General features: G+C 38.8%; 57 protein-coding genes (2 of these 57 cut by a window edge). 1 reads left to right on the forward strand and 56 read right to left on the reverse strand.

What is annotated here, in order from left to right; genetic code table 11:
* The 45 genes from BLV53_RS01615 to BLV53_RS01835 all read right to left on the reverse strand — a co-directional run.
* Positions 1-445 carry the 5' portion of an endolytic transglycosylase MltG gene (locus BLV53_RS01615; protein WP_090296170.1) on the reverse strand. The gene continues 212 nt to the left of window position 1, outside the view, so 445 of the gene's 657 nt are visible here — the first part of the coding sequence; the start codon lies at positions 443-445; the stop codon falls past the left edge of the window.
* A 25-nt stretch (positions 446-470) separates the two neighbouring features.
* The gene (locus BLV53_RS01620; protein ID WP_139298913.1) at positions 471-1,175 is read right to left on the reverse strand and encodes a DUF6115 domain-containing protein; all 705 of its coding nucleotides are present in this window, start codon (positions 1,173-1,175) and stop codon (positions 471-473) included.
* A gap of 75 nt (positions 1,176-1,250) precedes the next feature.
* Positions 1,251-1,577 carry a hypothetical protein gene (locus tag BLV53_RS01625; protein ID WP_090296175.1) on the reverse strand — a complete coding sequence of 109 codons (327 nt, stop codon included), beginning with the start codon at positions 1,575-1,577 and terminating at the stop codon, positions 1,251-1,253.
* 19 nt (positions 1,578-1,596) lie between these two features.
* A complete protein-coding gene (locus tag BLV53_RS01630) occupies positions 1,597-2,364 on the reverse strand; it encodes a FliA/WhiG family RNA polymerase sigma factor (protein WP_090296178.1) in 768 nt (255 codons plus the stop codon).
* 36 nt (positions 2,365-2,400) lie between these two features.
* The gene (locus BLV53_RS01635; RefSeq protein ID WP_090296180.1) at positions 2,401-2,706 is read right to left on the reverse strand and encodes a hypothetical protein; all 306 of its coding nucleotides are present in this window, start codon (positions 2,704-2,706) and stop codon (positions 2,401-2,403) included.
* Positions 2,707-2,723: 17 nt separating this feature from the next.
* On the reverse strand, positions 2,724-3,212 hold the full coding sequence (locus BLV53_RS01640) for a chemotaxis protein CheD (RefSeq protein ID WP_090296184.1): 489 nt from the start codon (positions 3,210-3,212) through the stop codon (positions 2,724-2,726).
* A gap of 12 nt (positions 3,213-3,224) precedes the next feature.
* Complete coding sequence (locus BLV53_RS01645; protein ID WP_090296187.1) at positions 3,225-3,839, reverse strand: chemotaxis protein CheC; 615 nt, start codon at positions 3,837-3,839, stop codon at positions 3,225-3,227.
* A gap of 12 nt (positions 3,840-3,851) precedes the next feature.
* On the reverse strand, positions 3,852-4,319 hold the full coding sequence (locus tag BLV53_RS01650; RefSeq protein ID WP_090296189.1) for a chemotaxis protein CheW: 468 nt from the start codon (positions 4,317-4,319) through the stop codon (positions 3,852-3,854).
* A gap of 14 nt (positions 4,320-4,333) precedes the next feature.
* Positions 4,334-6,436: a chemotaxis protein CheA gene (locus BLV53_RS01655; RefSeq protein WP_090296192.1), complete on the reverse strand. Its 2,103-nt coding sequence runs from the start codon at positions 6,434-6,436 to the stop codon at positions 4,334-4,336.
* A 6-nt stretch (positions 6,437-6,442) separates the two neighbouring features.
* On the reverse strand, positions 6,443-7,741 hold the full coding sequence (cheB, locus tag BLV53_RS01660; protein WP_090296194.1) for a chemotaxis-specific protein-glutamate methyltransferase CheB: 1,299 nt from the start codon (positions 7,739-7,741) through the stop codon (positions 6,443-6,445).
* A 3-nt stretch (positions 7,742-7,744) separates the two neighbouring features.
* Positions 7,745-8,488, reverse strand: coding sequence for a flagellar brake protein (locus tag BLV53_RS01665; protein WP_090296197.1), 744 nt, complete (start codon positions 8,486-8,488; stop codon positions 7,745-7,747).
* Between the two features lie 4 nt (positions 8,489-8,492).
* Complete coding sequence (locus BLV53_RS01670) at positions 8,493-9,368, reverse strand: MinD/ParA family protein (protein WP_090296200.1); 876 nt, start codon at positions 9,366-9,368, stop codon at positions 8,493-8,495.
* Entirely contained in the window at positions 9,369-10,757 is a 1,389-nt protein-coding gene (gene flhF, locus BLV53_RS01675; RefSeq protein WP_090296202.1) for a flagellar biosynthesis protein FlhF, read from the reverse strand.
* Between the two features lie 5 nt (positions 10,758-10,762).
* A complete protein-coding gene (gene flhA, locus BLV53_RS01680) occupies positions 10,763-12,814 on the reverse strand; it encodes a flagellar biosynthesis protein FlhA (RefSeq protein WP_090296205.1) in 2,052 nt (683 codons plus the stop codon).
* 27 nt (positions 12,815-12,841) lie between these two features.
* Positions 12,842-13,975, reverse strand: a complete 1,134-nt coding sequence (gene flhB / locus BLV53_RS01685; protein ID WP_090296208.1) for a flagellar biosynthesis protein FlhB — start codon at positions 13,973-13,975, stop codon at positions 12,842-12,844.
* Positions 13,975-14,754: a flagellar biosynthetic protein FliR gene (locus BLV53_RS01690; protein ID WP_090296210.1), complete on the reverse strand. Its 780-nt coding sequence runs from the start codon at positions 14,752-14,754 to the stop codon at positions 13,975-13,977. Before BLV53_RS01690 ends, flhB begins: the two co-directional genes overlap by 1 nt.
* A 7-nt stretch (positions 14,755-14,761) precedes the next feature.
* Complete coding sequence (gene fliQ, locus BLV53_RS01695; protein WP_090296213.1) at positions 14,762-15,031, reverse strand: flagellar biosynthesis protein FliQ; 270 nt, start codon at positions 15,029-15,031, stop codon at positions 14,762-14,764.
* A gap of 45 nt (positions 15,032-15,076) precedes the next feature.
* Positions 15,077-15,925 (reverse strand): flagellar type III secretion system pore protein FliP, encoded by an 849-nt coding sequence (gene fliP, locus BLV53_RS01700; RefSeq protein WP_090296215.1) that lies wholly within the window; start codon positions 15,923-15,925, stop codon positions 15,077-15,079.
* A 23-nt stretch (positions 15,926-15,948) separates the two neighbouring features.
* Positions 15,949-16,314, reverse strand: a complete 366-nt coding sequence (locus BLV53_RS01705) for a flagellar biosynthetic protein FliO (RefSeq protein WP_090296218.1) — start codon at positions 16,312-16,314, stop codon at positions 15,949-15,951.
* A 2-nt stretch (positions 16,315-16,316) separates the two neighbouring features.
* On the reverse strand, positions 16,317-16,679 hold the full coding sequence (locus BLV53_RS01710; protein ID WP_028236293.1) for a response regulator: 363 nt from the start codon (positions 16,677-16,679) through the stop codon (positions 16,317-16,319).
* 23 nt (positions 16,680-16,702) lie between these two features.
* On the reverse strand, positions 16,703-17,878 hold the full coding sequence (gene fliY / locus BLV53_RS01715) for a flagellar motor switch phosphatase FliY (RefSeq protein WP_090296219.1): 1,176 nt from the start codon (positions 17,876-17,878) through the stop codon (positions 16,703-16,705).
* Position 17,879: 1 nt separating this feature from the next.
* On the reverse strand, positions 17,880-18,860 hold the full coding sequence (fliM, locus tag BLV53_RS01720; RefSeq protein WP_090296224.1) for a flagellar motor switch protein FliM: 981 nt from the start codon (positions 18,858-18,860) through the stop codon (positions 17,880-17,882).
* A 34-nt stretch (positions 18,861-18,894) separates the two neighbouring features.
* Entirely contained in the window at positions 18,895-19,422 is a 528-nt protein-coding gene (locus BLV53_RS01725; RefSeq protein ID WP_090296226.1) for a flagellar basal body-associated FliL family protein, read from the reverse strand.
* A 24-nt stretch (positions 19,423-19,446) separates the two neighbouring features.
* Positions 19,447-20,373, reverse strand: a complete 927-nt coding sequence (locus BLV53_RS01730) for an OmpA/MotB family protein (protein WP_090296229.1) — start codon at positions 20,371-20,373, stop codon at positions 19,447-19,449.
* A complete protein-coding gene (locus BLV53_RS01735; protein ID WP_090296232.1) occupies positions 20,373-21,170 on the reverse strand; it encodes a motility protein A in 798 nt (265 codons plus the stop codon). Before BLV53_RS01735 ends, BLV53_RS01730 begins: the two co-directional genes overlap by 1 nt.
* A 270-nt stretch (positions 21,171-21,440) precedes the next feature.
* Complete coding sequence (locus tag BLV53_RS01740; protein ID WP_090296234.1) at positions 21,441-23,117, reverse strand: flagellar hook protein FlgE; 1,677 nt, start codon at positions 23,115-23,117, stop codon at positions 21,441-21,443.
* 92 nt (positions 23,118-23,209) lie between these two features.
* The gene (locus BLV53_RS01745) at positions 23,210-23,611 is read right to left on the reverse strand and encodes a TIGR02530 family flagellar biosynthesis protein (protein WP_090296237.1); all 402 of its coding nucleotides are present in this window, start codon (positions 23,609-23,611) and stop codon (positions 23,210-23,212) included.
* Between the two features lie 9 nt (positions 23,612-23,620).
* A complete protein-coding gene (locus BLV53_RS01750) occupies positions 23,621-24,358 on the reverse strand; it encodes a flagellar hook assembly protein FlgD (RefSeq protein ID WP_090296239.1) in 738 nt (245 codons plus the stop codon).
* Positions 24,359-24,382: 24 nt separating this feature from the next.
* Positions 24,383-25,882, reverse strand: coding sequence for a flagellar hook-length control protein FliK (locus BLV53_RS01755; protein ID WP_090296242.1), 1,500 nt, complete (start codon positions 25,880-25,882; stop codon positions 24,383-24,385).
* An 88-nt stretch (positions 25,883-25,970) separates the two neighbouring features.
* Positions 25,971-26,843 carry a MotE family protein gene (locus BLV53_RS01760; RefSeq protein WP_090296245.1) on the reverse strand — a complete coding sequence of 291 codons (873 nt, stop codon included), beginning with the start codon at positions 26,841-26,843 and terminating at the stop codon, positions 25,971-25,973.
* A gap of 3 nt (positions 26,844-26,846) precedes the next feature.
* On the reverse strand, positions 26,847-27,299 hold the full coding sequence (gene fliJ / locus BLV53_RS01765; protein ID WP_090296247.1) for a flagellar export protein FliJ: 453 nt from the start codon (positions 27,297-27,299) through the stop codon (positions 26,847-26,849).
* Between the two features lie 24 nt (positions 27,300-27,323).
* Entirely contained in the window at positions 27,324-28,616 is a 1,293-nt protein-coding gene (fliI, locus tag BLV53_RS01770) for a flagellar protein export ATPase FliI (protein WP_090296737.1), read from the reverse strand.
* A 26-nt stretch (positions 28,617-28,642) separates the two neighbouring features.
* A complete protein-coding gene (locus tag BLV53_RS01775; RefSeq protein ID WP_090296250.1) occupies positions 28,643-29,542 on the reverse strand; it encodes a FliH/SctL family protein in 900 nt (299 codons plus the stop codon).
* Positions 29,526-30,533, reverse strand: coding sequence for a flagellar motor switch protein FliG (gene fliG, locus BLV53_RS01780; RefSeq protein ID WP_090296252.1), 1,008 nt, complete (start codon positions 30,531-30,533; stop codon positions 29,526-29,528). The genes BLV53_RS01775 and fliG overlap by 17 nt, the downstream gene beginning before the upstream one ends.
* Positions 30,534-30,537: 4 nt before the next feature.
* Positions 30,538-32,154 carry a flagellar M-ring protein FliF C-terminal domain-containing protein gene (locus BLV53_RS01785; RefSeq protein WP_090296255.1) on the reverse strand — a complete coding sequence of 539 codons (1,617 nt, stop codon included), beginning with the start codon at positions 32,152-32,154 and terminating at the stop codon, positions 30,538-30,540.
* Between the two features lie 135 nt (positions 32,155-32,289).
* Positions 32,290-32,601 (reverse strand): flagellar hook-basal body complex protein FliE, encoded by a 312-nt coding sequence (gene fliE / locus BLV53_RS01790; protein ID WP_090296257.1) that lies wholly within the window; start codon positions 32,599-32,601, stop codon positions 32,290-32,292.
* Positions 32,602-32,625: 24 nt separating this feature from the next.
* Positions 32,626-33,081 carry a flagellar basal body rod protein FlgC gene (flgC, locus tag BLV53_RS01795; RefSeq protein ID WP_090296259.1) on the reverse strand — a complete coding sequence of 152 codons (456 nt, stop codon included), beginning with the start codon at positions 33,079-33,081 and terminating at the stop codon, positions 32,626-32,628.
* 26 nt (positions 33,082-33,107) lie between these two features.
* Positions 33,108-33,503, reverse strand: a complete 396-nt coding sequence (flgB, locus tag BLV53_RS01800; protein ID WP_090296261.1) for a flagellar basal body rod protein FlgB — start codon at positions 33,501-33,503, stop codon at positions 33,108-33,110.
* A gap of 266 nt (positions 33,504-33,769) precedes the next feature.
* Complete coding sequence (gene codY / locus BLV53_RS01805) at positions 33,770-34,546, reverse strand: GTP-sensing pleiotropic transcriptional regulator CodY (protein WP_015549915.1); 777 nt, start codon at positions 34,544-34,546, stop codon at positions 33,770-33,772.
* Between the two features lie 158 nt (positions 34,547-34,704).
* Positions 34,705-36,774: a type I DNA topoisomerase gene (gene topA, locus BLV53_RS01810; protein WP_090296264.1), complete on the reverse strand. Its 2,070-nt coding sequence runs from the start codon at positions 36,772-36,774 to the stop codon at positions 34,705-34,707.
* 180 nt (positions 36,775-36,954) lie between these two features.
* Positions 36,955-38,049, reverse strand: coding sequence for a DNA-processing protein DprA (gene dprA, locus BLV53_RS01815; RefSeq protein WP_170830726.1), 1,095 nt, complete (start codon positions 38,047-38,049; stop codon positions 36,955-36,957).
* Positions 38,049-39,578, reverse strand: coding sequence for a YifB family Mg chelatase-like AAA ATPase (locus BLV53_RS01820; RefSeq protein WP_090296271.1), 1,530 nt, complete (start codon positions 39,576-39,578; stop codon positions 38,049-38,051). Before BLV53_RS01820 ends, dprA begins: the two co-directional genes overlap by 1 nt.
* A 111-nt stretch (positions 39,579-39,689) precedes the next feature.
* The gene (gene trpS / locus BLV53_RS01825) at positions 39,690-40,697 is read right to left on the reverse strand and encodes a tryptophan--tRNA ligase (RefSeq protein WP_090296273.1); all 1,008 of its coding nucleotides are present in this window, start codon (positions 40,695-40,697) and stop codon (positions 39,690-39,692) included.
* Between the two features lie 14 nt (positions 40,698-40,711).
* Positions 40,712-41,245, reverse strand: a complete 534-nt coding sequence (locus tag BLV53_RS01830; RefSeq protein ID WP_090296276.1) for a DUF5662 family protein — start codon at positions 41,243-41,245, stop codon at positions 40,712-40,714.
* Positions 41,246-41,281: 36 nt separating this feature from the next.
* The gene (locus tag BLV53_RS01835; RefSeq protein WP_090296280.1) at positions 41,282-43,135 is read right to left on the reverse strand and encodes an alpha-amylase family glycosyl hydrolase; all 1,854 of its coding nucleotides are present in this window, start codon (positions 43,133-43,135) and stop codon (positions 41,282-41,284) included.
* A gap of 128 nt (positions 43,136-43,263) precedes the next feature.
* Here BLV53_RS01835 and BLV53_RS01840 point away from each other — a divergent pair, with 128 nt between their 5' ends.
* On the forward strand, positions 43,264-43,572 hold the full coding sequence (locus BLV53_RS01840) for a DUF1292 domain-containing protein (RefSeq protein ID WP_090296283.1): 309 nt from the start codon (positions 43,264-43,266) through the stop codon (positions 43,570-43,572).
* Between the two features lie 5 nt (positions 43,573-43,577).
* Here BLV53_RS01840 and BLV53_RS01845 read toward each other — a convergent pair whose 3' ends face one another.
* From BLV53_RS01845 to BLV53_RS01895, 11 genes are all read right to left on the reverse strand, one after another.
* A complete protein-coding gene (locus BLV53_RS01845; protein WP_090296285.1) occupies positions 43,578-45,383 on the reverse strand; it encodes an ATP-dependent helicase in 1,806 nt (601 codons plus the stop codon).
* A 63-nt stretch (positions 45,384-45,446) separates the two neighbouring features.
* On the reverse strand, positions 45,447-46,898 hold the full coding sequence (gltX, locus tag BLV53_RS01850; protein WP_090296289.1) for a glutamate--tRNA ligase: 1,452 nt from the start codon (positions 46,896-46,898) through the stop codon (positions 45,447-45,449).
* A gap of 76 nt (positions 46,899-46,974) precedes the next feature.
* Positions 46,975-48,276 (reverse strand): carbohydrate-binding domain-containing protein, encoded by a 1,302-nt coding sequence (locus tag BLV53_RS01855; protein WP_090296292.1) that lies wholly within the window; start codon positions 48,274-48,276, stop codon positions 46,975-46,977.
* A gap of 15 nt (positions 48,277-48,291) precedes the next feature.
* A complete protein-coding gene (locus BLV53_RS01860) occupies positions 48,292-48,978 on the reverse strand; it encodes a DUF4956 domain-containing protein (RefSeq protein ID WP_090296295.1) in 687 nt (228 codons plus the stop codon).
* Positions 48,979-48,984: 6 nt separating this feature from the next.
* On the reverse strand, positions 48,985-49,680 hold the full coding sequence (locus BLV53_RS01865; RefSeq protein WP_090296299.1) for a polyphosphate polymerase domain-containing protein: 696 nt from the start codon (positions 49,678-49,680) through the stop codon (positions 48,985-48,987).
* 180 nt (positions 49,681-49,860) lie between these two features.
* The gene (gene galT, locus BLV53_RS01870; protein ID WP_090296302.1) at positions 49,861-51,354 is read right to left on the reverse strand and encodes a UDP-glucose--hexose-1-phosphate uridylyltransferase; all 1,494 of its coding nucleotides are present in this window, start codon (positions 51,352-51,354) and stop codon (positions 49,861-49,863) included.
* A 146-nt stretch (positions 51,355-51,500) separates the two neighbouring features.
* Positions 51,501-52,670, reverse strand: coding sequence for a molecular chaperone DnaJ (gene dnaJ / locus BLV53_RS01875; protein WP_090296306.1), 1,170 nt, complete (start codon positions 52,668-52,670; stop codon positions 51,501-51,503).
* Positions 52,671-52,731: 61 nt separating this feature from the next.
* Positions 52,732-54,624 (reverse strand): molecular chaperone DnaK, encoded by a 1,893-nt coding sequence (gene dnaK / locus BLV53_RS01880; RefSeq protein ID WP_090296308.1) that lies wholly within the window; start codon positions 54,622-54,624, stop codon positions 52,732-52,734.
* 41 nt (positions 54,625-54,665) lie between these two features.
* A complete protein-coding gene (grpE, locus tag BLV53_RS01885; RefSeq protein ID WP_090296311.1) occupies positions 54,666-55,283 on the reverse strand; it encodes a nucleotide exchange factor GrpE in 618 nt (205 codons plus the stop codon).
* Between the two features lie 12 nt (positions 55,284-55,295).
* Complete coding sequence (gene hrcA / locus BLV53_RS01890) at positions 55,296-56,345, reverse strand: heat-inducible transcriptional repressor HrcA (RefSeq protein WP_090296314.1); 1,050 nt, start codon at positions 56,343-56,345, stop codon at positions 55,296-55,298.
* Positions 56,346-56,519: 174 nt separating this feature from the next.
* Positions 56,520-57,671: the 3' portion of a GGDEF domain-containing protein gene (locus BLV53_RS01895; protein WP_090296316.1), read on the reverse strand. It continues 453 nt past the right edge of the window; only the last 1,152 of its 1,605 coding nucleotides appear in the window; its start codon lies beyond the right edge, outside the window — the gene reads right to left on this strand; its stop codon occupies positions 56,520-56,522.

Here is a 57,671-nt window from a genome sequence, read left to right on the forward strand (position 1 = left end):
CAAGTCCTGCTTTTTTGAGATTTTTGCATATTGTTTCAGAAGATTCTCCGCCCTTAATTCTAAAAGGAACATATGTTACAGTTGTATCTGCAGATTTCGTATCATCCGAGGCATCACTTAGAGCTTGTTCCAATGTATATTCATCAGACGATTCGGACTCCTTGGTGTTTTCCTCCACATTTTCATTAACGCCCGTTTCTTCAGATTCCAAAGTAGTATCTGCGACCTCATCTTCCAAGGCTGATTTTGCAACTACTTCATCCGAGATACTTACCTCTTCCTCAGGCATAATCATTCCAAGGGAAGTGGCTCTTTCTATTATTTCTTCATCTGAAAGATGCTCTTTTGTAAGTGTCCCCTTGCCAAAATAAAAACTAATGGTAAGTATCAATGTGGCTAAAGTTATACCTATTCCAATGCCCCGTAAATAATATTTAAATCTCATACCATTCCTCTCCAAAATTTAAAGTCTATTTTGCCACTTCTCGTTCCTGATATAATCCAAGTACAAACTTTACCTCGCCCAGGCCTCGTCCAAGTTTTTTAGCGATTTCCAAATCTGTCAGGCCTTGGTCCGCAAGTGTAAGAATTTCCGAATTATCATAAGATTTAAGAGGCTGATCTTCCTGAGCATATTTCTGGGCCATTGCCTCCGTGAATGAAACCGTTTTCTCTATAGCTTCTGCAGGCTTGATGGCTTCTTTAGATTCCGAAATTACAGCATCCTGTTCTTCCAGCTCAAGCTTTTTCCTCTCAAAGGCCTTAATATCATCCTCAAGTTGAAGTTCTTTATCTTTTAAAAGACCAATTTTTCTGGAAACCGAAGCATCTAAGGCAAGCAGCTTTTCTTCAACCTCAGCTAACTTTTTAGTCATCTCGACAGCCTCTTTTTGCTTTTCATTTAGCATAGAGTACATAAATGTAATTTCTTTATGTGATTTATCAACTGCCTCCAAAACTGAATCGGAATACTCACTAATTTGCATTATTTTTGAATTAGTCTCCTTGTCAGTTCTTCGGTCGAGCTCCTCCATTGCATCATTAATAGTGGCTGAAAGCTTGTCTTCCGTTTCCACCTTTGCATCAGCCATTTTTCCCTTAATAATTTCTTCAATTTGTTCTTTTGTAAGTTTGTTTAAATTTTCTTTGTCCTTTGAAGATAATCTTTCGGACACGAAAAAGCTCCCAATACACAGGCCAATGCCAATGATTAGGAGCACAATTTCAAGTATTGTCATTATAGTCCCCCATTAAATCCTCATATCAAATGACGTTGTGTGCTTTTCTGTCACACTGCCATCGGGCCGCTTTTCGTCGTCTTTCTTCTTATTAAGAAGTTTACGCTTTTTGTTACCCTCGTAGCCTTTACCATTGCCCTCTCTATCGTACCGTTCATCCTCACGATCAGCCTTGTACGTATCATTCACCTGTTTGGACTGCTGTTCCTGTTGTTTGGCAACAGTGTGAGTTAGATTTTCCTGCTGAAGCATTGGTTTTTGGTCTTCGTTAGCTTTGGCATGACTAACTTCATTTGTATTTTGAATCATTCCATTAAAATTCATTGGACTGATAGACATAACCCATCCTCCCTATATGTCAGCTGTTTGTCAGTATACCCATATATTCTCCAAGAACAGACCTCATTTTCTGAAGAGCTTTGGTGTGAAGCTGAGATACTCTCGACTCAGAGACCTCTAAAGCTGCACTGATTTCCTTTAATGTCATATCCTCATAATAATACAAAAGAATGACCTGCTTTTCTTTTTCTGTAAGCTTTTCTAAAGCTTCTTTTAGTTTTTCAGAAAGCTCTTGCTTTGAAATATTGTCCTCAGGTTGAATAAAATGTGAGTTATGTTCTGCCTCCATAACCGGTTCTGTGCCCGATTCAACGAATTCATTAAGAGAAACCACGTTTGTTACATTTAACTGTGATTGCCATTTTAAATATTCATCAGGAGAAATTTTTAGTTCAGCTGCTATGTCTTCCTCAGAAGCACTATGGCCCGTTCGAGCTTCGATAGCTTTGATTGCATCATCTATCTGACGCTGTCGCTGTCTGATAGTGCGAGGAATCCAGTCCATTTTGCGAATCTGGTCCAAAATTGACCCACGAATTCTAAGACTTGCGTAAGTTTCAAATTTGACATCCTTTGCCAAATCGAATTTGTCGATGGCATCGATAAGTCCAAAAATTCCATAACTACACAAATCCTCATACTCCACTGTATTTCCTAAATACATACAGAGTCTGCCGGCAACTATCTTCACTAGCGGCGCGTATTCAAGAATAAGTTGTTCCCGAAGCTCAGGAGTGGGACTTACCTTGTATTTGTCCCAAAGCTTCTCCTTGTCAACTGCCTTCATTTATGCCCCCTTAAAAATATGGCCAAAATCAACTAATTACCCCTCCTGTGATTTTACGGCCTCTTCTTCCTCTTCAGTCAATTCGCCATCCTCCCCAAGGTTGTTTTCACCCAGGTTCTCAGCGTCCATAGAAACTGGCGGTTCCAGTGTTCTAAAAGAATAATCCAAAATAATTTTGATAACTGTTCCCATAAACATAAATACGAGAACCACTATAAATAATCTCCTAACGAAGATGGAGAAATCTACCCTTTGAAAGATAGACACAACACAAGAAATAAACGCCGCAGCCAAAGTAATAACTATAGGTACAGGCTTTGTGTTTATCTTCCTTGATTCCATTTTAACCTCCATCCAATTTAGATAATCTTAACAGGTTTGCCAACTGCCTTAATATAATACTCACCTGATTCACTATATAGCTCAACTGTTCTACCGTAATTCAAGCCACAATCTTCAGCAACAAGTCTAATTCCAAGTTGCTTTAATTTTGCTCTGCTGGCTTCGGCATTTCTCTCACCTACATTGATGCCTGTTGCAGCTGCTCCAGGCATCTCAAACATTTTAGCTCCACCTGCAATCTTTGCTACAAGCCTGGCCTTGTTTGCTCCCGCTCTAATCATATCATCATAAAGCTTTTGAATACCTGTATCAGCAAACTTGGCAATATTTGAATTGTTTCTGATAGCCTTGCTATCAGGTAGCATTATGTGAGCCAATCCGCTTATTCTAGTAGATGGATCATATAGCGCAATTCCAATGCATGAGCCCAAACCAATAGTAGTCAGTGCATCAGGAGCTTTACATATTTTAAGATCAGCCATTCCGACTTTAATCATCTGCCCCATATTCCACACTCCTTATACTGGTATACCAAGTGCCGATAAAATCTTTGCATACGAATCCTCCTCAGGCATCAAAATAAAATGTCCTTTTATGCCCAATTCATCAGAGAATTCTGTATTAATCATTAATGCATTATCACCAAAAATACCAAACTGAACAGCCGGAACAGAAAGAATAGCTGCTGCCATATCAACAGCCACAAATGGTACAGACGGTGCTATTGTAAGGTTAGTAAGTCCCGATAACGCAGACAAATATGAACCTGCAATAATATTTCCAACCTCTTTAATTGCTGACAAATCCATTTCATCAAAAGGCTCACTATAATCTTCAGGTCTCATCATAAGCTTATTTACAATATGATGAGCTGATGTCATATCCATAAGGAACATCATCGAGCCATCTATATCTTCTTCAACGCCTAACATGATACCTACTATTATTTCGTCCTCGGCGCCTATAGCTCCTCCTAACTCTTCAACTGGAAGAAAAGCTACCTCTGGGACGCTCATATCAATCCTAAGGCCAAGCATATTGGCGATGGCTGTTGTAGCATTACCAGCGCCAATATTACCTATTTCCTTGAGGACGTCAAAATATTTTTCGTTGACTTCATTCAGTGTGAGCATATAAACCCTCCATTATGAAGCTTCGCTCTCTCCAATAATTGAACTGATTTCAAAGATGGAAATAAGCTCATCCCCATTCTTTCCTACGCCATTAATAAATGAATTTTTACTCTTTAAGGTAGATGTAGGTGTCTCAATATCGTCCTCAGAGAGAGAAAGCACTTCTTTAACCTCATCAACAATAACCCCCATAAGTCCACCCTGCTCAAGCTTTAAAATAATAATTCTTGAGGCATCAGTAAACTCATCATCATCTAAATCCATTCTTCTGCGAAGGCTCATAACAGGAACAACCTCACCACGAAGATTGATAACACCGCGATAATATGCAGGTGCCTTTGGAACACGTGTTATCTTGCTCATACGAACAATATTATCAATATAGGAAATATCTATACCATAATGCTCGCCACCAATTTTAACAACGATATATTGTTTTTTCTCTTTTTCAACTACATCATAAACAGCTAAATCTGACATGGACTCACCTCCTGCTAAATGACAGCATTGACATCAAGAATCATAGCAATCTCACCATCACCAAGGATTGTCGCACCGCTAATGAGCTTGTTATTGTCAAGCTTACCAAGTGACTTAATAACGATTTCAAGCTGACCAATAAGGTTGTCTACGATAATACCGCCAAGAGTATCACCCTTCTTGCAGATAACAACTGTCATGGTATCTTCGGTTGATTCCTTTGGTTCAAAATCAAGAATTCGATCAAGATGTATAAGTGGAATAACCTGTCCTCTAAGGTGAATAACCTCTTTAGACTCAACATACTTAATTTCTGAAATTGGTATATTTTCAATGTTCATAATTGAAGCAAGGGCTATTGCATATTTCTCATCACGAATTTCAACCATGAGGGCCTGGATGATAGCAAGTGTAAGTGGAAGTCTTACTGTAAAGGTAGAACCTTCACCCATTGTAGACTTAACTGTTACATCGCCGCCTAATGCTTCAATATTACTTTTAACAACGTCAAGACCTACGCCTCGACCAGAGATATCTGTAATCTGTTTTGCCATTGAGAATGATGGCATGAACAGGAAGTCGATAATTTCTTTCTGTGAAAGATTTTCAGCCTCTTCAGGGGTAACAAGTCCACGCTCAACAGCCTTGTCACGAACCTTATCTGTATTGATACCGCCACCATCATCACCAACTTCGATAATGACATTGTTGCCTTCCTGGAAAGCGTTAAGGAAAATTGTTCCCTTTTCTGGCTTGCCGGCAGCACGTCTATCCTCAGGAGATTCGATACCATGGTCAGCTGAGTTACGAAGCAAATGCTGAAGTGGATCACCAAGCTGATCTACTACTGTTCTATCAAGCTCGGTATCCTCACCAGTCATGACAAGTTCCATAGGCTTATTAAGCTTTCTGTCAAGATCTCTAATCATACGAGGGAACTTGGCAACAACTGATTCAATAGGAACCATTCGAACCTTCATAACAGATTCATGAAGGTTTGTGGTAATTCTTTCAAGATACTCTATATTCTCATGTAAGGTCTGGCCATCAATCTCGCCAGAGCTATTACTCTGAGATGCAAGTGAGTTCTTTGCAATAATAAGCTCTGATACCTGATTCATCAAAGCATCAAGCTTTTCTATATCAACACGAATTGTACGTGAGGTTACAGGCTTGTTAGCAGGCTGGTTACCCTTGCCGCCAGATGCCTTTGCAGCAGGCGCTGCTGGAGCTGCCGGTGCCGCTGGAGCCGCTGGGGCCGGTGTTGGAGCCGCAGCTGCCGGAGCTGGTGCTGGCGCTGGTGCTGCTTCCTCTTTCTTTTCATACATTTCCGGTGTAACCTTATCTGCCTCAACAGATTCAATCTCCGAAACAGCTTTAACTGCCTCTAAAATAGGAGCTAATTCTGATTCAGATGAAAGGATAAATGAAAAGTCAAATTCGAAATTCTCATCTTCAATATCGCCAGAGGATGGATTGAAAGCCATAATCTGGCCAAAATCCTCCACTGCCTTGAATACAAGAAATGCTCTTGCTGCTTTAAGTAAACATTCCTTGTTAATATGGATAGTAAATCCATAGAGCTGCTTTTCACCTTTAAGCTTTTCGCAAAGCTCTGGGTCAACAGGAATCTTCTTATATAAAGGTCCATCGCTATCATCTGCAGCTGCCTGTGCGTCTTTTCCTTCAGCTGGTGCCTCAGCGGCGCCCTCTGCTGGAGCCTCGCCACTTTCTGCCTGATTCAGATAGTCGTTAAGAAGCTTAATGAGGGCTTCGTTGTCCTCTTCGCCTTCATTAGATGTTGCCTTTACTGTGTCAAGATAACCCTCAATGGCATCTAAGCACTTAAAGAGAATATCAATAAGTGCAGAATTCACATGAACGTTATCGTTACGAACTTCCTGGAACACATTCTCCATATCGTGGGTAAGATGCTGCATGCGCTTAAATCCCATAGTTCCAGCCATACCCTTTAAAGAGTGGGCTGCACGGAAGATTTCATTTACAACATCCTTATTTTCAGGATCCTTCTCCAACTCCATAATATTGTCGGAAAGGCTCTGAATATGTCCACTTGTCTCATCGATAAAGATATCCAAATATTGACTTACATCCATACCCTACTAACCTCCAAGTCTTTTAACAATTGAATTAGCAACCGATTTAAGTGGTACCACCTCATTGGATAGTCCACCTTGTTCTACAGCTTTAGGCATACCATAAACTACACAGGTAGATGCCTCTTGCGAAATAACGTAAGTCCTTTTGTATTGATTCAAGTATCTAATTCCTTCGGAGCCGTCAGCTCCCATTCCTGTAAGCACAACACATATAATTTCGTCGAAACTGGAATTTTTTAGTGACCTGTACATAACATCTGCACAAGGCTTTAGACTGTTTACAGGAGGACTGTCATCCAAATGACAGTATGCCGCGTGACTTCCGTCTTCGCAGATTTCCATGTGCTTACCACCTGGTGTAACATAAACTGTTCCAGGTTTGAAATATTCTCCATCTTCAGCTTCCTTGACAGCTACTGCTGAAATCTGATTCAATCGGGATGCTAAAGATGCCGTGAACCCCTCCGGCATGTGTTGTACCAAAACAAGCGGTACAGAAAGTGTGGCCGGAAGCATTGGAATAAAGGCATGTAAAGCTTGCGGCCCACCTGTTGAGCAGGCAAGGGCAATAAGCTTTTTGGTTCTGACACCGGTGCCTCTAGGTGTTGTAGTAGAACTTATAGTTCTACCTTCTGGCCTGGCCGGTGTAGCTGCCTGAGTGGTTTGTGACAACGTGCTTGAGGTGCTACCAGTAAATGGTCTCCTCTCTGGCTGTGTCATAGTTCTTTGTCCAAAGGTTGTTTGAGTAGTCGAACTGGTTTGCGCACTACCACGTCCGGTACGAACCTCCTGAAGCTTTTCCCTAACACTCTCCATCCTTGCCTGGGTGGATTTTCTTGCTTCTTCAATGGCTCGCATATTGCTACTAGAACTTCCCCTGACTGGACCGATACGTTTAAAGGCTGTCTGTTTTGTAACATTGTGCAAAACAGTCTTTAGAGATTTTGAAAAAGCATCTCTGGTATCAGCACCTGATCTAAGGGGCTTGACCACGAAATCCAACGCGCCATATTCCATGGCTCTCATGGTTACGTCTGCGTCCTCTTTCAATGAAGAGCTCATCAGAACAATGTTAAATGGTATCTTTTCCTCACAGAGTCTAGCCATAAGGTCTACGCCAGCAAGCTTTGGAAGGACCATATCTAACACCACGATGTCATATGGATTGTTTTTTATTTTGTTGTAAGCATCTTCGCCGTCTGCACTAACGTCTACTACACGAAAATCGTTATCTGCGTTAATAATATCACAGACAACTCTTCTCATAAGTGCAGAGTCATCAACAACTAAAATCTTATACATTCTCTATCCTTGATCCTTCTTCCTGATACGCCGCTCCTCGTCAAAAATGTACTTAATTATTGTCTCTCTATCCTCTGGCTCTTTAAATAGAAATTCTATTCTATGCTCATATATCCGCTTTTCTGTTTTATACTCACTTCTAACACGTTTTGCTATCGCATTTATTGTATGATTGATGGTGTTAGAAACCAGCTTAAAACTCACATACATATATCTTTCAGTTATAACATCTAAATCCGAATTAAATTTAGCGCCTCCCCCACTAATATCTAAAATTGTACCTGAGACAGGAATACCATAAGTATTTCCATATCTTTCCAAATCAGCTTCTACAAGTTCCATATTTGGAAGAATTGCCACTTCTTCCGGAATTGGTAAAACCATTATTGGAATCAAGCATTGAAGACGATAATAATCTCTTCTTTGAACCTTTTTTAGCCCATTCATAGGTTCAAGTACATAAACAGGATAATTCTCCAATCTGCCGCGCTTTGTGATTACGCCGGTAAGCTGAAACAATCCTTTTTTCGTGTTAAAGATAGCATTAAAAGGAACATCCATAGGTATAGTAACTATATGTCCCTTTCTTGTTGGAATATGGAATATCACTTCTCCTTTTTTGGTAATCCCAAAAACACTGGAAATATAAACACTCCTGTCATCCTCTATGTTATTTTCAATATCAGAATTTGTACTGGCAAACTCGAATTCTATCGGTGTACCAGGTCTGAGATCAAAAACCTCCATAAACTTACACCCTATCTTTTATTAATGTATTAAAAATGTGTGAAATCCCCCATCTATAGTGGACGTTCTCATCCTCCTTTAAAAGCTTTGCCGCCACATTTTCAAAGCTTTTTGTCGCCCTGCTTATAGGATATTCCATGGACACAACCTTTTGATTACGAACAGCTTTTTCTAGATTGGTGTCATAAGGAATGTATCCTAAATAATCCAGGTCTGAGTCCAAAAATTTATTAACCACTGACTGCAGTTTAAGGAACACTGCATTCCCTTCGGACTCACTCATCACCTTATTTGCAACAAGATGTACATTTGTTCCATCTTTTACGTACTTAGGGCTTTTACACATGGCTTTCATCAGAGAGTAAGAATCAGTAAAAGAGCTTGGTTCTGGAGTAGAAACAAGTAGCACCTCAGGAGATGCTAAAACAAACTCCATCACTTGGTCTGAAACGCCCGCACCCGTATCTATTATAAGGATATCACATAAATCGTTTAAAAGTGATAGATTACGCACTAAAAACGTAATTTGTTCACGATTTAGATTATTTAAGCCTACTATTCCTGAGCCACCAGATATAAATCCAATATCCATTGGGCCGGTGGTTATAATGTCTCTAATGCTCATACCTTTAAAGACAACATCTGACAGGTTATATTGTGGCAAAGTTCCAAACATAACCTCCACATTGGCAAGTCCTAAATCAGCATCAAGAATTATGACTTTTTTCCCCATTTTTGAAAAATGCACAGCGAGATTAACAGCCACATTACTTTTACCAACACCACCTTTACCAGAAGTAATGGTAATAACCTTTGCATTTTCTACATTTTTAACATTTTGAGATTTAATTACGTTTCGTAAATTTTGGGCCTGATCCATTTAGTTTCCCCCCAACAACTGTTTAACCAGCTTCTGGGCATTAACGATTTCAATATCATCTGGGACATTCTGCCCTGTGGTTATATAAGAAAGAGATGCGCCGGTATACAGCTTTAGGTTAAAAATATTACCAATACAATTAGTCTCATCTAGCTTTGTAAATATAAGATTAAAATCTGTAAATTCCATGTAGGAATCTGCTATATCAATTAAATCCTTGTGCTTTGTTGTTGCTGAAAGTACCAGGTAAACCTCGCTTTCGTAAAAATCTGAAAGAGTAGTTATTAATTTTTTAGTATCCGCACGCTGCTCTTCATTCCTATGGGAAAAGCCTATTGTATCAACGAGAATTACATCCAAATCCTGATATTCTCTTACCTGACTTTTTACTGTATCAAGCAGTTCTTCCGCTGAATAAATAACATTCAACGGAACCCCCAATATATTTGCATAAGTCTGAAGTTGATTGGCAGCAGCCATTCTATAAGTGTCTGCGGTGATAAGTCCTACCTTTTTGCCTTCCTCGACCTTATATTTTGAGGCGATTTTTGCAATCGTCGTAGTCTTTCCAACACCTGTAGGTCCTATAAAGAAAACAACCTTTGGTTTCTTTTCACCAGGAACTATTTTTGTTGGAGTTCCAAGTTTAAGAACCATTTTTTGATAAACTGAAGAAAGCAGATTATCGATTGAGTGACTGGTCCTAAGGACTTTATCCATATCCTCTAAAACATTGTTGATGTACTTCTCTTGAACCTCGTTATCAAGTAAAACATTGTAAAGCATCTTTACGAATGTATGATTATCATTATTGATGGAAGACCTGTCATCCTTTTTAGCTTCAATTGGTGCAATTACAGGCTCTCTGGTCGATTCTATATTTTCCTCTTTTTCATTCCACTGAGCTTTTTCCTGACTATTATTTACCATTTGTTTTGAATATGTAGGCTTTGAATATGTAGGCTCAAGAATATTTGCGCGTGGCACTGATCCGGATAGAGGTTCAAATTCAGGGATTTCTGTAGTAATTTTAGGGGTTTTAGGGGTAGTTGTCATGACATCTTCCTCCTGTTTCTCTAACACTTCATTAACTGCTGAAAACGCATTCTTTAAAATAATGGCATCATCGGCAACAGCGTCAAAAGTAACTTTTTTTTCTATTGTTTGCGCATTTTGTTGTGAAGGGACGCTAAAATCTAAAGTCTCCTTAGAGACCTCTTCATCTTCTACTGCTGCTGTTACCTCATAAGTACTCTTTTTAAAAAGGCTTCCTAACCCCTTAGGTTTTACCACCTTAACATTCATTATCACAGCTGCATTTCCAAGTTCTGCCCTAACCTTTGACATTGCCTCTTCTTCATTTTTTCCAGTATATTTGTTAATTGTCATTTAAATCACCCTGTAACCATACCTACCGATGAAAGTTCAACGTTAGAATCAATTTCATTATAAGAAACAACTATTAAATCTTTGACATAATCCTGAGTCAAAGTCTTAAAATACATTCTGACTATTGGGGAAGTAACAACAATCGGTGTTCTTCCCATATCTTCAAGCTTTTTAATCTCTTCCTCAAGTGATGCTATGATTGCCTGAATCCTTTCAGGATCGAGAGTTAAGTAAGCCCCCTGCTCAGTTTGCTTTATAGAAGCCATAATATCCTGCTCAACCTTAGGGTCTACCGTGATAACCTGTGTAACCTCATTTGGAGTAAAATATCTGCTTGAAATTGCTCGTTTCAAGCCCTGTCTTACATATTCTGTAAGGACATCTGTGTCATGAGTGGTTGTTGCGTGATCTGCCAAAATTTCAAAAATAGAAAGCAAATCTCTGATAGATACCCCTTCAGAAAGAAGATTTTGAAGTACCTTTTGAACATCACCAAGTCCAAGAAGCTTTGGAATAAGCTCTTCAACAATAACAGGATTTGTCTCTTTAAGATTGTCAATAAGATTCTGTACATCCTGTCTGGTAAGAAGCTCTGCAATATGACTTCTGATAACCTCTGTCAGGTGTGTGGCAATAATCGAAGGTGGGTCAACAACCGTATATCCTAAGGATTCTGCCCGTTCACGCTGACTTTCTGTAATCCAAATGGCCGGTAAATGGAATGACGGCTCAAATGTCGGGATACCTGTGATTTCCTCCTCAACATAGCCTGGATTCATGGCCATATAGTGGTCAAAAAGTATCTCTCCCTCTGTAACCTGAATGCCCTTGATTTTGATAATATATTGATTTGGATTTAGCTGAATATTATCTCGTAGTCGTATGATTGGAACTACAGTACCAAGCTCCAAAGCAATCTGTCTTCTGATCATTACAACTCTATCAAGCAAATCACCACCTTGGTTAACATCTGCCAGCGGAATAATACCATATCCAAATTCAAGCTCAATTGGATCAACCTGTAACAGCGAAACAACATTTTCTGGTTTTCTGATTTCCTCCGCCTCTGTTTCTTCTGCTGCCACTTCCTGCTCTATTTCTTCCTCACCAATTGATTTGGACATCGAATATCCCGTAACTAAAAATGCAGCACCAAAACCAAGGAAAAGGACCCAATTAAGAGGAGTTGTAATACCAAGGAATATCATCGCAGCTCCAACGATATATAAAACCTTTGGTATGCCAAAAAGCTGCTTGATAAGAATTCCAGAGAAATCTGCAGCCTTTGATCCTTTAGTTACTAAAATACCTGTTGAAAGGGATATGAGCAGGGATGGAATCTGGGATACAAGGCCATCACCTATGGTTAGAATACCAAACTGCTGAATGGCCTCTGCAAAAGGAAGACTATCGTTAATCATTCCCATGGCTGTGCCACCAGCTAAGTTGATAACGGTGATGATAAGACCTGCAGTTGCATCTCCTTTTACGTACTTTGTAGCACCATCCATAGCACCGAAGAAGGCTGATTCTTCCTGAATCTTATCTCTTCGTCTTTTAGCTTCTGCATCATCGATAGCACCTGTGTTCAAGTCAGCATCAATAGCCATCTGCTTACCTGGCATAGCATCAAGAGTAAATCTTGCAGATACTTCAGCTACACGCTCAGAACCTTTATTGATTACCATAAACTGAATTATGATAAGAACAATAAAGATTATGGCACCAATAATTAAATTATTGCCACCTACGAAAGTACCAAAAGTAGAAACAACGTTTCCAGGGTCACCTGTAGATAGAATAAGTCTTGTAGAAGATACGTTAAGCGAAATTCTAAAAATAGTCGTAAAAAGCAACAGTGTCGGGAAGAATGACATGTCTAAAACTTCCTGCACAAAAAGAACATTCATGAGAATAATGAGTGCCACTGAAATATTAAAGGCAATCATTATATCAAGTACAAAATTAGGGATTGGAATAACAAAGAAGGTAACGGCTGCAAGTAAATACAATGCAATTCCAACATCGGCTTTTTTAACAGATGCTGTTAATTCCATTACTCATCCCCCCTCTCTTGAAATTATTTAGCCCGCCTTATTTCTTTCTGTATAGATAACGGCTAAAATCTCTGCTACTGCCTGATATAATTCAGGTGGTATAGTTTCATCTACCTCAACTGTAGCATATAAAGCTCGCGCCAAAGGTTTATTTTCAACAATAGGCACCCCATTTTCCTTTGCTGTTTCCCTAATGCGCTTAGCCAGATAATCTTCACCTTTTGCTACTACTCTTGGCGCTTCATCTTTTGTATTGTCATAGACAATAGCAACCGCCAAATGTGTAGGGTTTGTAATAACCACGTCAGCCTGTGGAACGTTCTGCATCATTCTTCTTTGAGAACTTTCCAACATCTTCTGTTTTTGCTTTCCTTTAATCTGAGGATCTCCCTCAGTATTTTTCCATTCATCTTTGACCTCTTGCTTGGTCATTTTCATATCATCTCTGAATTTCCATCGCTGATATGCATAATCAATGAATCCAAGGATAATATATACAATGCTAATCTTCATTCCTGTGTCTACGATAATCTGAAAAATAAAGCTTAAAGCAGTCTTCAGACCAATATCATAGAGAATAAAAAGATTATTTGCCTGATCCTTTATATCGATATAGGCTATATAAAATATCAAAAACAGCTTTGCTAAAGCCATTATAAGATTAACAAGCGACTCTTTTGAAAACATTCTCTTAAAGCCATTAATAGGATTAAATTTACTAAGTTTTGGCTCTAAAGGCTTCATGGTAGGTTTCCAGCCTACCTGAATAAGATTGGTAACAAATCCTGTTATGAATCCCATAATTAAAAACGGAAGTAGGATAATAAGTATTTTCCCTAGCAGGTTTCTAAACAAGGTTGTGGTAGTGACTATTGTAAGACCACTGCCATTCATTCTAACTATGTCTGGAATAATTGAATAAATCCAGTTAAATATCTCTTTAAATCTGATTCCTGCAAAACCAATAAATAGACGAAGGGCTAAAAAGAAACCTAAAAGTGCTATCCCATTCACAATTTCCTTACTTTTAGCGACCTTGCCTTCTTTTCTGGCATCGCTAAGTTTTTTACTGGTAGGTTCCTCGGTTTTTTCACCGCCTTCACCATCCTTGGCAAAAAACTGTAAATCGTATGGAATTAGAACTTTTCTAATTTCATCCATCAATACAACCCCTGTAAGTAAAGTACCATCAGCTTTTTCATTTCTTTAAAGATAAACGCTGCGATATCCGGCAATAAAAATACTGTCAAAAATAAAACTGTGAAACCAACAATAATCTTTAACTGGGCGCCGACAGAAAACATATGAATCTGAGGCGCAACCTTAACCATAATTCCAAGTATTGCGTTAAGCACCATAATAACTGCAAATACAGGAAGTACTATTCTAAAGGCGATTATAAATACATCCGCCATGAATTCCAAAGTAGATGCAAACAGTGAATCCCACCTAAAAATTGTTCCTCCCAGCGGGATTAACTCAAATGCATCGCAAAAGCTTCTAAAAATATATCTATGCATTCCTGATGCAACAAGAAACATCATAATAAAATTGTTGTATAAGGAGCCTGTTACTGTAGTTTCAGTTCGAAGAGCTGGATTATATTCCTGGGCCATGGAAAGACCAACATTCATATCTATCTGGTTGCCGGCAAGTAAAATGATAAAATTGCAACAATAGGTCGAAAACCCGATAATCAGCCCTGTAACAGCTTCTCTGACAACTAAAAAAGCATATCCTATGACTGTAGAATAATTTAAGGCACTAAAATCAATCACAAAATAAAGCAGTAAAGATACCAAGGCAGAGAATCCCACCTTCACTCTTACTGGTGTATTGTTCATATTGAAAAATGGTGCCACTACTACGAACATGGATATGCGAGTAAGTATCAACAAGAAATATTCAAAATTTTCTAAGGTAAAATGCAAACTAAACATCTAATCTCTAGCCCAAATACATACTGAAATTTGCCCATAAATCAGTAATGTACTCTGTTAACACTGTAAGCATCCATGGACCAAAAAACATAAGAGCAGCAAAAACACCTACTATTTTTGGAATAAATGTAAGAGTCTGTTCTTGAATAGATGTGACTGTTTGAAATATGCTGACTACCAGACCGATAATCAATGATACAAGCAAAAGCGGTAACGCTGTAATAAGAAGCGTATAAATTGCATCTCTAACAATGTCTAATATCTGCCCCTCAGTCATAACCTACCCTCTCCTATAATTATGCCAATTCAGTTGATATATTTGCTAGTAGAATGTCTTTACCAAACCGCCTATACACAGGTCCCAACCATCTACCAAAACGAACAACAAAATCTTGAATGGAAGTGAAATTGTTGTAGGTGGAAGCATCATCATACCCATTGACATAAGCACTGATGCAACGACCATATCAATTACGATAAATGGCACATAAATCAAAAAACCTATAATAAAGGCTGTTCGAAGTTCCGATAATATAAATGCAGGAACAACCACTGTAAAAGGTACTTCATCATAGTCCTCATAGGTAATATCTGCTATTTCACAGAAAAGATTTAAGTCCTTTGTTTGAGTCTGACCATACATAAACTCTCTAACTGGAGTTATAGCTGCATCTATGGCCTCCTGTTGAGTTATTTCACCTGCATCAAAAGGATCAATAGCCTCGGTTTTGATGGTTGTGATTACAGGAGACATAATGAATAATGTTAAAAACAACGCCAAACCAATCAGTACCTGATTAGGAGGCGCTGTATTTGTTCCTATAGCAGCGCGTATGAAGTGCAAAACGATTACGCATCTGGTAAAGGATGTAAGCATTATTAGAATGGATGGCGACAAGGTGAGAATAGTTAAAACCAAAAGCATCCTAAGAGTGGATGAAAAATTCCCATCTTCTCCATTAAAGGTAAGGGTAAAGCCCCCATCGCCAACAACCTCATCTGAAGCATTTGGTGCATTTTCTGTAGCACCATAAGTCTCATTTGCAGCCCCGTAACCAGTGTCATATTCAGTTGCCTGTACTGTAATTTCCGAATGATACAGAATATAACCACTTACTATAGTCGTAAAAACTAAACTAAAGACTATATATGCTTTTTTAAGTTTATTCATCACATAATCTGTCCCCGACGATATTAATTCTTCTTTGCAAGCTTGTCCAAAATACTTTTGAAATCTACTGGTGGCTGAGATGTGACAGATTCCACATTTTCAATTTCTTTAAGCTGGTCGGAGGATAATTCGCCAAGAAATACAACCTCATCCTTGCCTAAAGCAATGACGAAATATCTATCCTCCCCAGCTCTTATAATTTGAACATATTTATTGCTGGAGATTTTTATCGCTTCAATAATCTCAAGGTTTTTATTGAAGCCCTGCGTCTTCTGGTAGCCGGCAATCCATTTAGTAACATAGTAGGTCAATGCAAGAATACCGACAAAAACAATTAATATAAATATTAACTGGAAGAAACTTTCACCAGCAGAAGAAAGCAAAAGCATACCTATCCAATTACCTTCTTGACAGCTTCAAGAACTCTTTCAGCCTGGAAAGGCTTAACGATGAAGTCCTTAGCGCCTGATTGAATGGCTTCAATAACCATGGCCTGCTGACCCATTGCAGAACACATGATTACACATGCGTTAGGATCTTTCTCCTTGATTGCCTTTAATGCACCAATTCCGTCCATTTCAGGCATTGTGATATCAAGAAGTACAAGGTCTGGACTAAGCTCTGAGTACTTGTCTACAGCGATCTTACCGTTCTCAGCTTCTCCAACAACGTTGTAGCCATTCTTGGTGAGAATATCCTTGATCATCATTCTCATAAATGCAGCATCGTCACAGATTAAAATGTTTTTTGCCATGTCTTCATCTCCTTAAATATGTATTATTCTTTGATGATTTCGGTAATACGTACTCCAAAGGATTCCTCAATAACTACTACCTCTCCTTTGGCCACATACTTGCCATTTACAAGTACATCTATTGGTTCACCAGCTATTTTATTTAGCTCGATGATAGTACCGGGTGCAAAATCCAAAATATCTTGGATTGTTTTGTTAGTACGACCTAATTCTACTGTAACTTCCAGCGGAACATCTAAAATCAGGTCAATATTTTCTTGTGCAAATTGAGCCGCAAATCCAGGTCCAAACGGAGCGAATTGCGCAGGCTGCACATTTACCTGTGGTTGTGGAGCATACATATACGGAGGTGCCATCATCGGCTGACCTGCCATCATATTTGGATCCATCTGAGGCATAGCCTGAGGTGGTGGTGCTCCACCAGGTGCTGGTGGAGGCGCTGCAGCCGGTGGAGGTGGTGCTGCGGCTGGGGCAGGTTCCTCTTCCACAGTAGACTGTGAGTCATTCTCCATATTGTTAAGCACTGCTGCGCACATTTCCTTTGCTAAAGAGATTGGATACAGCTGCATCATTTCGCTGTCTACCAAATCTCCAATTTCCATCTTAAAGGCAATTCTTACGAAATTACCACTTAAGAATTCATCTATCTCTCCTCCATTAATAGCCGACATATCTGTAAGAGTGGCTGTTGGAGGTGAAATATCAACCATTTTATTAAGCATCGATGAAAGCGATGTGGCTGAAGCTCCCATCATCTGGTTCATAGCTTCTGAGATAGCCGACAGATGTAAGTCAGAAATCTCACCATCTATATTTGTTCCATCTCCGCCCATCATCAGGTCGGTAATGACCTTGACATCATCCTCTTTTAAAACGAGAACGTTACTACCATCTATACCCTTGGTGTATCCAATTCTTACAACTACACAGTTATCTGCATAATTGGAAGCCAACTCATCCCAATTAGTCTCAGAAACAACAGGTGTAGATATCTCTACCTTTTTGTTTACAAGAGAAAATAAGGTGGTTGCCGCGCTTCCCATGCTGATATTGGCTACCTCGCCAATAGTATCAATCTCCTGGCTGGAAAGCTCACCGCCTCCGCCTGCAGATCCACCGTCATCAGCTGATGCAGCATCGGGTATACCCCCACTAAGTAGTGCATTTATCTCATCTTGTGATAATACACCGTCGCCCATTCTACTGCTCCTCCCTAATGATTTCTGTCACTCTTACTGCGTAGCCTTTTCCTGAAGCACCTGGAAGGGCAGCGAATTTCCTAATGTCGCCCACGAATACATCAAGCTCTTCATCAACCTTTCTATCAAGCCTTACAATATCGCCCACCTGAAGTTGAGAGAAGTCTGCTACTGTTATGACACTATTACCCAGAACAGCTTTAACAGGAATCTTGGCCCTGCTAATTAAAGCCTCCATATCATCTGAGTAATTATCTCCTGTCTTTTCCTTTTGACTACTATACCAAAACTTTGTGTTCAATTTGTCCATAACTGGCTCTAAAGTAATAAATGGAAGACAAATATTCATAAGTCCTTCCACGTCACCTATCTTTATATTCAAGGTAACAATCGCAATCATTTCTGATGGCGAAATAATCTGTGCGAATTGAGAGTTGGTCTCAATTCTCTCAAGCCTTGGATGTAAATCCAAAACATTTTCCCACGGTTCTCTAAGGAGATCCACGCAGCTTGTCATTACTCTTTCAATAATGAGAAGCTCTATTTCTGAAAAATCTCTAACCTTATCTAAAGGCTCGCCAACTCCGCCAAGCATTCGGTCTACCATGGCAAAGCCAAGATTTGAGGCCATTTCAACTATAATGTTTCCCTCAAGGGGAGAAAAATCAACAATTCCAAGTAATACAGGGTTTGAAAGAGAATTTGAAAACTCCATGTAGGTAACAGCCTCGGAGTTCATTACCTCCACCTGTATATTCTTTCTCAGGAAAATAGGCAAGTTGGTGGAAAGCAGTCGACCATAGTGCTCGAAAATGATTTCCATGGTCCTTAAGTGTTCCTTTGAGAACTTGGATGGTCTGGCAAAATCGTAGTTCTTTACCGGTTTTTCCTTGTTGTTTTTTATCTCTTCCGCATCGACTTCACCACTTGTTAAGGCATGCAAAAGATTATCTATTTCATTTTGTGAAAGAACGTCACCCAAGCTATCTCACCACCTTATTTCCCTTAGAATATGACTACTGATAAGTAGCACTAGAGAAATTGACTCTAACAACAAAAGAAGATTTAAACAATGCCTGAAGCTGCTCTAGAATTTCTTCCTTAACTTCATCTTCTTTATTTCTCATATCATCGATTGTATGTCCACTGACTACCGTTTTGATGGTATCGCTGATAACATTATCATACGGTGATAAATCACCTGCTCCACCATATTTTTCGGTGTAGTCCTCGTTTGTACTATCAAGTGATAGCGAAACACCAAGAACTGCATAATGTAAGCTTCCATCACCATTATCTTTAAGATTGATAGTCATTGTTCCACCAGTATTAACTGCGTAATCTTTCATATCTGCCACATCAATGCTAAGGGATCCTGCAGTATCTCCTGCAACCAAATCAAGATCAATAGCTGAACATACCTTTGTGATAAGCTCATTGGCCTTTTTTGTTTCAGGCACAATTGAAATTGTAAGAACTGCTGTAAGAACCAGATTCACAACCACAAGTGCAAGTATAACAACTGTAATCAAATTCTTCTTCATAAGTACAGCCTTTCTATATCATTACTATTCTCCTAAATCAGATGAATAGGAGTTGAATATTTTTATTTCTACTCTTCTGTTTCTTGCACGCCCCTCTGCAGTGCTATTATCTGCAATCGGAACATATTCACCTCGTCCTGCCGATTTTACATAGGCTGGATTTAGATTTGTGACACTTCTAATTCTCTCAGCCACATATAAAGCTCTGTACATCGAAAGCACATCGTTGTTTTCATAGGTTCCTGAAGACATTGGAACATTATCTGTATGGCCTTCAATTTCAATGATATTGTGGTCATAATCCTGCAATATGGACGCCAGATTATCTACAATCCCCAGAGCCTCTTCTGTAAGGGTTGCTTTGCCGGATTTAAATAGCAAAGCACCATTGATAGTAATCATTACATAATTTGCATTGAAATCTACTTCTACCTGATCCTGCAAACCATAGGTTGCAAGCTTGTCTTCAATTTGTTCTGCAATTGATTCGCTTTCAGAGGCGCCAGCTTCAGCTAGTGCTTCCTTTGCTTCCTCAACAGAAACATCTCCTTCACCGGAAGCTGTGTTGTCCCCCTCGTTTTCGCCTTCACCATTGCTTTCGGTTTCACTTTGATTGCCCTCTGAGGTGTTTTCCGTTTCGCTGTCTCCTTCTTTATCGTAGGTCTCATCGTCACCATCATGGACACTGTTAAAATAATCATCAAACATTTCAAGCTGGCTGATTCCAGATGAAATCATCTGGCCCTCACCAATTGAAGTGCCTCCTGATGAAAAAATGCTAAAGCTTGATTGAATACTGGCAATTACTTCCTGAAACTTTTCTGTATCAGTACTACTCATTGAGAAAAGCAAAACGAAGAAGCACAAAAGTAAATTCATCAAGTCTGAGAAGGTGGCCATCCAGGCAGGCGACCCAGGCGGTGCCTCTTCTGGCTTTTTCTCCCTTGCCATTAGCCTTCACCTCCTCCACCGTCACCACCGATTCCTTCTCTAGCTGAAGGTGGTAAGAATGATTTAAGCTTTTCTTCTATAACTCGTGGATTTTCGCCGGCCTGTATAGAAAGAAGACCTTCCACTGTTATTGACTTCATCATTATTTCAAGACCGTTATCTACTCCAAGCTTTGTACCAACAGGGTTTGTAAGCCAGTTGGCAATAAGAGAACCATAAAGTGTGGTAAGTAACGCTACCGCCATATTTGGTCCGATGGTAGATGCGTCAGACAGGTTCTTTAACATATTTACAAGTCCTACCAGAGTACCAATCATACCCCAGGCAGGTCCCATTTCACCCCATTTGCTCCAAAAGTTGATAACGACTTTATGTCTGTCTTCAAGACAGCTCATATCGGTTTCTAGAATTGCACGAACAAGTTCCGGATCAGTACCATCAACAACAAGGTTAATTCCTTTTTTCAGGAACTCATCTTCTATGCTGTGGGCTGCTTCTTCGAGAGCAAGAATACCTTCCTTACGGGAAATGTTGGCAAGATTAATAATGTTACCAATGGTATCTGCTGCATTTCCTATTGGAGGCTCCTTAATAGCTAACGTCAGACCCTTTAATCCGGCTATGAAATCAGGCATCTTGTTACATGCTATACAAGAAGACAAAGAACCACCGATTGTGATAATAACAGATGGAACATCTATGAAGTTTGCGATAGCTGCAACGCCACCGGAAGATACGATTCCGAAGACAACCATTACAACACCGAGTACTAAGCCGATTAAAGTAGCTATATCCAAAACTCTCTCACCACCCCATCAATTATAAAAAAATACGTCCCCACTAGAAAATCTAGAAAATTTTGTATAAAATTACTCGATATATACTTTTGTGATTATTTTACTAGATTTATAGCATATTGTCTACTTTTCTTGGTGAAATGGTCGCATATTATTGTGTATTTTCCGTGTCTAAACCACTAAATATAGATTATTCACAAAATTTTTAGAAATTTACATAAAATAGAAACAAGAGAGGGTTCCCCCTCTCTTGCCATTAATTTATTAAATTTATCTCTTCAAATTGATTAATTCTTCAAGCAATGTATCAGAAACTGTAATGATACGAGAGTTTGCCTGGAAGCCACGCTGAGTGGTAATCATATCAGTAAACTCGCTTGACAAATCTACATTGGACATCTCAAGCTGACCTGTGTTCATAGAAGAACCATCAGCAGAAATATCAATACCGATGCCGTCAAAGTCACCAGAGTTAAGAGTTGTATTATAGCAGTTGTCTCCCATTTCAAGAAGACCTGACGCATTTGCAAACTGAGCTACTGCAATCTGTCCCAAAAGCACAGTATTACCATTTGAGTAAGAACCATAGATTTCGCCATTGGTCTGAATAGATAAGCCAGTCATAGTACCAAGCTTCCTACCTTCACCCCTCATGGTAACTCCGTCTGGAATACCTTTATTAGCTACAGCAGTTGAAGTTCCACCATTGTCATAATTCAACAGTTTAGAAAAATCAATTTCAATATCAGAAATTGCAGCTTTTTCATCAGAAGGTCCAAGTAATGATGAATTCATAACAAGGGATTTTCCTCCAGATTTTGCATCTTTTCCTGCATACATTAAAGTACCTTCTTTAGGATCGAATTTCAGGTTATATCCAATAGACGGACTTTTAATTGCAAGTGTATTTTCATCTTTATAAGATATTTCAATATTCTTTGCCATATCTTCAGCAGACAATCCGCAAACCACTGTCAGAGGAAGCACATCCGTAGAATCTGCATCATTAACAAACGCCTTGTCTGTAGCGTTATATGTATAAGTCTTTGTACCTGAGGTCATTTTAATATCACCAGTGCCTGCTGCCGGATCAGTTGTTGTGAATTTATAATCATCTGATAGCGCTTTATAAGATTTTGATACAATAATATCCGTACCAAAAATATCAGACAAACTCTTGCTACCTCCACTTCCGTCACTCTGGGATGTATATTTCTTTAAAATATCATTATTATCCTGATCTAGAACACTGGTTAATTCGACTGTATAGATACCATTTGTACCATCCTGCAATTTAATAGAAAATTTTGCAGTATATGAATAACCAAGATTGTCAAATAACGTAAATGAGCGAACATATCCACCTGTAGAATTAAACTGACTGTCATTTTTATCCAGGACACCGGCGAAATTTGCTGCTGTGGTAGCCTCTGGAGCAGATGTCAGGTTTTCAGATTTCATAACTCTAAGAGGAGAAACCGTATCCTTAATAATACTTGCAGGGTTCTGAGGGTCTACCTGCCAGCCCTGAACAATATAACCTGTTGTAGTCATGGCAAGATTTCCCATTCCATCGATATAGAAAGATCCTGCTCTGGTAAACAGATTTTGCGCACCATTATTAACAATAAAGAAATTTGTTGATTTTGAGTCTGTAAGTCTGATATCAAGTGCATCACCAGTAGACTGAGCAGCACCAGATGATGTAATGGAAACCTTTGTTGCACCATTAGTAACACCAAGACCTATCTGCTTAGCATTTGTACCGCCTCTGGTTCCTGAAGCACCTGAAGCCTGTTGAGTTGTCTGATACATAATATCAGAAAATGTTGTTGCTGAAGATTTGAACGCAACAGTGTTAACGTTAGAGATGTTATTACCGATAACATCCATCTTTGTCTGGTGAGTTTTAAGACCTGACACACCAGAGAAAAGTGATCTCATCATAATGAATGACCTCCGCCCAATAATTTAACTATGATTGGGGTGTGTTTTTGTCGCTTCTGTCAGTCCACGACTTAGCTTCCATGAAGGTCCAGCTAAACTATAACAGCACCGTCAATATTTGTAAAAATGTTTTCCTCTGATTCTGTCTGATCCATAGCTGTAACTACGGTCTGGTTAGGTACGTTAACTATAAAAGCTAATGTATCTACAAGAACCAGCGAATCAGTAATTCCCTTTGCAGAGGCTTTAAGTACGCCTTCTTCTAGTCTTTGGGACTGCTCTTGTGTCAATTCGATATTTCTATCATCAAGCCTTTGTGATGCATGCTTGGAGAACTTTAACGCAGAAGTACTATTAAGCTTCTCTTTAAATATGTCTTCAAAGCTTTTTCCATCTAATGTGCCAAGTGGCTTGGACTCAGCTGCTGGATTAAGATATGTACCAGCTACTCGCTCAATGGAGGTGAAATTAGGATTAATTTTTAAATTACTCATATCTTCCTCCTAAATTTCCTGCACTGGGGCTTTTTCTAAAGTATCTTCTGTTGAAGAAGTCTCATCCTTATTATCGGTTTCTTTTTTAGGATTCTTTAGTTCGTTAAGTCTATTTGCAATAGTTTCAAGATGTTTTACAACATCTTCCTTAACAAATCCTCTGGTGTAAGTATCCATTGAATTGAAAACATTAAGTGCATTTGTGATGTCGTTTTCATCTTTGATTGTAACGTTTTCCAATATTGGAAGTTTTGCAACCATAGTATTGAAGGTCTCAACTATTGTTACTGCATTGTAATAATCTGTATCTACGACAGAATCTATTTCGCTAACCTTGTACTGCTTATCATTTACCGATACGTACATCGTTCCTTCGTCGTCTGATGTAACGTAATCTACTTTACCTCGTATTTCTTCATGATCACTGTTAATAACAACAGTTTTTCCTACCAAGCTTTGAGCCTGAATAGAATGCATATCATCCTGAACTGACTGAATGGCTTCAATCTGTGTAAAGGATGCAAGCTGTGCCACATACTGGCTGTTATCACTTGGTTCCATAGGATCCTGGTACTGCATCTCTGCAACCAGAAGCTTAAGAAACATTTCCTGATTATATCCGCCATCCTGTTTTCCAGCTGTTTTTGAGGTTGAGGTAGTTTGATCTGATTTTGTTGTCTGCTTTGATGCTTCGGTCTTTTTATATTCACCATTAGTAACAGCACCAACCAACATATTTTCTGCCATCAATCTACTCCTTTCAAACTTTAACTACGCCATAAAATCTAATGTGCCTCCGTTATCCTTCATCATCTGAGCTATAAGCATTTCCTCATCTGACATAAGTCCTGTCAAATCATCAAGACTTGTAATATCGATTCGACCTCTGCGCTTTGATGACTGCTGCCTTCCTTCTTCCCTTCTAGCGTCTTCTCTTCCGTTTTCATCAAGATTTCGTTCAAATTCATGGGTTCCAACGGATACCTCAACGGATGTAACCTTTGTGTTGCTTTGAGTAAACTCTGATTTAAGGTTTGCCATCTGAGATTCTAAGGCCTGTTTTACAGCATCATTTTCAGTAAAGATTTTCGCTGTGATTTCGTTGCCCTTTTGAGTAACCTCAAGGAAGATTTTTCCTAATCCCTCAGGATTAAGTGTAAGCTCCATTGTAGTTGACTCCGTAGTTGTGAGAACTTTTGCCTGCTCAATAAACTGATTAGCAATGTCAGATGCCTTTACTGACTCTCCTGTTGGAAGTTCTACAACTTGCTCCTGTGCCAAAAACTGAAGTTCATTATTTGCCTGTACCATAGGATTTGTAGCTTCATGCCTAATAACAGGAGTTCCATTTTCGTTATCACCTGATCTAAAAACTGCATTTCTTTGTTTTTGTTCAAAAGAAAAATCTTTATTATCAGAATCTGCTTCACCATTATCTGTTTTCACTTTAAAAGCTGATAAGATGTCCTTTTCAACTTCCTGTGGATTTTCCTCGTTTTCTTGAATCGTTGTAGCTTTTTCCTCTGGTTTTACAGTTGTGCTAACCCCAGATTTAACTGTTTCTGTTGCAGAGGACTCCTCTTTACCTATCTCATCTTGAGGTATATCAGATTGAACTACAGGCATCTTCTGTTCGGTTAAATCAAGTTGCTCTTCAGAAATTTGAATATCTGCTGCAAGCATTTCATCCTGTGGTTGCATCTGAATCAATAACTCTTTAATTTGTGGAAGAGCACCATCCATATCCTTAAGAAATTGGTTTGTCAACTCTGTAACATCCTTAAGAATATTTGCGAATTCTTCACTCATTACAAGGGAAATCGAATCTTCCGCACCTGTAAGTTCCGTCACTATCTGGGCAAGATTTTGTGGATCAAGGATATCAATCGCAATTAACCCCAAGTTTTCCATTACAAGCTGAATTTCTTCATCTGTAACATCAAGCTCTTCCTTAACTACTTCTTTGACCTCCTTCACTACTGCTTCCACCTTCTCTACAGTTTCTGCCATGTCAGATCCATTGATGTCATCCTGTTTAATTCCTTTTACTGAAGAAGTCTTGTCAATTTCTACTTTAGTTTTATCAACTGGCTTCTCAGAAGTTTTTGGTGTAGGAGCAGTTACCTTCGACCGAGATAAATCACTGACATTTTGTAGTGTCCTAGCAAATAAATTATCCGGGCTCTTAACCTCTGGTTGTAACTCCTGCTTTGGAATAAAATCCTTTGAAGCAGGCTTTACCAAAAGGCTTGCCACATTGCTACTTGTCATGTGCCCCCTCCTTTCTCCTATGCATTTTTCAAGTTACTATAAGACCTCCTCCCGTGTATATTTGATAATATCTCTTGAAAGAGAAATATTATGGTTCCATCATCTTTGTCAGGACTGCAGCATTGCTTGCATCCATCGCCTCTAAAATAGAAGCTCTGGTGCTTGCGTCCATTGCCTGTAAAATCTGACATACTAAATCATAATCATCGGTCATAGCATCAAAGATTGAAGCAGCATTTTTAGCCTTCATGCTTGAATATGTCTTTACGTAATCCTCTATCTCCTTGTCGTTCTGAAGCTGGCTGACCACCTGTTTATATATTGCAGCAGCATTTTCAGGCTCAATGGATTCATAATAGGTCTTATATTCATTTATATCGGGTGCATTTTCAGAAAAAACAACCTCCTCATAGAATTTTTCTTTTGTCTCCTCGAAAGCTGTTTGGTTGGCTTTATATTCGGCTAGCTCCTGAGCGGAGGTTTCAAGTTCCGCTATATAATCGCTGTTTGACTCGCCAGCCGCTTTCATCTCCTCTATCTGAGTTTCCAGTTCTTTTATTCTGTCTATGGCTGACTCCACCGTAGTATACTGAGAATATTCATCTTCAACCACTTCCTGTGGCAAATAATCCTCTATACCTGGTAATATCTGATTCACATAAGGGACATCCTTGAGAACAGGAAATAACACAGTAGAGCCAAAACCGCCCACATCCATTTTTACCAAAAAGGCAAAAATGACAAGCCAAATAAGGAGGATTAAAAGCACTACAAATGCCATTATTATTCCTCCTCCAATGCCGAGTCTTTCTTCATCCTCAGGTAGAGTTTCGCCGTTGGCCTTGGCCTCCTTGCGCCTCTCCTTTAGTGCGGCCTTTTCAGCTTTTTTAGCTTCTTTTTCAGCTTTTTTTGCTTCCTTCTTTGCAGCTTTATCATCCGCTGCATTTGCTACGTCTGCCATAATTTATTCTTCCTTTTCTGTATTAAAATATGAATAGCTTACAAGTTCATCAGTGATTTTACTTTCTTCACGATCTATCTCATCTAAGAACTCCTCAAAGGCATGTTCCCTTAGCTTTTCGTGCATTTTCCGCTCCATCATGACTGCATTAAGGCGTTTCCTTGCGTTTTCCATGGCTTTTTGAGCTTTTGAAACCTCAAACATCTGATTTCGAAGAGCAACCTTCATGGAAGTAATTGAGCTCTTACAAGTCTTTATTGCTTTAATATCTATATCTCCTATAGAAAGTTCCTTAAGGCGCTTTTCATATCCGGCCTGTCTTATCATTAAATCACGAAGCTTATTTTGTTCTTCATTAAAACGAGCCGTTGCCATTCCAAAATTTGCCTTTTCCTGCTCTTCAATTTTTCGCTTTAGTTCTAAAATGTTTTGCATTCTATAAACAAATTTAGCCACGGTACCACCTCTGATTACTGCCTACTATTCTGCAAAAATCGATGTCATCTGCTGAATAATTTCGTCGTATTCAAATTTGTCATGCGTTTGCTGAAGTAGAAAATCATTTACTGCATCTATCTTTTTGATTGCATAATCAATTGATTTATTTGAACCATTTTTATATGCACCTATATTTATAAGATCTTCGGCCTCTTGGTATGTAGCCAGAACATTTTTCAGCTTACCTGCTACAACTTTATGCTCAGGCGTTGCCACAGCAGACATAACTCTGGAAATGGACTGTAAAACATCTATAGCAGGATAATGATTCTTTTGTGCCAACTTTCTGTTTAGCACAATATGACCATCTAAAATAGAACGAGCTGTATCAGTAATTGGCTCATTGAAATCATCACCATCTACAAGAACCGTATATAGACCTGTTATAGACCCAACCGCGGCATTTCCTGCCCTTTCCAAGAGACGTGGCATCTCAGAATATACTGAAGGCGGATATCCTCTTGTAACCGGTGGTTCTCCTGATGCAAGACCAATTTCTCGCTGAGCCATAGAAAAACGGGTCAAGGAATCCATCATCAAAAGTACATCCTTGCCCTGATCCCTAAAATATTCCGCAATGGCTGTAGCTGTTAGGGCAGCCTTTTTTCTTATCAAAGCGGGCTTATCAGATGTGGCACACACAACGACAGAACGTGCCATACCTTCAGGACCCAAATCGTTTTCAACGAACTCTCTGACCTCACGACCACGCTCTCCAATAAGAGCTATTACATTGATTTCGGCCTTTGTGTTTCTTGCAAACATACCCATAAGTGTGGATTTTCCTACACCTGAGCCTGCAAAGATTCCAATTCTTTGACCCTTTCCTACAGTTATAAGTCCATCAACAGCCTTGACTCCAAGGGGTAGAGGTTCTTTAATAATCACTCTTGCCATAGGATCAGGGGAATCTGCTTCTGCCGGGTATTCAACCAAATTCTGAAAATCAGATAAATCATCTGTATCAGAAGGAACGCCAAGGCCATCCACAAGATGCCCAAGTAACTGGTCTCCCACAGCAATGCCAAGAGGATGTCCGGTATTCTCTACCATACAGCCAACACCAATACCCTCAACATTCTCATAAGGCATCAAAAGCAGACGTTTGTCTTTAAATCCGACAACCTCTGCTTTTATTCGCTGGTCGGAGCCCTCCACGATAATTTCGCACAAATCGCGAAGCTTGGCCTCCGGTCCCACTGACTCAATTGTAAGTCCAACAACCTTTACAACCTTGCCAAGAGATTTAAAGTAATCCTTCTCTGTAAGCTGCATCAATAATCCCTGATCCACTTTGCCTCCTAGCTTAGGGCTCTAATTTCCCTTATAAGATTATCCAACTCTGTATCTATACTACAATCAAATATGCCACCATCTGTTTCAATAATACACTGATTATCGTTTAAAAGTGGAACCGCAATAATATCAAGTCCCACCTCTGCACCAACTTTTTCCTGAATCTCTTCTTTCTTTCCTTTTATGTATTCTGCATTTGCATCTGATACCTTAATCTGCATCTGGCCTGTTCGTTCAATTTTCATAATACAGTGGTCTAAAAGATGATAAATAACATCTTTTCTTCCAGATAATTCTGCAGAAAAAACCCTCTCAAAAACCGGCAGACACATTTCTACAATTTCACGCTCCATGTTTATCTGCATTTCCATATATTGGTTTTCTATTCGCTGTATTTCAGCCTGCATAGACGACTGAGCATCTGCAAGCTCTAAAGCAGCCCTTTGCGTTCCCTCATTATAGCCTTCCTTCTCACCATCCTGACGTGCAAGATTTCTCATGGCATCAGCATTCAACTGCGCAGCATTTAAAATCTCTTCAGCCTGAGCATTAGCATCATCTATAATCTGTTGTGCCTGCATCTTTGCCTGCTCTAAAAGTTCCTCAACCTGGGGTCCTACATCTACCGTTTCTTCCTCTTCCATGATAGTATCAGCCAATCCCAAAAATTCATCAGTATCAACCCCATCTGGAATTTCAGCCCCTGATTCTTGCATAGCAGCCAGCCTTCGCGCTCTCTCCTCATCTAGAAGCCTGGCCTTGTAGGCCTTTTCCTGCTTCATAATCAGTTCTTTCGCTTTGGCGTTGGAGTCAATAACCACTTCATTTGACTCTCCTTCCTCATCAGGCTCATTGGGAGCAATCAAAAACCCGTAAACTACGTTGTGACTAGACAACAAGCTCATCCGAACCTCCTCTAGAAATAACAATCTCCGCAGAATCTTCAAGCTTTCTGATAATTCCAACTATCTTCTGCTGAGCTTCTTCTACATCCTTCATACGAACTGGACCCATAAACTCCATATCTTCCTTAATCATTGATGCAAGACGAGAAGAAAGATTCTTAAAGATTGCGTTTTGAACCTCTTCATTAGCTCCCTTCAAAGCCACACCAAGGTCTGAGTTATCAACGTCTCTAAGAACACGCTGTATAGCTCTGTCGTCCAGAAGAAGGATATCCTCGAATACGAACATCTTCTTTCTGATTTCCTCAGCAAGCTCTGGTTCTTCGATTTCCAAAGATTCCATGATACGTTTTTCTGTACCACGGTCTACAGTGTTCAAGATATTTACTACCGCATCTACGCCGCCGGCGATAGAGTAATCCTGATTGATAAGAGATGAAAGCTTTCTTTCCAATACTCTTTCAACCTCCTTAATAACCTCAGGTGAGGTTCTATCCATAAGTGCAATACGTCTAGCCACATCAGCCTGCTTCTCAGGAGGCAGTGCTCCTATGATAAGTGAAGCCTGGCCAGCTGACAGATAAGAAAGAATCATGGCTATTGTTTGTGGATGTTCATCCTGAATAAAGTTTAATACCTGTGAAGGCTCTGTCTTTCTGATAAATTCGAAAGGACGAACCTGTAGTGACGCTGTCAGCTTTGTGATAACATCCTGGGCCTTGTCATTACCAAGAGCCTTCTCCAGAAGCTCTTTAGCATAACTAATACCACCTTCAGCAATGTACTGCTGTGCCAAACAAACCTGATAAAATTCTTCTATTACTTCTTCCTTAACTGTAGGAGAAATACTTCGAGTGTTTGCTATCTCAAGGGTCAGTTCTTCAATTTCCTCTTCCTTGAGATGCTTGAATATCTGTGACGATTTCTCCGGTCCAAGGGCGATTAAAAGTATTGCGGCCTTTTGTACGCCATTCATGTCTTCAGTAGCCATAACCTTATCCCCAATCCTCGTTTAGCCAATTTCTTAGAAGCTGAGCAACAGCCTCTGGTTTCTCATCTACAAACTTTTCAATAAGTATGCGGGCTTCAGATTTTTCTGTGTAACCGATATCTTCAAGCTCCTCTTCCTCCTCTTCCTGAGCAGTAGAAGCAATAAGATCATCAATTGTAAGTTCTTGCTCCACCGGCTCCTCTTCTTCCACCTTAAGACTTCTAAATACAACAAAGCCAAGCATTGCAAAGATAAGGAATGCAAGAACAATTTGAAGAATATCTGTAACCTCGATTCCAGGTCCCTCAGAATACTGGAACATTGGAATCTCATAAGCTACAACCTTTACATTAGCCTGTGGGAAGCCTGTTGTTCTGGCTACCACCTCAACGATATCATCAGAAACTTCCTGTTGAACCGGATTAGAATTTGCCTTTACAAACTCATCGAATGTCTGTCCCAGTTCTTCAAGAGTTCCATCTTTTTTCATTTTATCTTCGTTATAGATAGCAAATGTCTTACATGTAACTGAAATTGATGAATCCTCAAGGGCACGTTTTCCCATTTCATCTGTATGTGTTGTAACAGTTTCACTAGGAAGATAATCCCTTTCAAATTCATCAGTGGAAGCGGTCGTCTGATTACCATCCTCCATGACATAAGTAGTATCATCATCATTTGAATCAGTTCCAGGAACACCACCAGCACCGCTTACCGATGTAGAGCTGGAGCCTGATTCCTTATCCAAATATCCCTCGCTTCGACCTTCATCAACGTAGTATTTGTAGTCTACATAGCTGTTTTCATCAAAGGTCATTGATAAATTGACGCCAACAGAGACTGTATCGTACAGATTTGTTCCATCAAGCACCGTCTGAACCCGTTTCGCAATTTCATCGCTGGCCTTTTCTCTCACATCTTGATTTGCAGATGCTGAGCCTGCGGCAGTACCGGTGTTTGCTGTAGGGAAAAGTAAATTACCATCTGTATCCATGATGGTTACATTTTCAGTGTCGTCATTTCCCATGTTTGTAGCAACAAATTTTGCAATTCCTGCTACAGTTTCATCCGATATAGGTGAAGTAAGTGTAAGTACTATCGATGCATAGCCATCTTCACTTCTGGAAAGAATAGTTCCATCATCCTCTGGAATATTCAAAGTGACTTCAGCTTTTTCAACCATATTTAGAGACTGAATCTTTCTACCAAAATCCTGTTCAAGCAAAATCTTATAGCGTTTTTGCTTATCTGCCTCTGTTGTTGAAAAGCTACCATCTATGACATCTGCTATAGTGTATTCTGAAGTTGGAATTTCATTAGAACCAAGAAGTATACTTGCGTTAGCATTATCTTTTTCATTTATATAAAATGTGAAACCATCATCACTGGTTTGATAAGATATATTATTGTCCTCAAGAAGAGTTTTAACGGCTGCAGCCTGCTTACCGTCCTCGCAGGTAATAAGCTGAACATATGTCGGGCGGGTAATTATAACTCCCAAAATAATAAAGGACACAACAACTACAGCAGTGATTGAAACTATCAATACCTGCTGACGCTTTGTAAATTTTCTCCACCACTCAAGAATTCTATTCAAAATCGCTTGAATTTGTTCCGGCATAACTCTTCCCCTTTTACAGTCATTCTCTTTGGCGCTAAGCGCCGTCTCAGCTAAGCAACAAGTGTCATTACAAATTTGCTACACAAATGCGGCACTTTTGGAGCATAATCTCAACCTGCAAGCAGGTCAAATATATTATACCTGCATCTGCATTATCTGCTGATAAGATTCAAGAATTCGATCTCTGACAGCCACAGTGTATTGAAGCGCTATTCCTGCTTTACGCTCAGCTATCATCAAATCGTGAGTATTCGTAGTTTCGCCAAGAGCAAATGCCACCTGCTCCTTATTCGCATTTTTTTGTAACTGATTTGTATCCTCTAAAAGAGTCATCACCGAATCCAACATGCTCTGAAAGCCAGTGGTGGCATCAACCTTTTCCGACTTCTGTGGCATTCCTGCAACCGGTGTAATTCCATACAAATTGTGAATTCCAGATACATCCATTTAATAACCCTCCCCACCAGATTATTAACTTTGACCGATAGATATTCCACTTTGCGCCATAGCCTTTATAGCATTGAAAGCCGTAACATTAGCCTCATATGAACGGCTAGCGCTTATAAGGTTAGTCATCTCAGTGACAGTGTTCACATTTGGATATCTTACATATCCATTTTCATCAGCGTCTGGATGAGATGGATCATATTCCATGATAAAGTCGTTTTCTGTATCCTCTGATACTTTAGAAACCTTTACGCCATTTCCATAGTATGCCTGTTCTGTAGTCTTTAAAACATTTTTGAAATTAGGCATACCAGCTTTTAACTGTTTTTCCTGAAAAGTAACAATTTTTCTACGATATGGTTCACCGTTTTTTGTACGCGTTGTACTGATATTTGCAATATTTTCAGCAATAATATCCATTCTGAAGCGCTGAGCGGTCATACCAGATGCAGCTATGTCAAAAGGTTGAAAAAGTCCCATAAAAACCTCCTTAAACAAAAGCCAAATTACTTACAAACTGTTGCGAACCTGTTAAATTCATTGGTAATACTTGTGGTAAGACTCTGATAACGAAGCTGTTCTGATGCAAGTTCTACCTGCTCAGTATCAGGATCTGAATTGTTTCCATCTAGTCTGTATGAATAGTGTTCATAATCAGTGTACTCATAGCCATCCACATGATTACCATTATCATCCAGTACGTTTACTGCCCTGTCTAAAGTTTTTTCATGGGTACCAACAAGTTCACGTCTTAAAACACTGGCAAATTCCATTTCCTGTCTTTTATATCCAGGAGTATCGCCGTTGGCTATGTTATTCATAATCAACGTCTGTCGCTGATAGCTGGCGTCAGCGGTCATATCAAGCAGATTTATATAAGAAAAAGCATCTGAACTAATCATACTTACATTCCTCCTAGACTATTTAACCAAACTACAAGGTGATTAATTTGAAAACATGTATGTTTCAGGCTCATGTTGTGCAAATTCACCATTATCAGCACCATAGATAGTACATTTATCCAATGTAATAAGTTTTTATTAGATTATCATCTATAATAATGCAATATTGTGTATAAGTTATGAATTATAATATTAGATAATTAAAAAAAGAGACCTAAGTTTCCTTAAGTCCCTTTAAAATACATATCTTTTAATATTCCATTTTATTATTTATTCTTTTTAATTTCTTCAAGCTCGTCAAATACCACGTCATTAAGAACCTTGATGTAAGTACCCTTCATTCCTGATGAGCGGGATTCAATAACGCCAGCTGATTCAAATTTACGAAGAGCATTTACAATAACAGATCTTGTTATACCTACTCTATCGGCAATTTTTGATGCAACCAACACCCCTTCATTACCATCTAATTCCTCGAAAATGTGAATAATTGCTTCAAGCTCTGAATATGAAAGTGTTGAAATAGCACTCTTAACTACCTGAAGCTTACGATTTTCCTCAGCAGATTCCTCATTTACTGAACGCATCATTTCAAGACCTACGACTGTTGTGCCATACTCTGTAAGGATAATATCATCTATATCATACTGCTTGTCAAATCTATAAACAAAGAGTGTACCAAGACGCTCACCAGCAATATCGATTGGTGCAATGATTGCAGAATACATATCAATATCAGACTTTTCAAAACCTAGAGTCTTAAGATTAACATTTTCCTTTGTTGAAAGAATTGAAAGTAATCTCTCATTTAATAATGGATCGATGAAACCACCAACCTCATCAACAATAAGCTCACCGATTTCTGTTGTATTTGGAAGATGAGAAAGTCCAAGGACTTTACCCTTCTTTGAAATAACAAGCACTGATGAATCAAGAATTTCTGTTAATACTGAACAAATATCATTAAAAACAACCTTTGATGAATTGTTATTGTGAAGAAGCTTTCCAATCTTTCTTGTCTTGTCTAGTAACTGTACACTCATTAATCTATATTCCTCCTAAATCTAAAACAATGCAAATTTTCATATCATCCGCTTCCCCGAAGTGTCAAATAATTCTAATTATAAGAATTATTATGAATTTTAACACATATTCACATTAAAAACAATAAATTTCAGAATATTAGAAACATTTATTGAATTTAGTTCTGACTCTGCACAAATCTGCACTCATCATTAGCACAAACCAGTTTGTTACCCTTTTCTACCATGTAAGTGCCACATTTTGGACACTTTTCGGTAGTAGGCTTTGACCAGCTAATGAAATCACATTCTGGATGATTAGAACATCCAAAGAACTTTCTGCCCTTCTGTGACTTTCTGATTACTACATCACCGCCACATTTTGGACATGGAACTCCTATTTTTTCCAGGAATGGCTTTGTATTACGGCATTCCGGGAAACCAGGACAAGCAAGGAACTTGCCGTGAGGTCCAAATTTAATAACCATGTTACGTCCGCATTCCTCACAGATTACGTCTGTAACCTCATCATGGATTTCGACCTTTTTAAGCTCTTCCTCTGCTACCTTTACAGCTTTATCCAAGTCAGGGTAGAAATTTCTTACAACAGATTTCCACTCTACTGTTCCCTCTTCTACTCCATCTAAAAGAAGTTCAAGATTTGCTGTAAATTTATCATCTACGATGATAGGGAATGAATCTACCATAATAGAATTGACAACCTCACCAAGCTCTGTTACAAACAGATTTTTTGCTTCCTTTGTGATGTAATGTCTCTTGAGAAGTGTAGTAATTGTTGGTGAATAGGTACTTGGTCGACCAATTCCCAGTTCCTCAAGAGTCTTTACAAGAGAAGCTTCTGTGAAATGTGGTGAAGGCTGTGTAAAATGCTGTTTCTCATCAAAGCTGTTAAATTTAAGCTTTGAATCCTCATTAAGCTTTGCAAGTGGATGTGTCTTTGCATCCTGCTCATCATCTGCATCAGTATAAATCATCATAAATCCATCAAAATTAACTGCAGACTCAGAAGCTGTAAACACCTGATTGTTTGCCTTTACGCTAAGTGAAACTGTGTCATAAACCGCATTTGCCATCTGGCTTGCCACGAAACGCTTCCATACAAGCTGATACAGTCTAAACTGATCTCTTGTAAGACTTTCCTTAATCTCCGATGGAATAAGCTCTATATTGGCAGGTCTGATTGCCTCGTGGGCATCCTGAACCTTTCCAGTATTCTTCTTAGATGACACAGCCGCCTCTGATAAATAGTTATCACCATAGTTTGCAGATATAAAGCCTTCAGCCATAGCTCTTGCTTCATCAGAAACACGAGTTGAATCAGTACGAAGATATGTAATCAAACCGACTGTACCGTGCCCCTTGACGCTGACGCCTTCATAAAGCTGCTGTGCAACGCTCATAGTCTTTTGAATTGAGAAATTAAGTGCCTTTGATGCTTCCTGTTGCATTGTAGATGTTGTAAATGGAAGTGGTGCTTTCTTTTCTCTTTTGCCATGTTTAATGGAATCTATTACATAATCTGCTCCATCAAGCTCAGCCATTATTTTATCAAGGCTTTCCTTATCAGAAATATCTTTCTTTCCTGTACTATCGCCATAATACTTTGCTGTGATAGGCTTTTTGGAACCTGGCACATCAAGAAGTACATCAAGTGTGTAATACTCTTGAGGAATAAACTGCTCAATTTCCTTTTCCCTGTCACAAATGATTCTAAGGGCAACTGACTGAACACGTCCGGCAGAAAGCCCTCTTTTTACCTTTGTCCAAAGAAGTGGTGAAATCTCATAACCCACCATTCTATCAAGCATTCTACGTGCCTGCTGAGCATCAACCAGACCCATATCGATTTCTCTAGGATTTTTCAGAGAATTCTTTACTGCCGTCTTTGTGATTTCATTGAAAGTAATTCTGTAAACCTTTTTATCCTGTAAATTGAGGGCGTAAGTGAGATGCCAAGAAATGGCTTCCCCCTCACGGTCGGGATCAGTTGCCAGATAAATCTTATCTGCCTTCTTTACTTCCTTGCGAAGTGCAGCAAGTAGCTCTCCCTTTCCTCGTATTGTTATATATTTAGGTTCAAAATCATTTTCAGGGTCAAAACCAAGCTGTGATTTAGGCATATCTCTAACATGTCCCTGGGAAGCCATTACCTCATAATTGCTTCCTAAAAACTTCTTGATGGTATGCACCTTAGCTGGCGACTCCACAATAACAAGATTTTTTGCCATATAAATTTCATCTCCAAATATTAATAACTATCGACAAATATAATTGCTCGTATCAGTTATATTATTTTGCTTCATAGTAGAAACGTTACTCACTATACAACAATAATTTTCTATTTTCAAGGAAAACTTTAAATATTGACAGAAAACATTAAAATTTGATTATGAATATTACCCAACTGTTTAGCACTTGATGTAATTGTTTTTGAAGGCCTCACATAACAGGCCCATTCTTTCCAAAGCCAGTACATTAGACAGTAATTGCAGATAATCTATATTTGTTTCCTCCACAACCTGAGATAGACTTTTAGGGTATAAATCAAATAACTCATAAACCTTTCCTAATTCATTTGACAATTTAGGCTTTTTGGCTTTTGCAACCTGCTCTTTAGGAGAAATATCATGTCCATATAGTTCGGATAAATCACTCATAAACTGGTCAATTGACCACAAAATTTCTGCTCCCTGGGAAATAAGCTTATTACAACCAGTTGAAAGATTATCCCCTACTCTTCCTGGAACAACAAATATTTCTTTTCCCTGCTCCAGTGCAAAATCTGCAGTAATTAAGGAACCTGATTTTTCCCTGGCTTCTACCACTATCACAATATCAGAAAGTGCTGAGACTATTCGATTTCTTCTTGGGAAATTCATCGGAAGTGGTGTTGCGCCCATCTGGTACTCTGATAAGATTGCTCCACTTTTTGCTATTTCTTCATATAGTAATCTATTTTCAGCAGGATAAATCACATCGCAACCACTTCCAAGTACCGCAACAGTCTTTCCAGCGGCTTCCAGGCAGCCTTTGTGCCCATAGGCATCTACGCCCCTTGCCATACCGCTTATAATGGTAAATCCTGCCTTAGCCAGCCTGTTTCCAAGCTCCTGCGCCATTTTTCTGCCATAGGCACTACATCTTCTAGCTCCTACTATCGAAATACATTTATTAAAATCAGGCAGTGTTCCATTATAAAAAAGCCCGTATGGCGGATCATAAATATTCCTAAGCTTCTGCGGATATTTGTCTGATTCCATTGTTATAAAGGAAAAAGGGGAATGATTAAAGTCGTCGTATTCCCTTTCCAAATCAAATTTATTTCTATCAGCTATAAAGCTTTCCACCTTTGTAGGCTCCATAAGACCGCTTTCCAGGAGTTCTTTATCACTTGCCCTATAAATATTGTAGGAATCATAAAAGTGCTCCAAAAGGCGGCTTTTTCTACTATAAGGTATATCCTCATTTCTCAGGAACCAATACTCATAAATTTTTGTATTCATCAGCATTCCTCCCAATACTTTTTGTCCAAACCTCGATAAAGGATTGCCTCCTGCAGATGAATAAGTTTAATGTCTTCACTTTCATCCATATCGGCCAAAGTTCTGGCAACTCTAAGCACCTTATGATAAGTTCTCGCAGTCAATGAATACTTGTTATACATAGCTTCCATATATGCTGTGTTTCCATCTGATAAATTGCAAAATTTGCCAATAAGGTTGCTGGGAATCTGACTATTAAATAGAAACCCATATTCTCTGTAGCGATTTCTTTGAATTTCGTGGGCAGCAATCACGCGCTTTCTAATACAATCAGAAGATTCATTATCCTCTCTTTTTGAAATCTGAGTAAAATTTAATGTTGGCGCCTCCACACAAATATCAATTCTATCCAAAAGTGGCTGAGATATTTTAGAAAGATATCTCATAATGGATTGTCTGGTACAATGACATCGGTTTAAATCTGGATAATATCCACAGGAACATGGATTCATAGCCGCAACCAAAACGAAATCAGCTGGATAGGTAAAGCTTCCAGTAGCCCTTGCTATATTAACCTGTTTATCTTCAAGCGGCTGTCTTAGCATTTCTATGGTGGATTTATTAAATTCTGTCAGCTCATCTAAAAATAGTACGCCTCCATGAGATAAGGATATTTCTCCAGGCTTTGGAATCTGCCCACCACCTACAAGTCCCTGGGCTGAAACAGTGTGATGAGGGCTTCTGAATGGACGGTTTTTGATTAATCCTTTTCTTTCATTAAAAATACCTGAGACAGAATAAATCTTTGATACCTCCATCTGCTCTTCCAAATCCATTGGAGGCAAAATAGAAGGAATACATTTAGCAACCATCGATTTGCCAGCCCCCGGTGGTCCCACCATAAGCAGGTTGTGCATACCACTTATTGCCACCTCACAAGCTCTTCTAAGAGCCTGTTGTCCATTAATCATTGAAAAATCATATGCGGTTTCAATTATATTTGAAGTGTTTTCAGAGAAAATAGGTTCCATCTCATAATGCTCTTCATTGATAATATCTATAACATCCTTTAGCTTAGACACCCCAAGTGTGATAATTTCAGGCACAAGCCTAGCCTCTGTCAGATTATCCTTTGGTACTATTACAATCTCAAGTCCTTTTTTCTTGGCCTCCATCACCATAGATAATACGCCGTTCACAGGCTGTATTTTGCCATCTAAGCCAATTTCTCCAAGTAGGCATATATCGCTTAGTCTACTGCTATCAATTATGCCTATAGCAGATAAAACAGCCACAGCAATGGGTAAATCAAAACCCGCTCCTGTCTTTTTGATGCTTGCAGGGGTGAAATTCACTGTGATTCGCTTAATAGGAAGCGCATACCCTTCATTTTTTAAGGCAGCTCGTACCCTTTCCTTGGCCTCCTTCACCTCCGAAGAAAGATATCCCACCATTTCAAACATGGGCATACCTTCAGATATATCTGCCTCAACAGATATAATCCTAGAATCGATACCATAAATGGTAGCGGTATTTACAATACTATACAATTAAACTCCTTTTGGGGATTTAAGAATATGAAAATATTAAGAAAAAAGACAGGAGTCATGATAACATACTCCTGTCCTAAAAACAATGAAAAATAATTTTATTGGTTTCCTCTATCTTATACGCTCAGTAAGTCCAAGCTTCTTGTGAACTTTTCTTAAGGTCTTGTTAGCAAAATAAGATGCTTTTTCAGCGTTTTCCTTTATACATTCATTAATGTATGTTTTGTCCTTTTCAAGTTCGGCACAGCGTGCATGGAATGGATCAAGCATATCTGCTACAGCCTCACCAACTGCAAGCTTAAAGTCTCCATAGCCCTTTCCATCGAATTCCTTTGCTACTTCATCCATAGTTTTGCCTGTTACAACACCATAGATTTCCATAAGGTTAGATACACCTGGCTTGTTTTCTACATCGTAGCGAACCTCAGCATCTGAATCTGTAACAGCCTTTTTGAACTTGCGGATTATAGTATCTCTGTCATCAATAAGGTAAATTGTAGCATTAACATTTTCGTCAGATTTTGACATCTTTTTGGTAGGCTCGGCAAGAGACATGATTCTTGCACCAGCCTTTGGGAAATATCCCTCAGGTATAGTGAAAACATCACCATAAATATTGTTAAAGCGCTCTGCTACGTCACGGCAGATTTCAAGATGCTGCTTTTGGTCAGCACCGATTGGTACCAAATCAGCCTGATAAAGAAGAATATCTGCAGCCATAAGTGCAGGATATGTAAATAAGCCTGCGTTAATATTATCAGCATGCTTTGCTGATTTATCCTTAAACTGAGTCATTCTGTTAAGCTCGCCCATGTATGTGAAGCAGTCGAGAATCCATCCAAGCTCAGCATGAGCCGAAACATGAGACTGAAAATAGATGCAGTTCTTCTTTGGATCAAGTCCTGCTGCTACATACTGAGTGTAGATTCTTCTTGCGTTCTGCTTGAACTCTGTAGGATTTTGTCTGACTGTAAGTGAATGTAAATCCATAACACCAAAGAAGCAATCATAATCCTCGTGTAAATTTACCCAGTTCTTAAGTGCTCCTATATAATTTCCAATGGTAAGCTTTCCTGTAGCCTGCATACCTGAATATAATACTTTTCTTTCCTTTTCCATCATTATTTCTCCAGTTATTTATTATGTAAAATTTCTTTTCTAATGTAGTCGTTTGTAGCATCCTCGCCATATTCAGCAAGATGTGTAAGCATTTTTTCGAGCAAATCTGCTGTGTTTTTATGCATCATGTATTTGCCCTTGCCACGCTCATAATACTCAAGTGCACTCCTATCAGTATATTTATCCTTTTGATAGGTCTTGCAGGCAGCAACTCTGTCACAATACATTTCAACAACATATTTAACTGGCATCTCCATGCCTGTCATACTATGATTTTCATCTAAACCATAATCAATCCAATACTCGAAATGATGCTTATTCCTGCCTTTATGATGCAGCCAAGCAAGCGACACCCCTGTCTCAAGCCTTTCTGCATTATTAGGGCTCTTATCTCCCTGAAAGTATTTAGCTCCAACAGAAAATTCTACCCAGGAATATTTTGATAAATCGTGGGTAAGTCCCTGCCAATATAATCCAACTGCAAAGCAGCCTTTTCTTACAAGATGTCTATGATGCGTAATAGTTTTAAAATGTTTCCAAGCCTTCATTTATCAATCAACTCCTAGTTTTACTTAAATAGAATTCTATTTAGTATTTACCCTCAATCCCACAAGTACACTTATGGAACTTCCAGGTACTTTTATTGTTTGCTGATTATCAATCGGCTTTGGCGTAAAATCACTTTTATCGTTGTAGTCGGCGGTGTTAAAACAAATGCGCCATCGTTTGCCAGGAGCTAAAAGAGGAAGTGCCATTTCCACAGTGTCATAGTGGAAGTTGTAGCAAATAAATACCTCTTCTTTTTCATCTACATAAGCTCCGTTATATAGAACACCTAACGCCTTCTGCTCTTCTCCTATGCTCATCATCCATGGTTCTGAACCGTGGAAGGACATATCTGGAAGGCCCAGGTGCTTGTAATCGTTCATTAAGAAAGGTGTCTCTACCCTTAGACATTTATGCTTCTTTCTGAAATCTATAAGCTGCTCAACAAATCTCTGCAGGGATGCTTTACTTTTATTTTTAGTAAATACTGTGTAGCCAATTTCATTATCCTGACAATATGGATTATTATTCCCCTGATGAGTAGCCGCAACTTCATCGCCTGCCACAATAAGTGGAACACTTTGAGACATCATCAGAGCCGCAAGTGAATTGCGCATCTGCCTGAATCTGTTGGCATTTATCATTTTGTTGGTGGTTTTTCCTTCAACACCGTAGTTGAAGGAGAAATTATTGTTTGTGCCGTCTCTGTTGTCCTCACCATTATCTAAGTTGTGCTTCTCGCCGTATGAATAGGAATCCCACAGTGAAAAACCATTTACGTTTGCCATGTAATTGACAAAACCGTAAGCACCATTCTGACGGCGCATATGATTAGCAAACTGCACCATGCTACCATTCATATGATTTTGAATCTGACGGGTAACATTCATGAAGGAATCATTGTATACAAAAAGATGTTTACTGCCCGACTCACTGCATAGAATCTCTTCTGGAATATATTCGTAGAAGATTTTTGTAGTGCCAAGATAAGGTTCTTTTGCGATTCTCTCTATTGGTGCATTGCAGCCCACAATATGAAAACCATCTATATGGAAGTATTTTACATAATATTTTAAACATTCAAGTTGAACATCTGATGATGTTTCCTGGGCAAATGCCATCTCCATGATAACTTCAAAACCGTTGTTATGAAGCTTTGAAACCATGGCACGAAGACCTTCTGCTGCCTTAGATGCACCACCAAAATAAGATGCTTTTGGTGCAAAATAATCTGCAAGGCCAAACCCCCAGTAATTAACTTTTCCTATATAATCCTGAACCTGTGTGATTTTGCCCTTCGAGGAAATGCTTGATTTGCATTCTAAAAACAGCTCCTCAAAATCGTATAAAGGCATAATTTCAAGGCTTGTTATTCCAAGCTTTTTAAAGTATGGAAGCTTAGATAAAAGCCCTTTATATGAGCCAACTTTTGCCGAAGACATCCCATTTCCTGCTGTAAAGCCACGCATATGTAGCTTGTACAAAACCATGTCAGTAGGGGCTATAGATACCTTTGTATCCTTCCAGTCTTTTTCAATATGTGAAATACCTGAATAAACCTTAAACTGTTGCTTTTCTCTGGCTGCTGCATCAGCCCAAATATCTCTTCCCACTATAGCTGTAGCGTAAGAATCTACGTAGGTTGTTTTGTCTTCCTTTAGTAAATAACAAATATCATCAGGATTTATACCTGAAACAGTTACAGAATAAACCAGACCTAAAGCATGTTCATCAGAAAGATCTATTGTAGAAATCTGTTTTTTAGTTGATTTGTCGAATAACAGAATAGAGATTTTTTCAGAAGTGGCATTTACTGCAAATGTAAATGTTACTTTATCTCTTCCACATATTCGTGGTCCATATTCTCTAAAATCTCCTCTTGAAACGTTCATAAAAAGCCCCATCTTCAAAGTTTAGCGTATATTTTGTCTAAAATAATAGAAATCACTAGACATTACTAATGATGAATTATATCATAAGGCTATACCTTAAACAAATATAATCTTAAAAGGAGTAAAAGATGGACGAAAATCAGGTTTTTCCAGTTGATAACGAGGATGATGATGTAGTTGTCACTTTAAATTTAGATGATGGTACAGAGGTAACATGTGAGATTCTTACAATCTTTGATGTAAATGAGCAGGACTATATTGTTCTTCTTCCCCTTGATAAAAATGGCGAGCCTAACGCTGATGGTGAAGTATATATATATCGTTATTTCGAAGATGAAAGCGGTGCACCATCGCTTGATAACATTGATTCTGATGAGGAATATGAGGCAGTCTCTAAGCGTTTTGATGAAATCTACGCCGAGGATGACGAGGACTAATCAGTTTAATCAAACATTTCATCTAAAAATCGGGATTTATCCCGATTTTTTTTATTGGTATAGGTAATATAAAGGTTTCTTTTGCAACGGGTAATCCCCACATAAAAAAGTCTTCGCTCCGCTTCTATATCCTCTCTTGACTGACATTTATTTGTTGGAATCACGCCATCACTGGCAGATATAATAAACACATTTTCAAATTCCAGTCCCTTGCTGGAATGAAGTGTATATAAACCTACCTTTCCGGATTTATCTACTACCCTGTTTCGATTTTCATAATCAATCTTTAGTCTGAGTCCATTTAATTTATCTATAGCCTGTCTGATGGTTCTGCAATCCTTAAAAACCTCCTGAATAAATTCTATTACCTCCTGATATTCTGCTATATCCACCTCATTGCTAACAGCTTCCTGAAGCAAAAAATTGTCATAGTCCATAACTCTACACAGGTAGCTAATAGCAGCTCCAGGTGACATTTTTGCCATTAGCTTTATATCAGCCCAAAAAGACTCTACCACCTTATAATAGCCAGGGTTATTGTCATAAAAATCAAGCATGGATTTTTCTGTTATACCATTTTCTACGGCCTGTCTATGTAAGTAACGGTTGGGCCTGTTGATTACAGACAACAATCTGGCTTTAGTGGCATTTCCTATAGCAATCTGAAAATAGCTTTCTATATCTGCAATAATAAAATGAGAATAGATATTTGGCATTTTCTCCTTCAAATAGAAACTAATTCCACTTGTAGTAAGCTTGTCCACCAAATATCTAGCATCCGAGTGATTTCTGTATAATACAGCTATTTCATCATAAGAAGTGCCATTTTTTCTAAGTTCGCCAATCTTATTTATTATAAATTCAGCTTCTATGGCAGGGGATTTTTTCTCTATTATTTGGATATTACCATCACCTACAGTGCTTTTTATATTTTTTTCAAAACGATTTTCATTCTTTCCGATGAGAAGACCTGCTGATTTCACAACATTGGCAGGATTTCTGTAATTGTAATCTAAAACAATTTGTTTAGCATTTGGATAGTATTCCATAAAATCACGCATAATTTTAGGATTTGAGCCCCTAAAACCATAGATAGACTGATCATCATCTCCTACGCAAAACAAATTATGAGTTCTATCTGCCAGAAGATTAGTCAGCTTAAACTGTAAATCATTCATGTCCTGCATTTCATCCACAAGATAATATGAAAATCTATGCTGCCATTTATTTAAAATGTCAGGTCTATCAATAAAAAGCTGATAGGCTTTAATGAGCATGTCGTCAAAATCAATGACATGATATTTAGCCTTTAGACTCTCATAGGCTTCTATGAAGCATTTAAGCTTTGTGGCATCTGCGTATTTCGGCTCGTAGGATTCTAAATCAATATTTTTATTATTAACAGTAGATAATTCAGTGATATAGGAATTTGCCAGAGCTATGTCATCCTTATCTATATCTGCTATAGTCATAGCTTCCTTCAAAATCTTATTTCTCATCTGTCCCATTATGATATCAGATGATTTAAATCCCTTTTCCTTTTGTAGAATGCCCCAAAATAAAGAATGGAACGTTCCAAAGGTCACTGGATGTACATCATCTGATAACCTGTTGAAACGTTCCTTCATTTCAATTGCCGCAGCTTTGGTAAATGTAATTACCAAAATCTCCTGCGCTGGTACACCAGAATTAATAAGCTCACTAATTCGTTTAGTTAATACAGCTGTTTTACCGCTTCCAGGCCCTGCTATTACAAGACAAGGCCCCTCTTTGTGAAAAACAGCCTGCTTTTGTGGGACGTTTAGTTCCATATACCTCCTATACGCCCAAATTCAAGGTTACCAGCCTATTATTTAATTAAATATTTGCCAAAATTATTTAGACAATTTTTCGATTGCCGCTTTGATACGCTTGATAGACTCTTCCTTGCCAAGGATTTCCATCAGCTCTGTTGCACCGCCAGGAGTCATCTGCTTACCTGAAACAGCTGTACGTACTGGCCAGAGAACGTATCCGTTTTTGTATTCATGCTCTGCAGCAAAGCCTGTAAGTGCTGCATATAACGCATCATTTGAATAATCATCCAAGCCTTCAAGAACTGGTAAGAGCTCCTTTAATACAGCAAGTGATGACTCTTCGTTTGTCTTCATCTTTTTATGAGTATACATTGCACTATCATACTCAGGTACAGCATCAAAGAAATCAACATGATCCTTGATGTCTGGGAAAATCTCAATACGAGTCTGAACCATCTTTGCAATCTTCTTGAGGTCTACATCGCTCTTGATGTATTCCTTGAGATATGGCTCAGCCATCTCGTAGAATTTGTCAAAGTCCATAGCCTTCATGTATTCGCCGTTCATCCACTTAAGCTTTGTGATATCGAATACTGCAGGTGACTTTGAAATACGATGATAATCGAATTCTTTTACAAGCTCCTCTAATGAGAAGATTTCGTTATCATTTTCTGGAGACCAGCCAAGTAAAGCTACGAAATTGACAACCGCCTCTGTTAAGAAGCCCTGCTCAATTAAATCCTCATAAGATGAGTGACCTGAACGCTTTGAAAGCTTCTGATGCTCTTCATTTGTGATAAGTGGGCAGTGAATGTACTTAGGTACTTCCCAGCCAAAAGCCTCGTAAAGACGATTGTACTTTGGTGATGATGAAATATATTCATTACCACGAACAACGTGTGTGATACCCATAAGGTGATCGTCAACAACGTTGGCAAAATTGTATGTAGGATAACCATCTGATTTGATGAGAATCATATCGTCAAGCTCTGCATTATCAACTGTGATTTCTCCATAAAGCTCATCTACAAAAGTAGTTGTGCCTGTACGTGGATTGTTCTGACGGATAACATATGGCTTACCAGCTGCAAGATTGGCCTCTACCTCTTCCTTTGAAAGGTTGAGACAATGCTTGTCATAAATAGAAATCTCTTTATCACCGATAACCTGCTTACACTCTGCAAGACGCTCTTCATCGCAGAAGCAGTAATATGCTTCGCCTTTTTCGATAAGCTTTTTAGCATACTCAAGATAGATGCCCTGCTCCTGACGCTCTGACTGAACATATGGACCACAGCCCTTGTCCTTGTCTGGGCCTTCATCATGAATAAGACCTGTTGCTGCAAGTGTTCTATAGATAATATCAACAGCACCTTCCACAAGACGCTCCTGATCAGTATCTTCAATTCGAAGAAGGAAATCGCCTCCCTCGTGCTTAGCAACTAAATATGCATAAAGAGCTGTACGAAGATTTCCAACGTGCATACGACCAGTTGGTGATGGTGCAAAACGTGTTCTTACTTTACTCATTTTATTTCCTCACTATAAAAAAACATAAAATTAAGGACTGCAAAAGTGCAATCCTTAATAATTCTATACCAAAATCCTAATTTTGCAAGTCATTTTTCTGAGGAGGCTCCCCTTGTGGCTTTTGTCCCTGCGGCATATTTTCTGGATCAAAATCTTCAGGTAGATTATCAGGATTAAAATCACTATTACCCCTAGGGCCTCCTTTTCCCATGCCACCTTGGAAATCACCTTCAGCCCCTGTGGAGGTTATATTATTCTCACCGCCATTTTCGATAATATTGCTATTACTTCCACCAGTGGCCGTAACCTTACCGCCATTAATGATGATTGAAGATTCATCTGCATCAAGTCCGCACTCAGGAGAATCAGCACCTGTCACATTTATCTCACCATCATTTATTGTAATGCATCCATCATATCCGCCATTACAGTCTATACCATCATTATTTTGACTAGTAACATTAACCTTTCCACCGTTAATCTCAATATAATAACCTGCGTTTATTCCATCATCCGATGATTCTATAGTGATATCACCGTCATTAATGCATATGCTGTCCTTGGACTCGATACCTTCATTTTGACTTGTAACACATAAAGTTCCAGCATTTATGACAAGAAGTTTTTCAACCTCTATTCCATCACTTACAGCATTAATCGTGATAGTTCCTCCGTCTACACAAACTAAATCGTTTGCATTTATGCCATCTGTACCATTTGATGTGATATTTATAGTACCACTTTCAATATAAAGCTCATCATCGCAGGAAATACCATGCTTATGATTTCCATTTATATTTAAAGTACCATCACCTAAAATAATCAAATCATCTTCGCTTGAAATAACGCCTTTTCCTATTTCTTCACCTGTTGATGAATCTGTTTCATAGGTATCGCTATCTGTCAAAGTATTCGTTGTACCCTCAGCCATTTCTATATAAAGATTTTTGACCTGGCTTGCATATATTACAGGTCCCTTTTCACTTGTAAGCTCAACGCCATTTAAAATGAGCTTTACGCTTTCATCAGTATTTATAAGTATTGAGGCCTTTTGAGACGAACCACTAAGAGTATAGGTTCCGCCTTCAGTTATATACAAAACTCCATCCTCATTAGAGCAGCCACTGCCGTCTATAGACATATCACCTTCTGAAAATGTGATACTGGCCTTTGTGGTCCAATCATCTTTTATTTCAAGTACATTATACTCCACTGTTCCAGACGAAGATGTAGTAGATGTGTCTGATGCTGTAGTCGTGGTAGATGTGGTATTTTTTGAAGAATCAGAGCCTGCTTCCAAGGTGGATGTGCCTGCACATGCTGACAAGCTTGCAACTATCACTAAACTTAATAAACTTAAATAAATTTTCTTTTTCAAGGCAACTCCTTTCCTTTAAAGCTCCTCTGCTTCATTTGCATCACAACGGCCACATACTACAGTAAGATTTCCATTTCTCATTCTTATTTCATCTAAAAATGATTTTTCCAATTTTTCATCGTTTAACTTTACTTTATAGTTGATTTCATACATAGAACCCATATTAGTAGTCTTTACTGCTATTTGCTTGTGTGTCTTTGTGTATTTTTCAAATAAATCATCAAAAATTTCGCTGTAATCTAGATTTTCAGGAATAGTTACTCTTAAATCTTTTTCTTCCATATCAGATGCTGCATATTTTGTATAATACATAACAAAATGAATTGGGCAAATCAAAGCTGTTGTAGCAGCTGCAAGTGGTAGTTCACCTATAGCACAAATTATACCAATAGTCATTGTAAAGAATACAAATCCAATATCTCTTGAGCTTCCCTGCAAAGATCTAAATCTTACCAATGAAAAGGCTCCCACTACTGCAAGGCTGGTGCCAAAATTTCCGTTTACCGCAAGCATTACAAGGCACACAAGGCTAGGCATGATAATTAGTGTTCGCGCAAAATTTTTAGATGTTTTTCCTGTGTAAATATATGTTAATGATATGATAAGTCCCAGTAATGATGCAACTGATGCATCTACAAGGGCATCTGTAACTGTAAGTGTAGTAGTTGTTGATGATTGAATTGCTGATAATAATGCTTCCATTTAGGTTTAAGCCTCCTTCAACTGCTTCTTATAAAAGTTTCCGTATTTTGAAAATGATGTTGGATAAATCCTGTATTTTGATAATAGTCTTGCAAACCATAGTGGCATTGCATCTGAGATTTTTACCTCCATAAGACGATAGCCCTTCGATAACAAATATTCATTATCTTCATCGCTATAAAGAGTCAAATTAAAATCTCTGCTTCGAATATTAATATCAAAGGTTACTCTAAACTCAGAATCCTCTTTTCCAAACATCGCCAGCCTGTCATAGGCAATATATCTTTTAGGCTCCAGCGGATAATGATTAAAAAAGTAATCTATTTCTTTAAATATCTGGTTGGGATTCGTTGGCATTTTACCTGTAATCAAATATCTTTCAGCCTCTTCCATGGGAATGGCAACTCTTCGTTTATTTACCAGACCCTTATATTTCTTTTTAATCTCTAAAAAACACATGCTGTCATAGGTTGGTTTTCCATAACAGCGAACTCTAAATTTCTCTTTGTACTTCGGTCCTTCAATTGAAGTCCTGATAAGCTCATCTGTTGGAGTGTCATAGTAAATGTTTCTTATGGTATGAAGACCGTATTCGTCTTCTTCCATGTACTCATCCAGCTCTGCTTTAAAATTCACATAAGTATCTTCGTCTAACAGAAATTTCTTCTCATATCTATTAAATACTTTTTGTATATGTCCCACATTTTTCTCCTTTCGGAATTTGTTTTTAGCTGATGGTTATACTTTAAATATGCAATGTGAATGTAAAGTGATGACGAAAAAAAGGTTTTCGGAAGGTTCTGAAAAGAATATTTAAAAGATTACTATTCTATCAAATAAAAAAACATAGCCGTTAAGCTATGCTTTTAAAAATTTGTTATCCTACAAGGCTGAAATGAATCGCATAAATGCTTCTTGTCCCTCAGGTGTACATTTATATACACCAGCGCATTCAAGGACCTTGCAAAATACCTTACCTATTTCCTGCTGAAGGATTTCATTGATATTATCATTATTAATCTCAGGATAATTCTTGCTGAATTCTTCTACCCAGTCTGCGTGTTTCGCAAGCTCTAGATTGCTTCTAATATCTTTGCCAGCAACAATATAATTTGCCAACTGCTCTATTTCTCCCTTTAGACGACTTGGTAATACCGCAAGTCCCATCACTTCAATCAAGCCTATGTTTTCTTTTTTTATATGATGAAGGTATGCGTGAGGATGATAAACACCAAGTGGATGCTCCTCAGTTGTAATATTGTTGCGAAGAGCAAGGTCTAATTCAAATAGTTCTCCTCTTTTTCTTGCAATAGGAGTAATTGTGTTGTGCGCCTCACCATCAGTCTCTGCAAAAATAAATGCAGACTCATCTGTATATCCTCGCCATACATTTAAAATATGTTCTGCCAAATCGATGATTCTTTTTTCATCCTTACACTGAAGGCGTATAACTGAAAGTGGCCATTTTACGATACCCGCTTTAACATCTTCAAAGCCTGAAATAGTAAATTCTTTTATGATAGGTGCTTTTTCCATGGCAAAGGTGTAATGTCCACCTTGGAAATGATCGTGACTTAAAATCGAACCGCCCACAATTGGAAGATCAGCATTGCTTCCTAAGAAATAATGAGGAAACTGCTTTACAAAATCAAAGAGCTTCACAAAGGTTGCACGCTCGATTTTCATAGGAGTGTGCTCTCCGTTAAATACGATGCAATGCTCGTTATAGTATACATATGGGCTATACTGAAATCCCCACTTACTATCATTGATTGTGATAGGAATAATTCTATGATTTTCTCTTGCTGGATGATTGGTTCTACCGGCATAGCCTTCATTTTCCATGCACAGCTGGCACTTTGGATATGCAGACTGTTTGGCATTTTTTGCTGCAGCAATTGCCTTAGGGTCTTTTTCCGGCTTTGATAGATTAATTGTGATATCAAGTGTCCCATAATCAGTATCTACAGTCCACTTTAAATCCTTCTTTACTCGATATGTACGAATATAATCAGAAGCTTTGGATAGATTATAGAAATAATCTGTTGCAGCCTCAGGACCTTCAGTTTTATATAGGGTGTTAAATTTATCAATAACTTGAAACGGACGTGGACATAGCTGATTCATAAGCTTTGTATCAAATAAATCTCTATAGGTAATAGAATCCTCAATAATGCCACGCTTAACAGCTTCATCTAATAAATTTTTTAGTACATCCTCAAGGACAATGTTTGACAAATCACAGTCAGGGTCTGTGAATTCATCTTCTCTCATACACTCAAGCAAGAGGTTTGTAGTATAGATTTTCTCACACTCTGGTGTTAGACCTGAGTTAATGCCATATTGTACTAATTTCTTTATACTCTCTTGTAACATATTCCCTCCAGAAATAGTCATTAAAACTTCCTTACAGAAACAATTTTATCAATTTTAGTTTTTTCAGGTAAATATTCTCGCTAAAAATACTTGCAAAAACGACTATGATTTTATTAAAAAAAGAGCACCAAACTGGTGCTCAAATATTATAAGTCTTCGATTGCGTCTTTTATTTTATCAGCAAAGCCCTTGCGCTTCTTTTCTGTCTTTACAGTCTTTGGGCCACCTGTAGTGGTATTGCCTGTAAGCTCATCAAATTTACGAAGTGCTTCCTTTGCATCCTTTGAAAGTGATGTAGGAACCTGAACCATAAGTGTAACATAATGGTCCCCACGCATGGCTTTATTTCTAAGAGATGGTACACCCTTACCCTTAAGTCTGATAGTTGTGTCAGTCTGAGTTCCTGGCTTAACCTCGTACGAAACCTTGCCATCGAGAGTATCGATAATCACCTCTCCACCTAAAGCTGCCTGGGCAAAGGAAATAGGTGCTGATGAATAAATATCGTAATCTCTACGCTGGAAGATTGGATGGCTTGATACAACTACCTCTACAAGTAAATCGCCTCTAGGGCCACCGTTGCGGCCTGGCTCACCCTTTTCACGAATACGTACGCTCTGACCATTATCAATACCTGCTGGAATTGATACAGAAATCTTTTTCTTGCGAGCAACATATCCGGAGCCGTTACAGTCTGGACATGGAGTATCGATAACCTCTCCTGTTCCACCACAGTCTGGACAGGTTGTAACATTCTGAACCATACCAAATAAAGACTGCTGTGTAACCATAACACGGCCTTTACCGCCACATTTTGTACATGTACGCTTGCTAGTGCCAGGCTTTGCACCTGTGCCATGACAAGCTGCACATTCGTCCTTAAGAACTATTTCAATCTGCTTTTCACAACCAAAAGCTGCCTCTTCAAAGCTGATGTGAACAGCTGCTCTAAGGTTTGCGCCACGCATAGGCCCATTTGAAGCACGTCCACCGCCGCCTCCAAAGAAGCTTCCAAAGATATCGCCAAAGATATCACCGAAATCCATTCCAGAGAAGTCAAAACCACCGGCTCCACCACCGCCGTTTTCAAATGCAGCGTGGCCAAACTGGTCGTATTGGCGTCTCTTGTCAGCATCAGAAAGAATTGCATAGGCTTCTGAGGCCTCCTTAAATTTCTTTTCAGCCTCTGCATCACCTGGGTTCATATCTGGGTGATATTTCTTTGCAAGCTTTCTGTATGCACTTTTAAGCTCACTGTCTGAGGCTGTCTTGGAAACGCCAAGGACCTCATAGTAATCACGTTTTTGTTCTGCCATAATTTATCAATCCTTTATTACACCATAAGCTCCCCCGAAGGGGAGCTAAATATTTTATAAATTAAACTTCTTTAAAGTCAGCGTCTACAACATCATCGTTTGCTGGACCCTGAGCTCCTGCTCCAGCGCCTGCTCCTGTGAACTGGCTCATATCTGGGCCTGCTCCTGCAGCACCACCCTGTGCCTGCTGTGTCTGCTCGTACATCTTAGCGAATACCTTCTGAGCTGACTCTGTAAGCTTCTCCTGAGCTGCCTTAAGTTCACCAATCTGTGAATCGCTCATTTCCTCTGGAGTGCTGTACTGATCAAGTAACTTCTGAGCTGCTTCAATGTCAGCCTCAACTGCTGCCTTATCAGCTGCATCAATCTTGTCACCTACTTCATCAAGAGCCTTCTTTGTCTGGAATACAAAGCTCTCAACATCGTTTCTTGTATCAACAGCTTCCTTACGCTTCTTATCCTGAGCCTCATACTCCTGAGCCTCTTTAACTGCCTTTTCGATATCATCATCAGACATGTTAGAACCAGCTGTGATTGTGATGTGCTGCTCCTTACCTGTTCCTAAATCCTTAGCAGATACGTTTACAATACCGTTTGCATCGATATCAAATGTAACCTCGATCTGTGGTACACCTCTCATTGCTGGTGGGATACCATCAAGTCTGAACTGTCCAAGTGACTTGTTATCCTTAGCGAACTGACGCTCACCCTGTACTACGTTGATATCAACGGCTGTCTGGTTATCAGCTGCTGTAGAGAAGATCTGGCTCTTCTTTGTAGGAATAGTTGTATTTCTCTCGATAAGTCTTGTAGCAATACCACCCATTGTCTCGATAGAAAGTGAAAGTGGTGTTACATCAAGAAGAAGGATATCACCTGCACCAGCATCGCCTGCAAGCTTACCACCCTGGATAGAAGCACCGATAGCTACACACTCATCTGGATTTAATGTCTTGCTTGGCTCGTGACCTGTAAGAGCCTTTACCTTATCCTGAACTGCTGGGATTCTTGTAGAACCACCAACAAGAAGTACCTTTGAAAGCTCTGATGCGTTAAGACCAGCATCCTTAAGAGCCTGATTTACAGGACCTGCTGTAGCTTCAACAAGGTCATGTGTTAACTCATCAAACTTAGCACGTGTAAGGTTCATGTCAAAGTGCTTTGGACCTTCAGCTGTAGCTGTGATGAATGGAAGGTTGATGTTTGTAGTTGTTGCAGATGAAAGCTCCTTCTTAGCCTTCTCAGCTGCTTCCTTAAGTCTCTGAAGAGCCATCTTGTCTGTTGAAAGATCTACACCTTCAGCTGCCTTAAACTCTGAGAGCATCCAATCTGTAATCTTCTGGTCGAAATCATCACCACCGAGTCTGTTGTTACCAGCTGTAGCAAGTACCTCGATAACGCCATCACCGATTTCAATGATAGATACATCAAATGTACCACCACCTAAATCGTATACCATAATCTTCTGCTCCTGCTCATTATCAAGACCATAAGCAAGCGCAGCTGCTGTAGGCTCGTTGATGATACGCTTTACATCAAGACCTGCGATTTTACCAGCATCCTTTGTAGCCTGACGCTGAGCATCGTTGAAGTAAGCTGGTACTGTGATAACTGCCTCTGAAACTGTCTCACCAAGGTAGTTCTCAGCATCACTCTTAAGCTTCTGAAGAATCATAGCAGAAATCTGCTGTGGGCTATACTTCTTGTCGTCGATGATACGGCCATTATCTGTACCCATATCTCTCTTGATAGAAGCGATTGTCTTTTCTGCATTTGTAACAGCCTGACGCTTTGCTGGCTCACCAACAAGTCTCTCACCTGTCTTTGTAAATGCAACGATAGATGGTGTTGTTCTAGCACCTTCTGTATTTGCGATAACGGTTGGCTTTCCACCTTCCATAACAGCTACACAGCTGTTAGTTGTTCCTAAATCGATACCAATGATTTTTCCCATTACTATTTCCTCCTATTTCTTTAAGAAATGTGATTAACTGATTAATTTGCTACTTTGACCATTGAATGGCGAACTACTGAATCACCAAACATATAGCCCTTTTGGAATTCTTCAACGACGATGTTCTCGCCTACTTCCTCATCCTCAACATGCATTACTGCATTGTGGAAGTCAGGATTGAATTCCTGTCCTACTGCTTCGATTGGCTTAACTCCTGCCTCATCAAGTGTAGTAAGTAACTGCTTATATATCATGAGCATACCATCTGCAAATGGATCTGCTCCTTCCTCAACTGTAGCAAGACCTCTTTCAAAGTTGTCTACTACAGGGAGAATCTTTTCAATGATGTTTTTCGCACCCATGCTAAACATCTGAGACTTTTCAGCTTCTGTACGACGACGGAAGTTTTCAAATTCTGCCATCTGACGCATTACCCTGTCATTGAGCTGTTCAATCTGCTCGTCTCTTTTATCTTTTTTCTTTTCCTTTTTCTTGAAGACCTTTTTAGCTTCCTTTTCTGATACCTGCTCTTCTGAATTTCCTTCAGCCTGTGTGGTATCAGCCTCGGTAGCCTCAGTCATCTCCTCGGCATTTTCTACAGCCTCTTTAACAGCTTCTTCTGTAGAAAATTCTTCCATTTTTTCTTTATCTTCTGCCATTAAGAAAATCTCCTAACTATCATTTTTGTTTTCATTTTTAAGGAGCTTATCAAGCTGTCCCTTAAGACTTTTTATATTATCAACAACATTTTCGTAGTCCATACGTTTAGGGCCTACGATACCGATGGTACCCTTTACCCCGTCTCCAAGCTCATATGTTGCTGTAACAATCGAACAATCTTTCATTGTAGATATTGGTGTTTCATCACCAATGTATACCTGAATGCCTGTCTCCTCATCTGTATTTTTATCAGTAAGAAGCTCAATCAATGATTGTTTTTCTTCGAATGTATCTAAAAGCTCTGATGCTTTCTTTGAATCTGAAAGCTCAGGATATTTGAAAATGTTTGTTGCACCTGAAGTGTAAACCTGTAAATCATCGTCTTCTGTAATGGTCTCAGCAACTGTGTCAAGTACCTGCGAGATTATCTCATCATGAATACCTGCCTGTTCCTTTAATCTGGTGATTAGAGCCAGATTAATCTGATCCACTGTAAGGCCGTTAAGATTTGTGTTTAGAAGCATGTTTAGCTTCAACATGGTTTCGTTATCAAGTGGCTTATCTATATTAATGATTTTGTTTTTGACGATGTTGCCATCCATAACTACAACCGATAGAACCTGGTGTTCATCAACTGCAGAAAGCTGGACGAATTTAAGCTTGTTTGAAACAACTGTAGGTGCTGAAACCAAGGTAGCATACTGTGTATTTGTAGCTAAAACCTTTGCAACGTTTTTGAGGAGTGTTTCCATCTTCTCTTCACGTTCAAGCATCCATTCCTTCATATCTGAAACTTCCTTGTCCTTGGAAGCTATCAGATTATTAACGTAGAACCTGTAGCCCTTGTCGGAAGGAATACGTCCTGCGGAGGTATGAGGCTGAACAATATAGCCTAAGTCCTCCAAGTCTGACATTTCATTACGAATGGTGGCAGAGCTCAAATTCAAATCAGTGTATTTAGAAATGGTACGGGAACCTACCGGCTCACCTGTTTCTAAATAGTTTTTGATAATGGCATTAAGTATTTTTACTTTTCTCTCATCAAGCTCTGTATCAGCCATATATCCACCTCACTTTGAAAGGATTTTGTGTTGTTAGCACTCATTCAATTGGAGTGCTAATTAATTCTGAGGTTAATTTACACCTACCCGCCGGATTTGTCAACATGGTTTATGGTATTTTTAGATTTAATTAATAAATAAAGCGCCATGAAATCCATGGCGCTCACCACTTTATTATAATTTCTTTTTCAAACTCTTATTTTTATACATTTTTTCGTCAGCCAGATAAAGTATCTGCCTATAATCTCTGTTTTCACCGGCAGCCTTTATTTCATATCCCCAGGCTATAATAACCGGCTCTGACGGATGCTTTTTGTTATGTACCTTCAATTTCTGTTCAAGCTGTAAAATAAGTTCTTTTACTAAATACTCGCAGTTGTCTTTGCGTATTATAACCGAAAACTCATCTCCACCTATACGGTAACACTTTCCATCCTTTTCAAACACCTCCCTAATGATATTGGATGCATTAATTATATATCTGTCTCCTGCCTGATGACCTTTTGTATCATTTATTTTCTTTAAGTCATTTAAATCCATTGATAAAATGCAGTATTCATTACAGTTTACAAGCTTTTCCACATCATGATTAAAGGCAGTTCTATTATTAAGCTTAGTGATTGAATCCGTATTTGCCAGTTCTTTATAATAGTCGGCCATCCTGGCTTTTTCAAACTCCTTCATAGATTCAACGGTGTTTAAATATGCCAGAATACCAAAATACAACAACACTAATATTCTTCCTACAACATCATTTTGTATACCTTCACCATTCCAGAATAAATAAATATCTGCAGCTGCTACACCAATAAGTACCAACATTGCTAGGGCGTTTATAAGCACCATTCTATCCTTATGAATTCTATGCGTATTAAAAGCATTTACAATTGAAGCTATAACATAGATAATCGAAACAGCCCAGGACATATGTGTATAGCCTACGGATTGCTTGAAATCCATAATATCAAGCACTGCAAGTCCCATTACTAATACAAAATTAAACAATGAAACACATATTGGTATCCTATATAGGAATTTATCTGTAGCCCATAAAGATTCATGAATGTAAATAATATAAGGAGCAGGAATAAATATTAAAATAATAAAAGCCAGTATTCCAGAAAAAGGTCTATTATCAATCAAAACCACAAGTGCATTGGTTTCTCCCGCTGACCAAAGTCCAATCAGAACAGCTGTCACACCAAAAAAAATCATTTTGGAATCTGCCATTACTTTAAGCTTCCTATATGAAAAATTTATAATTAGCACCAATCCAAATAAAATATCAAGTATGGATATAATGAGTGGCAAAGTGGAATCAACAAC

Origin of the sequence: Pseudobutyrivibrio sp. ACV-2, from assembly GCF_900107545.1 — a bacterium.
GTDB lineage: Bacteria > Bacillota > Clostridia > Lachnospirales > Lachnospiraceae > Pseudobutyrivibrio.

What these genes read in the sequence shown, in the direction of transcription:
- BLV53_RS01625 (WP_090296175.1), bottom strand. Translation starts at nt 1,577, where the DNA reads ATGTCTATCAGTCCAATGAATTTTAATGGAATGATTCAAAATACAAAT.
- BLV53_RS01630 (WP_090296178.1), bottom strand. Translation starts at nt 2,364, where the DNA reads ATGAAGGCAGTTGACAAGGAGAAGCTTTGGGACAAATACAAGGTAAGT.
- BLV53_RS01635 (WP_090296180.1), bottom strand. Translation starts at nt 2,706, where the DNA reads ATGGAATCAAGGAAGATAAACACAAAGCCTGTACCTATAGTTATTACT.
- BLV53_RS01640 (WP_090296184.1), bottom strand. Translation starts at nt 3,212, where the DNA reads ATGGGGCAGATGATTAAAGTCGGAATGGCTGATCTTAAAATATGTAAA.
- BLV53_RS01645 (WP_090296187.1), bottom strand. Translation starts at nt 3,839, where the DNA reads ATGCTCACACTGAATGAAGTCAACGAAAAATATTTTGACGTCCTCAAG.
- BLV53_RS01650 (WP_090296189.1), bottom strand. Translation starts at nt 4,319, where the DNA reads ATGTCAGATTTAGCTGTTTATGATGTAGTTGAAAAAGAGAAAAAACAA.
- BLV53_RS01655 (WP_090296192.1), bottom strand. Translation starts at nt 6,436, where the DNA reads ATGGATGTAAGTCAATATTTGGATATCTTTATCGATGAGACAAGTGGA.
- cheB (WP_090296194.1), bottom strand. Translation starts at nt 7,741, where the DNA reads ATGTATAAGATTTTAGTTGTTGATGACTCTGCACTTATGAGAAGAGTT.
- BLV53_RS01665 (WP_090296197.1), bottom strand. Translation starts at nt 8,488, where the DNA reads ATGGAGGTTTTTGATCTCAGACCTGGTACACCGATAGAATTCGAGTTT.
- BLV53_RS01670 (WP_090296200.1), bottom strand. Translation starts at nt 9,368, where the DNA reads ATGGATCAGGCCCAAAATTTACGAAACGTAATTAAATCTCAAAATGTT.
- flhF (WP_090296202.1), bottom strand. Translation starts at nt 10,757, where the DNA reads ATGACAATTAACAAATATACTGGAAAAAATGAAGAAGAGGCAATGTCA.
- flhA (WP_090296205.1), bottom strand. Translation starts at nt 12,814, where the DNA reads ATGGAATTAACAGCATCTGTTAAAAAAGCCGATGTTGGAATTGCATTG.
- flhB (WP_090296208.1), bottom strand. Translation starts at nt 13,975, where the DNA reads ATGGATGAAATTAGAAAAGTTCTAATTCCATACGATTTACAGTTTTTT.
- BLV53_RS01690 (WP_090296210.1), bottom strand. Translation starts at nt 14,754, where the DNA reads ATGTTTAGTTTGCATTTTACCTTAGAAAATTTTGAATATTTCTTGTTG.
- fliQ (WP_090296213.1), bottom strand. Translation starts at nt 15,031, where the DNA reads ATGACTGAGGGGCAGATATTAGACATTGTTAGAGATGCAATTTATACG.
- fliP (WP_090296215.1), bottom strand. Translation starts at nt 15,925, where the DNA reads ATGAATAAACTTAAAAAAGCATATATAGTCTTTAGTTTAGTTTTTACG.
- BLV53_RS01705 (WP_090296218.1), bottom strand. Translation starts at nt 16,314, where the DNA reads ATGCTTTTGCTTTCTTCTGCTGGTGAAAGTTTCTTCCAGTTAATATTT.
- BLV53_RS01710 (WP_028236293.1), bottom strand. Translation starts at nt 16,679, where the DNA reads ATGGCAAAAAACATTTTAATCTGTGACGATGCTGCATTTATGAGAATG.
- fliY (WP_090296219.1), bottom strand. Translation starts at nt 17,878, where the DNA reads ATGGGCGACGGTGTATTATCACAAGATGAGATAAATGCACTACTTAGT.
- BLV53_RS01725 (WP_090296226.1), bottom strand. Translation starts at nt 19,422, where the DNA reads ATGAAGAAGAATTTGATTACAGTTGTTATACTTGCACTTGTGGTTGTG.
- BLV53_RS01730 (WP_090296229.1), bottom strand. Translation starts at nt 20,373, where the DNA reads ATGGCAAGGGAGAAAAAGCCAGAAGAGGCACCGCCTGGGTCGCCTGCC.
- BLV53_RS01740 (WP_090296234.1), bottom strand. Translation starts at nt 23,117, where the DNA reads ATGATGAGATCACTTTTCTCTGGTGTGTCAGGTCTTAAAACTCACCAG.
- BLV53_RS01745 (WP_090296237.1), bottom strand. Translation starts at nt 23,611, where the DNA reads ATGAGTAATTTAAAAATTAATCCTAATTTCACCTCCATTGAGCGAGTA.
- BLV53_RS01750 (WP_090296239.1), bottom strand. Translation starts at nt 24,358, where the DNA reads ATGGCAGAAAATATGTTGGTTGGTGCTGTTACTAATGGTGAATATAAA.
- BLV53_RS01755 (WP_090296242.1), bottom strand. Translation starts at nt 25,882, where the DNA reads ATGACAAGTAGCAATGTGGCAAGCCTTTTGGTAAAGCCTGCTTCAAAG.
- BLV53_RS01760 (WP_090296245.1), bottom strand. Translation starts at nt 26,843, where the DNA reads ATGGCAGACGTAGCAAATGCAGCGGATGATAAAGCTGCAAAGAAGGAA.
- fliI (WP_090296737.1), bottom strand. Translation starts at nt 28,616, where the DNA reads ATGCAGCTTACAGAGAAGGATTACTTTAAATCTCTTGGCAAGGTTGTA.
- BLV53_RS01775 (WP_090296250.1), bottom strand. Translation starts at nt 29,542, where the DNA reads ATGAGCTTGTTGTCTAGTCACAACGTAGTTTACGGGTTTTTGATTGCT.
- fliG (WP_090296252.1), bottom strand. Translation starts at nt 30,533, where the DNA reads ATGGCTACTGAAGACATGAATGGCGTACAAAAGGCCGCAATACTTTTA.
- BLV53_RS01785 (WP_090296255.1), bottom strand. Translation starts at nt 32,154, where the DNA reads ATGCCGGAACAAATTCAAGCGATTTTGAATAGAATTCTTGAGTGGTGG.
- fliE (WP_090296257.1), bottom strand. Translation starts at nt 32,601, where the DNA reads ATGGATGTATCTGGAATTCACAATTTGTATGGAATTACACCGGTTGCA.
- flgC (WP_090296259.1), bottom strand. Translation starts at nt 33,081, where the DNA reads ATGGGACTTTTTCAACCTTTTGACATAGCTGCATCTGGTATGACCGCT.
- flgB (WP_090296261.1), bottom strand. Translation starts at nt 33,503, where the DNA reads ATGATTAGTTCAGATGCTTTTTCTTATATAAATCTGCTTGATATGACC.
- codY (WP_015549915.1), bottom strand. Translation starts at nt 34,546, where the DNA reads ATGAGTGTACAGTTACTAGACAAGACAAGAAAGATTGGAAAGCTTCTT.
- topA (WP_090296264.1), bottom strand. Translation starts at nt 36,774, where the DNA reads ATGGCAAAAAATCTTGTTATTGTGGAGTCGCCAGCTAAGGTGCATACC.
- dprA (WP_170830726.1), bottom strand. Translation starts at nt 38,049, where the DNA reads ATGAATACAAAAATTTATGAGTATTGGTTCCTGAGAAATGAGGATATA.
- trpS (WP_090296273.1), bottom strand. Translation starts at nt 40,697, where the DNA reads ATGGAAAAGGAAAGAAAAGTATTATATTCAGGTATGCAGGCTACAGGA.
- BLV53_RS01830 (WP_090296276.1), bottom strand. Translation starts at nt 41,245, where the DNA reads ATGAAGGCTTGGAAACATTTTAAAACTATTACGCATCATAGACATCTT.
- BLV53_RS01835 (WP_090296280.1), bottom strand. Translation starts at nt 43,135, where the DNA reads ATGAACGTTTCAAGAGGAGATTTTAGAGAATATGGACCACGAATATGT.
- BLV53_RS01840 (WP_090296283.1), top strand. Translation starts at nt 43,264, where the DNA reads ATGGACGAAAATCAGGTTTTTCCAGTTGATAACGAGGATGATGATGTA.
- BLV53_RS01845 (WP_090296285.1), bottom strand. Translation starts at nt 45,383, where the DNA reads ATGGAACTAAACGTCCCACAAAAGCAGGCTGTTTTTCACAAAGAGGGG.
- gltX (WP_090296289.1), bottom strand. Translation starts at nt 46,898, where the DNA reads ATGAGTAAAGTAAGAACACGTTTTGCACCATCACCAACTGGTCGTATG.
- BLV53_RS01860 (WP_090296295.1), bottom strand. Translation starts at nt 48,978, where the DNA reads ATGGAAGCATTATTATCAGCAATTCAATCATCAACAACTACTACACTT.
- galT (WP_090296302.1), bottom strand. Translation starts at nt 51,354, where the DNA reads ATGTTACAAGAGAGTATAAAGAAATTAGTACAATATGGCATTAACTCA.
- dnaJ (WP_090296306.1), bottom strand. Translation starts at nt 52,670, where the DNA reads ATGGCAGAACAAAAACGTGATTACTATGAGGTCCTTGGCGTTTCCAAG.
- dnaK (WP_090296308.1), bottom strand. Translation starts at nt 54,624, where the DNA reads ATGGGAAAAATCATTGGTATCGATTTAGGAACAACTAACAGCTGTGTA.
- grpE (WP_090296311.1), bottom strand. Translation starts at nt 55,283, where the DNA reads ATGGCAGAAGATAAAGAAAAAATGGAAGAATTTTCTACAGAAGAAGCT.
- hrcA (WP_090296314.1), bottom strand. Translation starts at nt 56,345, where the DNA reads ATGGCTGATACAGAGCTTGATGAGAGAAAAGTAAAAATACTTAATGCC.